Origin of the sequence: Flavobacterium sp. NPDC079362, from assembly GCF_050267765.1 — a bacterium.
GTDB classification, from domain to species: Bacteria; Bacteroidota; Bacteroidia; order Flavobacteriales; family Flavobacteriaceae; genus Flavobacterium; species Flavobacterium azizsancarii.
The window spans coordinates 1-57,671 of sequence record NZ_JBNNFM010000016.1; the positions used below are offsets into that span (position 1 = coordinate 1).

General features: G+C 33.4%; 54 protein-coding genes. 37 read left to right on the forward strand and 17 right to left on the reverse strand.

What is annotated here, in order from left to right:
* The 5 genes from ACQKCJ_RS14290 to ACQKCJ_RS14310 all read left to right on the forward strand — a co-directional run.
* Positions 1-2,742: gliding motility-associated C-terminal domain-containing protein (locus ACQKCJ_RS14290; protein WP_427402261.1), on the forward strand; the 2,742-nt coding region annotated here is incomplete at its 5' end.
* A gap of 47 nt (positions 2,743-2,789) precedes the next feature.
* Complete coding sequence (locus tag ACQKCJ_RS14295; protein WP_271337148.1) at positions 2,790-3,722, forward strand: PorP/SprF family type IX secretion system membrane protein; 933 nt, start codon at positions 2,790-2,792, stop codon at positions 3,720-3,722.
* 11 nt (positions 3,723-3,733) lie between these two features.
* The gene (locus tag ACQKCJ_RS14300) at positions 3,734-5,668 is read left to right on the forward strand and encodes an OmpA family protein (RefSeq protein ID WP_427402262.1); all 1,935 of its coding nucleotides are present in this window, start codon (positions 3,734-3,736) and stop codon (positions 5,666-5,668) included.
* 247 nt (positions 5,669-5,915) lie between these two features.
* Complete coding sequence (gene ligA, locus ACQKCJ_RS14305; RefSeq protein ID WP_271337150.1) at positions 5,916-7,922, forward strand: NAD-dependent DNA ligase LigA; 2,007 nt, start codon at positions 5,916-5,918, stop codon at positions 7,920-7,922.
* The gene (locus tag ACQKCJ_RS14310) at positions 7,909-8,604 is read left to right on the forward strand and encodes a lysoplasmalogenase family protein (protein WP_271337151.1); all 696 of its coding nucleotides are present in this window, start codon (positions 7,909-7,911) and stop codon (positions 8,602-8,604) included. Before ligA ends, ACQKCJ_RS14310 begins: the two co-directional genes overlap by 14 nt.
* Here the strand turns inward: ACQKCJ_RS14310 and ACQKCJ_RS14315 are convergent.
* Together ACQKCJ_RS14315 and ACQKCJ_RS14320 are read right to left on the reverse strand one after the other, a co-directional pair.
* A complete protein-coding gene (locus ACQKCJ_RS14315; RefSeq protein WP_427402263.1) occupies positions 8,590-9,501 on the reverse strand; it encodes a bifunctional metallophosphatase/5'-nucleotidase in 912 nt (303 codons plus the stop codon). The genes ACQKCJ_RS14310 and ACQKCJ_RS14315 overlap by 15 nt on opposite strands.
* Positions 9,502-9,642: 141 nt before the next feature.
* Entirely contained in the window at positions 9,643-10,422 is a 780-nt protein-coding gene (locus tag ACQKCJ_RS14320) for a 5'-nucleotidase C-terminal domain-containing protein (RefSeq protein WP_271337153.1), read from the reverse strand.
* Positions 10,423-10,469: 47 nt separating this feature from the next.
* Between ACQKCJ_RS14320 and ACQKCJ_RS14325 the strand changes: the two genes are divergently transcribed.
* From ACQKCJ_RS14325 to ACQKCJ_RS14405, 17 genes are all read left to right on the forward strand, one after another.
* A complete protein-coding gene (locus ACQKCJ_RS14325) occupies positions 10,470-10,982 on the forward strand; it encodes a DUF6913 domain-containing protein (RefSeq protein WP_271337154.1) in 513 nt (170 codons plus the stop codon).
* Between the two features lie 16 nt (positions 10,983-10,998).
* Positions 10,999-11,880: a 4-hydroxy-tetrahydrodipicolinate synthase gene (gene dapA, locus ACQKCJ_RS14330; RefSeq protein ID WP_271337155.1), complete on the forward strand. Its 882-nt coding sequence runs from the start codon at positions 10,999-11,001 to the stop codon at positions 11,878-11,880.
* Between the two features lie 136 nt (positions 11,881-12,016).
* Entirely contained in the window at positions 12,017-12,811 is a 795-nt protein-coding gene (locus ACQKCJ_RS14335; protein WP_271337156.1) for an outer membrane protein assembly factor BamD, read from the forward strand.
* A gap of 9 nt (positions 12,812-12,820) precedes the next feature.
* Complete coding sequence (locus ACQKCJ_RS14340) at positions 12,821-13,141, forward strand: DNA-directed RNA polymerase subunit omega (protein WP_089350958.1); 321 nt, start codon at positions 12,821-12,823, stop codon at positions 13,139-13,141.
* 9 nt (positions 13,142-13,150) lie between these two features.
* Entirely contained in the window at positions 13,151-14,368 is a 1,218-nt protein-coding gene (gene coaBC, locus ACQKCJ_RS14345; RefSeq protein ID WP_427402264.1) for a bifunctional phosphopantothenoylcysteine decarboxylase/phosphopantothenate--cysteine ligase CoaBC, read from the forward strand.
* 68 nt (positions 14,369-14,436) lie between these two features.
* Positions 14,437-15,321 carry a DUF4835 family protein gene (locus tag ACQKCJ_RS14350; protein WP_427402265.1) on the forward strand — a complete coding sequence of 295 codons (885 nt, stop codon included), beginning with the start codon at positions 14,437-14,439 and terminating at the stop codon, positions 15,319-15,321.
* Between the two features lie 52 nt (positions 15,322-15,373).
* Entirely contained in the window at positions 15,374-17,026 is a 1,653-nt protein-coding gene (gene recN, locus ACQKCJ_RS14355; protein WP_427402266.1) for a DNA repair protein RecN, read from the forward strand.
* Positions 17,027-17,134: 108 nt separating this feature from the next.
* Positions 17,135-18,325 (forward strand): enoyl-ACP reductase FabV, encoded by a 1,191-nt coding sequence (gene fabV / locus ACQKCJ_RS14360; protein ID WP_427402267.1) that lies wholly within the window; start codon positions 17,135-17,137, stop codon positions 18,323-18,325.
* A gap of 126 nt (positions 18,326-18,451) precedes the next feature.
* On the forward strand, positions 18,452-19,450 hold the full coding sequence (locus ACQKCJ_RS14365; RefSeq protein WP_271337198.1) for a glycosyltransferase: 999 nt from the start codon (positions 18,452-18,454) through the stop codon (positions 19,448-19,450).
* 1 nt (position 19,451) lies between these two features.
* Positions 19,452-20,048 (forward strand): dephospho-CoA kinase, encoded by a 597-nt coding sequence (gene coaE / locus ACQKCJ_RS14370; protein ID WP_427402268.1) that lies wholly within the window; start codon positions 19,452-19,454, stop codon positions 20,046-20,048.
* Positions 20,049-20,107: 59 nt separating this feature from the next.
* Positions 20,108-21,691: a sensor histidine kinase gene (locus ACQKCJ_RS14375; protein WP_271337162.1), complete on the forward strand. Its 1,584-nt coding sequence runs from the start codon at positions 20,108-20,110 to the stop codon at positions 21,689-21,691.
* A gap of 3 nt (positions 21,692-21,694) precedes the next feature.
* The gene (locus tag ACQKCJ_RS14380) at positions 21,695-22,411 is read left to right on the forward strand and encodes a response regulator transcription factor (RefSeq protein ID WP_072963937.1); all 717 of its coding nucleotides are present in this window, start codon (positions 21,695-21,697) and stop codon (positions 22,409-22,411) included.
* 691 nt (positions 22,412-23,102) lie between these two features.
* Entirely contained in the window at positions 23,103-23,849 is a 747-nt protein-coding gene (locus tag ACQKCJ_RS14385; RefSeq protein WP_271337163.1) for a hypothetical protein, read from the forward strand.
* Between the two features lie 3 nt (positions 23,850-23,852).
* On the forward strand, positions 23,853-25,244 hold the full coding sequence (locus tag ACQKCJ_RS14390) for an RtcB family protein (RefSeq protein WP_427402269.1): 1,392 nt from the start codon (positions 23,853-23,855) through the stop codon (positions 25,242-25,244).
* A 12-nt stretch (positions 25,245-25,256) separates the two neighbouring features.
* Positions 25,257-25,868 carry a hypothetical protein gene (locus ACQKCJ_RS14395; protein ID WP_271337165.1) on the forward strand — a complete coding sequence of 204 codons (612 nt, stop codon included), beginning with the start codon at positions 25,257-25,259 and terminating at the stop codon, positions 25,866-25,868.
* Positions 25,856-26,545, forward strand: coding sequence for a peptide chain release factor H (gene prfH / locus ACQKCJ_RS14400; RefSeq protein WP_427402270.1), 690 nt, complete (start codon positions 25,856-25,858; stop codon positions 26,543-26,545). The genes ACQKCJ_RS14395 and prfH overlap by 13 nt, the downstream gene beginning before the upstream one ends.
* Complete coding sequence (locus ACQKCJ_RS14405) at positions 26,532-27,044, forward strand: hypothetical protein (RefSeq protein ID WP_271337167.1); 513 nt, start codon at positions 26,532-26,534, stop codon at positions 27,042-27,044. Before prfH ends, ACQKCJ_RS14405 begins: the two co-directional genes overlap by 14 nt.
* Before the next feature lie 136 nt (positions 27,045-27,180).
* Here the strand turns inward: ACQKCJ_RS14405 and ACQKCJ_RS14410 are convergent, their stop codons facing one another.
* From ACQKCJ_RS14410 to ACQKCJ_RS14445, 8 genes are all read right to left on the reverse strand, one after another.
* Positions 27,181-27,927 carry an acyl-[acyl-carrier-protein] thioesterase gene (locus ACQKCJ_RS14410; RefSeq protein WP_427402271.1) on the reverse strand — a complete coding sequence of 249 codons (747 nt, stop codon included), beginning with the start codon at positions 27,925-27,927 and terminating at the stop codon, positions 27,181-27,183.
* Between the two features lie 106 nt (positions 27,928-28,033).
* On the reverse strand, positions 28,034-29,425 hold the full coding sequence (locus tag ACQKCJ_RS14415) for a glycine-rich domain-containing protein (protein ID WP_427402272.1): 1,392 nt from the start codon (positions 29,423-29,425) through the stop codon (positions 28,034-28,036).
* 54 nt (positions 29,426-29,479) lie between these two features.
* Positions 29,480-30,397 (reverse strand): tRNA (adenosine(37)-N6)-dimethylallyltransferase MiaA, encoded by a 918-nt coding sequence (miaA, locus tag ACQKCJ_RS14420; RefSeq protein WP_427402273.1) that lies wholly within the window; start codon positions 30,395-30,397, stop codon positions 29,480-29,482.
* Between the two features lie 157 nt (positions 30,398-30,554).
* Positions 30,555-31,391, reverse strand: coding sequence for an ion transporter (locus ACQKCJ_RS14425; RefSeq protein ID WP_271337171.1), 837 nt, complete (start codon positions 31,389-31,391; stop codon positions 30,555-30,557).
* Positions 31,392-31,421: 30 nt separating this feature from the next.
* Complete coding sequence (locus tag ACQKCJ_RS14430) at positions 31,422-32,783, reverse strand: exonuclease domain-containing protein (RefSeq protein ID WP_427402274.1); 1,362 nt, start codon at positions 32,781-32,783, stop codon at positions 31,422-31,424.
* Positions 32,784-32,858: 75 nt separating this feature from the next.
* Positions 32,859-33,536, reverse strand: a complete 678-nt coding sequence (locus tag ACQKCJ_RS14435; RefSeq protein WP_271337173.1) for a YggS family pyridoxal phosphate-dependent enzyme — start codon at positions 33,534-33,536, stop codon at positions 32,859-32,861.
* A gap of 14 nt (positions 33,537-33,550) precedes the next feature.
* Entirely contained in the window at positions 33,551-34,444 is an 894-nt protein-coding gene (locus tag ACQKCJ_RS14440) for a 3-hydroxyacyl-CoA dehydrogenase family protein (RefSeq protein ID WP_007809858.1), read from the reverse strand.
* Positions 34,445-34,535: 91 nt separating this feature from the next.
* Positions 34,536-35,501, reverse strand: a complete 966-nt coding sequence (locus ACQKCJ_RS14445) for a Gfo/Idh/MocA family protein (RefSeq protein WP_271337174.1) — start codon at positions 35,499-35,501, stop codon at positions 34,536-34,538.
* Positions 35,502-35,644: 143 nt separating this feature from the next.
* Between ACQKCJ_RS14445 and ACQKCJ_RS14450 the strand changes: the two genes are divergently transcribed.
* Positions 35,645-36,286, forward strand: coding sequence for a protein-L-isoaspartate(D-aspartate) O-methyltransferase (locus ACQKCJ_RS14450; RefSeq protein ID WP_041518722.1), 642 nt, complete (start codon positions 35,645-35,647; stop codon positions 36,284-36,286).
* A gap of 120 nt (positions 36,287-36,406) precedes the next feature.
* Here ACQKCJ_RS14450 and ACQKCJ_RS14455 read toward each other — a convergent pair whose 3' ends face one another.
* From ACQKCJ_RS14455 to smpB, 3 genes are all read right to left on the reverse strand, one after another.
* Complete coding sequence (locus tag ACQKCJ_RS14455) at positions 36,407-37,456, reverse strand: Fic family protein (RefSeq protein ID WP_271337175.1); 1,050 nt, start codon at positions 37,454-37,456, stop codon at positions 36,407-36,409.
* Positions 37,457-37,544: 88 nt separating this feature from the next.
* A complete protein-coding gene (locus ACQKCJ_RS14460) occupies positions 37,545-38,195 on the reverse strand; it encodes a hypothetical protein (protein ID WP_271337176.1) in 651 nt (216 codons plus the stop codon).
* A 75-nt stretch (positions 38,196-38,270) separates the two neighbouring features.
* Complete coding sequence (gene smpB / locus ACQKCJ_RS14465) at positions 38,271-38,726, reverse strand: SsrA-binding protein SmpB (protein ID WP_042564375.1); 456 nt, start codon at positions 38,724-38,726, stop codon at positions 38,271-38,273.
* Between the two features lie 140 nt (positions 38,727-38,866).
* On the opposite strand from smpB, the gene ACQKCJ_RS14470 reads away from it, so the two are divergent.
* Both ACQKCJ_RS14470 and ACQKCJ_RS14475 read left to right on the forward strand, forming a co-directional pair.
* Complete coding sequence (locus ACQKCJ_RS14470) at positions 38,867-39,496, forward strand: outer membrane beta-barrel protein (RefSeq protein WP_271337177.1); 630 nt, start codon at positions 38,867-38,869, stop codon at positions 39,494-39,496.
* A gap of 101 nt (positions 39,497-39,597) precedes the next feature.
* Complete coding sequence (locus tag ACQKCJ_RS14475; RefSeq protein ID WP_271337178.1) at positions 39,598-39,825, forward strand: VF530 family protein; 228 nt, start codon at positions 39,598-39,600, stop codon at positions 39,823-39,825.
* Here ACQKCJ_RS14475 and ACQKCJ_RS14480 read toward each other — a convergent pair whose 3' ends face one another.
* From ACQKCJ_RS14480 to ACQKCJ_RS14490, 3 genes are all read right to left on the reverse strand, one after another.
* Positions 39,826-40,380 (reverse strand): DUF3575 domain-containing protein, encoded by a 555-nt coding sequence (locus tag ACQKCJ_RS14480; RefSeq protein ID WP_271337179.1) that lies wholly within the window; start codon positions 40,378-40,380, stop codon positions 39,826-39,828. It lies immediately after the preceding gene.
* A 134-nt stretch (positions 40,381-40,514) separates the two neighbouring features.
* Positions 40,515-41,066 (reverse strand): GNAT family N-acetyltransferase, encoded by a 552-nt coding sequence (locus tag ACQKCJ_RS14485; RefSeq protein ID WP_271337180.1) that lies wholly within the window; start codon positions 41,064-41,066, stop codon positions 40,515-40,517.
* Positions 41,067-41,076: 10 nt separating this feature from the next.
* Complete coding sequence (locus ACQKCJ_RS14490) at positions 41,077-41,928, reverse strand: aldose 1-epimerase family protein (protein WP_271337181.1); 852 nt, start codon at positions 41,926-41,928, stop codon at positions 41,077-41,079.
* Between the two features lie 186 nt (positions 41,929-42,114).
* Between ACQKCJ_RS14490 and ACQKCJ_RS14495 the strand changes: the two genes are divergently transcribed.
* From ACQKCJ_RS14495 to argH, 12 genes are all read left to right on the forward strand, one after another.
* The gene (locus tag ACQKCJ_RS14495) at positions 42,115-44,385 is read left to right on the forward strand and encodes a M1 family metallopeptidase (protein WP_427402275.1); all 2,271 of its coding nucleotides are present in this window, start codon (positions 42,115-42,117) and stop codon (positions 44,383-44,385) included.
* Positions 44,386-44,939: 554 nt separating this feature from the next.
* Positions 44,940-45,581: a GNAT family N-acetyltransferase gene (locus tag ACQKCJ_RS14500; protein ID WP_072963976.1), complete on the forward strand. Its 642-nt coding sequence runs from the start codon at positions 44,940-44,942 to the stop codon at positions 45,579-45,581.
* 66 nt (positions 45,582-45,647) lie between these two features.
* The gene (locus tag ACQKCJ_RS14505; RefSeq protein WP_271337183.1) at positions 45,648-46,841 is read left to right on the forward strand and encodes an argininosuccinate synthase; all 1,194 of its coding nucleotides are present in this window, start codon (positions 45,648-45,650) and stop codon (positions 46,839-46,841) included.
* Positions 46,834-47,811: an N-acetyl-gamma-glutamyl-phosphate reductase gene (gene argC, locus ACQKCJ_RS14510; RefSeq protein ID WP_427402276.1), complete on the forward strand. Its 978-nt coding sequence runs from the start codon at positions 46,834-46,836 to the stop codon at positions 47,809-47,811. The genes ACQKCJ_RS14505 and argC overlap by 8 nt, the downstream gene beginning before the upstream one ends.
* A gap of 146 nt (positions 47,812-47,957) precedes the next feature.
* Complete coding sequence (locus ACQKCJ_RS14515; protein ID WP_271337185.1) at positions 47,958-49,097, forward strand: aspartate aminotransferase family protein; 1,140 nt, start codon at positions 47,958-47,960, stop codon at positions 49,095-49,097.
* Between the two features lie 91 nt (positions 49,098-49,188).
* A complete protein-coding gene (locus tag ACQKCJ_RS14520) occupies positions 49,189-50,382 on the forward strand; it encodes a glutamate-5-semialdehyde dehydrogenase (RefSeq protein ID WP_271337186.1) in 1,194 nt (397 codons plus the stop codon).
* A gap of 172 nt (positions 50,383-50,554) precedes the next feature.
* On the forward strand, positions 50,555-51,316 hold the full coding sequence (proB, locus tag ACQKCJ_RS14525; protein WP_271337187.1) for a glutamate 5-kinase: 762 nt from the start codon (positions 50,555-50,557) through the stop codon (positions 51,314-51,316).
* Positions 51,317-51,424: 108 nt separating this feature from the next.
* Positions 51,425-51,814: a GxxExxY protein gene (locus ACQKCJ_RS14530; protein WP_427402277.1), complete on the forward strand. Its 390-nt coding sequence runs from the start codon at positions 51,425-51,427 to the stop codon at positions 51,812-51,814.
* An 84-nt stretch (positions 51,815-51,898) separates the two neighbouring features.
* On the forward strand, positions 51,899-52,846 hold the full coding sequence (locus ACQKCJ_RS14535) for an N-acetylornithine carbamoyltransferase (RefSeq protein WP_271337189.1): 948 nt from the start codon (positions 51,899-51,901) through the stop codon (positions 52,844-52,846).
* A gap of 82 nt (positions 52,847-52,928) precedes the next feature.
* A complete protein-coding gene (gene argB / locus ACQKCJ_RS14540; protein WP_427402278.1) occupies positions 52,929-53,702 on the forward strand; it encodes an acetylglutamate kinase in 774 nt (257 codons plus the stop codon).
* A gap of 209 nt (positions 53,703-53,911) precedes the next feature.
* On the forward strand, positions 53,912-54,982 hold the full coding sequence (locus ACQKCJ_RS14545) for a M20 family metallo-hydrolase (RefSeq protein WP_427402279.1): 1,071 nt from the start codon (positions 53,912-53,914) through the stop codon (positions 54,980-54,982).
* A 210-nt stretch (positions 54,983-55,192) separates the two neighbouring features.
* The gene (gene argH / locus ACQKCJ_RS14550) at positions 55,193-56,473 is read left to right on the forward strand and encodes an argininosuccinate lyase (protein ID WP_271337192.1); all 1,281 of its coding nucleotides are present in this window, start codon (positions 55,193-55,195) and stop codon (positions 56,471-56,473) included.
* 72 nt (positions 56,474-56,545) lie between these two features.
* Here argH and ACQKCJ_RS14555 read toward each other — a convergent pair whose 3' ends face one another.
* Complete coding sequence (locus ACQKCJ_RS14555) at positions 56,546-57,607, reverse strand: pectate lyase family protein (protein WP_427402280.1); 1,062 nt, start codon at positions 57,605-57,607, stop codon at positions 56,546-56,548.
* Between the last annotated feature and the right edge of the window lie 64 nt (positions 57,608-57,671).

Genomic DNA, 57,671 nt, shown 5'->3' on the forward strand with positions numbered 1-57,671 from the left:
TTTGCAAGTATTCAGTTAAACGAATCTAATATCGTTTGGTATACTGCTTTAACTGGCGGAACATTGATTCCAAGTACAACAGCTTTGACAAGTGGCACTTATTATGCGGCTATAAAAGATGCAACATCACTTTGCGAAAGTGCATTGAGACTGGAAGTTGCCGTAATAGTAACAGATCCGGGAACACCAAGTTTGGTAACTGCAGGAACACAAAACTTCTGTCAGTCGACTTTGCCAACTTTTGCAAGTATTCAGTTAAACGAATCTAATATTGTTTGGTATACTGCTTTAACTGGCGGAACATTGATTCCTTCAACAACAGCTTTGACAAGTGGTACTTATTATGCGGCGATAAAAGATGCAACATCACTTTGTGAGAGTGCATTGAGACTGGAAGTTGCCGTAATAGTAACAGATCCTGGAACACCAAGTTTGGTAACTGCGGGAACACAAAACTTCTGTCAGTCGACTTTGCCAACTTTTGCAAGTATTCAGTTAAACGAATCTAATATTGTTTGGTATACTGCTTTAACTGGCGGAACATTGATTCCTTCAACAACAGCTTTGACAAGTGGTACTTATTATGCGGCGATAAAAGATGCAACATCACTTTGCGAAAGTGCATTGAGATTAGAAGTTGCAGTAATAGTAACAGATCCGGGAACACCGAGTTTGGTAACTGCGGGAACTCAGAATTTCTGTCAGTCCACTTTGCCAACTTTTGCAAGTATTCAATTAAACGAATCTAATATCGTTTGGTATACTGCTTTAACTGGCGGAACATTGATTCCTTCTGCAACAGCTTTGACAAGTGGGACTTATTATGCAGCGATAAAAGATGCAACATCACTTTGCGAAAGTGCTGCAAGATTATTGGTAACCATTAGCGTTACAAATCCTGCAACACCTACAACTACATCAATTACGCAGCCTTTCTGCTCAGCAAGTAACCCAACAGTTGCGAGCATTCAGGTAAATGAAAGTAATGTGGTTTGGTACAGTGCACCAAATGGAGGAACTGCAATTGCACCAACTACAGCTTTAGTAAATGGAGATTATTATGCGGCATTAAAAGATGCAACAACTGGATGTGAAAGTAGTATCAGGCTAAAAGTTAGTGTTACTGTTGGAAGTTTAAATGCACCTACAACAAATAACACAGCTCAGAACTTCTGCTCAACTAGTGCTCCAACTATAGCAAGTATTCAGGTAAACGAAAGTAATGTAAGTTGGTTTAATAGTGCTATTGGAGGAACAGCGATTCCAACAGTAACACCTTTAACTTCGGGTACTTATTATGGAGAAATTACAGATTTAACAACAGGATGTAAAAGTGCAACTCGTTTACCGATTACAATTACAATTGTAAATCCAATGGCGACGCCAACGACGAATTCGCTAGCTCAAAACTTCTGTTCTGTAAATGCACCAAAAGTTTCGAATATTCAGGTAAACGAATCTAATGTAATTTGGTATAGCACTTCCACAGGAGGAACAGCAATTCCGTCAACGACAGCCTTAGCAAATGGTACTTATTATGGTGTTGTTTCGAGCGGTTCAGGTTGCGAGAATTTGTTAAGATTAGAGGTGGTGGTGAATGTAAATACACCAATTTTAGTTACTACACCAAGAACATCACAAACATTTTGTCTGTCATCAACGCCAACAATTGAAGATATAGTTGTAAATGAAGCCAATATAGTGTGGTATACTTCAGCAAATGGCGGAACACCATTAGCAGCGAATACACCTCTTATAGCGACAACATATTATGCAGCAACACTTAACAGTACAAATAATGGCTGTGAAGGTGCTTCAAGATTAGGAGTAGCAGTTTCTTTTGATAATGATGCTCAGGTTCCGATCACGACAACAGATGATACACCATGTGTTTTCCAGGGAATCACTTATTCAATTGCCAACGGAAAATCAAATTATGTATGGTCAATTACCAACGGAACAATTACTTCCGGTGGAGGAAATGCAGATGGATCTGTAACAGTTTCTTGGTCTGATGTTGGACCGGGTAAAGTTGAGGTTGCTTATATCAATACATGTAATGAAAGATCAGTAAAATCATTAAATGTTACCGTAGCAACTTGTTCAGATCTAACGATAACCAACACAGTGAGTAATCCTAATCCTAATTTTGGTGATCAGATCACATTTACAGTAACGGTAAACAACATTGGTGAAGGTAATTTCATAAATACAATAGTTAGCGATTTATTACCAAGCGGATTTAATTTGGTAAGTGCAAATACAACTTTAGGTACATATGATTTATTAACTCAACTTTGGACAATTCCAACTTTAAATGCCGGACAAAGTGTAGTGCTTACAATTGTTGCCGAAGTATTGCCTAGTGGTAATTATACAAGTGTTGCAACAGTCGAAATTTCAACTCCTTTAGATGCTGATCCATCAAATAATTCGGCCTCAGTTACTGTTGAGCCAATTTGTTTGACAGTTTACAATGAGTTTACTCCAAACAACGACGGAGCTAACGATTTGTTTAGAATTGACTGTATCGAATCATATCCAAACAACGAGTTGAAAGTATATAACAGATATGGCTCATTAGTATATAGTAAACAACATTATGAAAATGATTGGGACGGAACCGCTAATGTATCCGGAGTTATTAATAGAGGAGATATGTTGCCTACAGGTACTTATTTTTATGTGATAACTATTGGAGATGGAACGGTTAAAAAAGGATGGTTATCTATAATGAGATAAGCAGCCGGTATTAATCATCTAATTAATTAAACTTAATAAGTATCGTTATGAAACTATATATAAAATCAGTAGAAACGTATTTCATTTTAATATGTTCGTTAATCACATTTTGTGCAAGTGCACAACAAGATCCGGAGTACACACAATATATGTACAACACAATGTCCGTAAATCCAGCTTATGCTGGATCTACGGGAACATTAGAAGCAACACTTTTACACCGTTCTCAATGGGTTGGAATTGATGGTGCTCCAGAAACACAATCGTTTTCTATTCACTCACCACTTCGAAACGAGAATATTGGTTTGGGATTAAGTGTCGTAAATGACAAAATTGGTCCATCAAACGAATTGTATCTCGACGGAAACTTTGCTTATTCAATCCCTTTAGGATATGATAAAAGACTGGCGTTTGGTCTTAAAGCAGGTATGAGAATGTTAAACATAGATTGGTCTAAAGGAAGATATTACAATAACAATGATGCTTTATTAAACCAAAACATAAATAATCAAATGAAGATTGCTGTTGGAGCAGGGGTTTACTATTATACAGATAAATGGTACGTAGGATTTTCGATTCCAAGCTTTATTCAAAATGATTATTATGACGACGTTCAGGAATCTATAGATTATGATCGTTTGCATTATTATTTAATGGGAGGTTATGTTTTTGATCTGAATCCTAATCTAAAATTCAAGCCAGCATTTTTAGTCAAAGCAGTAAATGGCGCACCACTTACTGCTGATATTTCGGCGAATTTTATGATTGCAGAAAAATTTGTAATAGGAGGTTCTTATCGAACAGATGATTCGGTAAGCATATTGGCAGGTTTTCAAATATCCAGAAGTTTTTATATCGGATATGCTTTTGATTACACCGTAAGTGATTTGAACAAGTACAATGATGGAACGCATGAAATTATCTTGCGTTACCAATTCATGAAAAACCAGAGTAAAATCAGATCTCCACGATTCTTCTAAATACAAAATCTATGAAAAAACTATATATCCTAAGTTTAGTCTTGAGCATTACCTTTGGTTTTGCTCAGACTAATTTAAAAAAGGCCGATGCATTGTTTAGAAATTATTCTTATGCAGATGCTTCTAAAGCCTATGAAGAATGTTTACAGAACATAAAGAATCCATCAGCACAAACAATTAAAAATGCAGCAGATTCTTATTATTTTATTTCTGATGCCAGAAATGCACTCAAATGGTACAAAAAATTATACGAGGTACAAGGCAATAATTTAACAGACATCTACTATCTGCGCTACATTCAATCTATGAAAGCAGTAATGGATTATGACGATGCAGACAGGATTACAAAAGAATATCTCAATAAAAAAGGAGATCAAAAAGAGATCAATCGATATGTTGCTCAAAAAAAACAATTAGACAGTTTAGCTAAAGCAAAGTCTCTTTATGAAATTAAAAATTTGGATATCAATACCAGTAAATCAGATTTTGGCGCGACTTTTTATTTAGATAAAATTGTATTTACATCAGCAAGAGATACAACAAGGTTTGGCGAGAAACTGTATAACTGGAACAACCAGCCTTTTTTAAATTTGTATGTTGCCGAAAGAAATCCTGCTGATGGAAGTTTGTTTAACGAAAAATTGTTTATCCCTAATGTCATGACCAAATATCATGAAGCAACAGCCAGTTTTGATGCCAGCGGAAAAACAATGTATTACTCATCTAACATAATCAAGAAAAACAAGCTTGTTATTGATGAAAATAAGATCAACAACTTTCAAATTCTTAAAGGTTCGTTAGTGAATGGGAAATTAGAAAATCCACAAAAAGTTTTCTTCGATAATGACGACTATTCTGTTGGACACCCTTCTTTAAGCGACGATGGCCGATGGCTTTTCTTTGCATCAGATATGCCGGGTGGTTATGGTGAAACGGATTTATATGTAGTAAAAATTGCAGAGGACGGGACAATGAGTTCTCCTCAAAATCTGGGACCAAAAATCAATACTATTGGCAATGACCTTTTTCCATTTTTCCGTAACGGAATACTTTATTTTTCTTCAGACGGGCATTACGGATTAGGAGATTTAGATGTATATGAAAGTACCTTTTTATCAGATGGAACTTTTTCGGCACCACGAAATTTAGGAGCACCAATAAATAGCAATAAAGACGATTTTACTTTTGTAATTGATAAAACAGGCACCTATGGTTATGTTTCTTCCAACAGAGCAGGAGGTAAAGGCGATGACGATATTTATTCTTTTACAAAAGCACTACCAACTTGTAATCAGAATATTTCAGGTAAAGCAACAGATAGAAAATCAAAATTACCATTGACAGATGTTACAGTTGTTGCTTACAACTCTTATAACGACATTTTAGCAGAAACAAAAACAAATTTCGAAGGTAAATATGTAGTAACCGTTCCTTGTAATAAATCAGTTCGATTAGTCGCTACAAAAATGAATTACAGTAACGACGAAAAAACAGTAGAAACCACAAAGGAAAACGAAATAGATATTACCAATGTTGATTTTGAACTGAGTAACTACGATGATTTGGTAATTAAAAAGAAAGGAGTTGAAAAAGTAGATGTAAACCCAATTTATTTTGATTACAACAAACATGATATTACACCTGCAGCTGCTGAAGAACTGGCAAAAGTAGTTTTCATTATGCGAAAATTTCCTAATATCCGCATTAAAATAGAATCGCACACGGATTCCCGCGGAAAAGATTCCTATAACCTAAAACTTTCTGATGAAAGAGCCAAATCAACAAGAGATTATATTGTCTTGCAGGGAATCGACGCTTCAAGAATCGAAAGTGCAATAGGTTACGGTGAAAGCCGATTAATTAATAAATGTAAAAATGGCGTAAAATGTACTGAAGAAGAACATTTATTAAACAGACGCTCAGACTTTATCATTATTCAAAAGTAGTTTGAAAGTAATATTCTTATAATTTGGGGATTATTAGAATAAGGCATAAAACGAAGAGACCATTTGGAAGTTGGTTTTGTTTAATTCTTTTTAAGAATAATGGGCAAGAAGAAAATCAAGCTGCATCGTTTTGCAGCTTGATTTTTGATTTTATAAAAGTTTTGGTTTTTACTGTTTTTGAACAAAAATAATCCTAATTTTGATGTTCAGTTATTCTAAATCACAACCTCCAGTATTTTTATATTATATGAGTATTCAAGAAACCATTCAGACTTTAAGAGACGAACTTAATCAACACAATTACAACTATTATGTGTTAGATAATCCCACAATTTCTGATTATGACTTTGATATAAAACTAAAAGAACTTCAGGATTTAGAGAATAAACACCCTGAATTTTTTGATGAAAACTCACCAACACAAAGAGTAGGAGGAACCATAACGAAGAATTTTAAAACGATTGCACATCAATACAGAATGTATTCTTTAGATAATTCTTATTCTAAAGAAGATTTGCTCGATTGGGAAAACAGAATTCAGAAAGTGCTGGGTAATGTAGATTTACAATATACCTGCGAATTAAAATATGACGGAGCATCGATCAGTATTACCTACGAAAATGGTAAATTGGTACAAGCCTTGACCCGTGGAGATGGATTTCAGGGAGATGATGTTACCAATAATATTAAAACCATAAAATCGATCCCGTTACAATTAAAAGGAAATTACCCGGAGCGATTTGATATTCGAGGCGAAATTATATTGCCTTTTGCAGGTTTCGAAAAAATGAACCAGGAATTAATCGAAATAGGAGAAACACCTTATTCGAACCCAAGAAATACAGCATCCGGAAGTTTAAAATTACAAGACAGTGCCGAGGTCGCAAAACGTCCCTTAGAATGTTTATTGTATTTTGTAACCGGAAATAATTTGCCATTCTCATCTCAGTTTGAAGGTTTGGAATCTGCCAGAAAGTGGGGATTTAAAGTTCCTGGAGAAGCAAAATTGGTCAATAGCATGCAGGAAGTTTTTGACTTCATTGATTATTGGGACCTACACAGACATAATTTACCATATGAAACAGATGGAGTAGTTGTAAAAGTAAACAGCATACAGCATCAGGAAGAATTAGGGTATACCGCAAAATCACCACGTTGGGCAATAGCTTATAAATTCAAATCAGAACAAGTCTCTACCATTTTAAATTCGATCACTTATCAGGTTGGCCGTACCGGAGCAATAACGCCCGTAGCAAATTTGGCACCCGTACAATTGGCAGGAACGATTGTAAAAAGAGCCTCTTTGCACAATGCAGATCAAATAGAGAAATTAGATATCAGAATAAATGATACCGTTTTTGTTGAAAAAGGAGGAGAAATTATTCCAAAGATAATTGCCGTAGATTTAGAGAAACGTCCAGAAAATTCAGAACCAACCAAATACATCACACATTGCCCGGTTTGTGAAACCGAGTTGAAAAGAAATGAAGGAGAAGCCAACCATTATTGTCCTAATTTTTACGGATGTCCACCACAAATTATAGGCAGAATCCAGCATTATATTTCAAGAAAAGCAATGGATATTGAAGGTCTTGGCGGCGAAACAGTGGCATTGCTTTACAAGAACGGTTTAGTTCATAACTATGCTGATTTATATGAGTTGAAAGTAGAAGATATTTTGCACTTAGACAGAATGGCAAAAAAATCTGCTGAAAACTTAGTAAATGGTGTCGAGAAATCTAAAGAAATTCCGTTCGAAAGCGTTCTTTTTGCTTTAGGAATTCGTTTTGTTGGAGAAACAGTCGCTAAAAAATTAGCCAAGCATTATAAAAATATCGATGCACTAAGTCAGGCATCCCTAATGGATTTGATTCTGGTAGATGAAATAGGAGAACGAATCGCTAAAAGCGTAATAGAGTTCTTTGAAAATGAAGAAAATCAAAAAATTATTCAACGATTAAAAAGTTATGGAGTTCAGTTCGAGATTGTAGAAAAAGTCAATCCAAACGCTACAGACAAATTCATTGGAAAAACATTTGTAGTATCAGGAGTTTTTAGCCAGTTTTCAAGAGATGAGCTAAAGAAAACCATAGAAGATAATGGAGGTAAAGTAGGAAGTTCGATTTCAGCAAAAACTGATTTCGTAGTAGCCGGAGATAATATGGGACCTGCAAAATTAGAAAAAGCCAATAAATTAAATATTCCTATCTTGTCAGAAGAAGATTTTATAAACAAAATAAATGAAAGCGAATAAACCGTCTTTGATTTTATTCTTTTTAGCCCTGCTTTGTACAATCATTTTTGATTGGACGGAGCAGGATTTTTTTGCACTATATGCCAAAGCAATAGTATTGCCGGCAATCTTTATTTATTTTTTGATAAGCAATGAGTTTAAAATAGGAAAAACCGAAACGCTAATTTTTATTACCTGTTTTATAGGTCAGGTCTTTGATTTGATGGATGTCGAAATTTCTGAGATTGGTGGGGTAGTGTGCTTCTTGATCGTATACCTTTTAATCATAAAACTTTATATACACGAGCATGAAAAAATACAACTGCAGAGAAAAGATATTTTACCCGTTTCTATCGTCGTAATATTTATAGCATACTTATTAATATCAGTCCTAAGCCTGCAATTTGATAATATTAAAAAGTTTCACGGATTGTATATTTTCTACGGGATCGTATTAAGTATTTTAAGTTATTTTTCGTTCGTAAACTATATAACAAAAGGAACACATATAACACTGTTAATGTCATTGATGGCCATTTGCTACATATTTTCGGATATTTTCTATATTTTCAATGAATACTTTTCCTATTCCGTGGTTCTCGTTATAATTCGCGATGTAACACAAATTTTGGCTTATTTCTTTATGGTAGAATACTTTCTCGAAAAAGCCAAAATTCATAAAAAGTTATTACACAATAATTGATCTCCCTTGGTTACTGTACGCTTTGTCCTTATCAAAATAGAAATCTATTCGCCCTAAATTAATACCATAACAACCCACCTGATTCACCAATACATCCTGCCCCGCTTTATTCTTTACAATAGTTGGTTTATCCAGAAAAGTATGAGTATGTCCGCCAATAATCAAATCAATATCCTGAGTTTGCTCCGCTAATTTTAAGTCACAAATTTTAGAAGCATCATCTTTGTATTTGTATCCTATGTGCGACAGGCAAATCACCAAATCACATTTTTCCTCTTTTTTCAATAATTGCGTCATGTCCTGAGCAACTTCTACCGGATCATTATAAACAGTTTCCTTATAGTTTAGTTTGTCTACTAAGCCCGCAAGCTCAATACCTACACCAAAAACACCAACCTTAATTCCGTTTTTATTAAAGATTTTGTACGGTTTTACAAGACCATCCATTACAGTATTCTTAAAATCATAATTTGAATTAATAAATTCAAAAGTTGCATGAGGCATTTGAGCATACAATCCATCTAGACCATTGTCAAAATCATGATTTCCAATAGTCGATGCATCATATTTCATCATACTCATCAGCTTGAACTCAAGTTCACCACCATAATAATTAAAGTAAGGCGTTCCCTGAAAAATATCCCCGGCATCTAATAAAAGCACATTTGGATTTTCCTGACGAATAGTTTCTATAAGTGCCGCTCTGCGAGATACACCACCTTTGTTTGGATTACGGGGATCATCAGCAGGAAAAGGATCGATGTGACTGTGAACATCGTTAGTATGTAGAATCGTTAAGTGTTTAATATCGTTAGTTTCAAAACTGCTTAATGACAAACCTAAACTTAATAAGGCAGTACTTGCAGCTGTTTTTTCGATAAATTCTCTTCTTTTCATTTTGTATGTTTTTTGCGAAAACGCTTATAATTTTGCTAATAAAAGATTTTTTTTGATACTAATTCAGTTCAAATTAGTGTTTCGTTTACCAGATAGAATTAGTGTAAATTCCTGTAATTTGTGGCAAACTTTTTTTGATTTTTATTCTTCCGTAATTCTGATATCTTTTGCCACCGGAATAGTATCAACAGATTTAAAATAATCAATCAATACATTTCGAAGCTTATAGTTCAAATCAAATTTCTCAACACCTTTTGCGAAAAAAGTCATGCTGTCACCACCATTCGCCAGATAATCATTCGTAGCTACATAATATATCTTGTTAACATCAAGAGGTTTTCCCTGAATCAGAATGTTTTTTGCAGTATTATCTTTTGCTATCGTAAAAGTCATTCCTGATAAAGGATGAGGCTTTTTCTCCTTAATAATATAAGCAGTCATTTCCAGAATTTGTTCTCCTTTTAAAGCTATGACAACAAGATTGTTTTCAAATGGCATAATTTCATACGCAGTTCTAGTAGTAACATTTCCTTTAGGAAGGATGGCACGAATTCCGCCATGATTTAAAAAACACAGATCGATGCTTTTTTTCTCACGAGCTTTAAAAACGATATTTCCTCTTTCTACACAAACATCAGCCAATAAGTTTCCAATACTCGTTTGCCATTTCCCCGTACTCTTGTCAAGAGTTTCAGGACAATAGGCCAAAACGCTGTCTAAATCCTTATTGATATGATCGCGATAAGGTTTAATAAAATTTTCGATTGCAGGAGTTTCTGCATCTTTCTCCGTGATTGGAAGTTGTTTTCCTTCTATCTTCGTCAGATTGTAGTTTTTCTGACTGCAAGAAGTTATAAAAAAAAGTGTTAAGAATATAACAAAAAGTTTTAAAAATCCGTTATACTTTTTTAGTTTTACCATCTTAAATGCGACTTAAATAATTAATTTTGTAATCTGGCAAAAGTACTATGTTTTTAAATTATATAAAGGAATTTTTTGTAAAAAAATCATTAAAAAATAGCCTCGATAATGTTAAAAAGGAAGTATTTACCAGTAATATACAAACAATTGGTTTACTGATTGATGAAAGTAGTTTTCAGCATTCAAAACAACTCGTTAACGAACTTGTTTTGCAGGGGATAGCTCCTGAGAACATAAAGATTGTTGCGTATAGAAGTAAATTTAAAGAAAAACAAACCTATTTGATCCCTACTTTTGGTAAAAAACATATCAATTGGAACGGAGAGATTGCAACGGTTTTTTTAAATGAATTTATTGAAACAGAATTTGATCTTTTGATAAGTTATTACAGCATCGAAACAGGTATTTTGATGATGATAACCAGCAAATCAAAAGCGAAGTTTAAAGTGGGATTTGCAGCCGTAGATAAAAATTTGAATCGATGGATGATCAACACCACTATAGAGAATTATAAACTTTTCGTTACTGAATTGTTTAAGTATTTAAAGAGTTTAAAATAAAAATATAAATTAGAATATGCAATCATTAATAGGAACCGGTGTTGCGCTAGTCACTCCATTCAAAAAAGACTTTTCAGTAGATATTCAGGCTTTACAACGCATCGTTAATTTTTCGATAGACGGAGGAGTAGAATATCTTGTAGTTATGGGTACAACAGCAGAAAATGCTACCTTGACACAAGCCGAAAAAGAATTGGTTATTACTACTGTAATCGATACCAATAAAGGAAGATTGCCTTTAGTTCTTGGAGTTGGAGGTAATAATACCATGCAAATAGTTGAGGAATTAAAAACTGGGGATTTTTCAGCTTTTGAAGCCATACTTTCTGTTTCTCCTTATTATAACAAGCCAACACAAGAAGGAATATATCAGCATTTCAAAGCCATAGCCGAAGCTTCTCCAATTCCTGTAATTTTATACAATGTTCCCGGAAGAACATCAAGCAATATGTTGCCCTCTACGGTAATTCGTCTTGCAAATGATTTTGAGAATGTTGTAGCAATAAAAGAAGCAGCAGGAGATGTGGTACAGGCGATGCAATTGATTAAAAATGTACCAAAAGATTTTCTTGTAATTTCAGGAGATGATATGATCGCATTACCAATCGTTTTAGCAGGTGGAGCAGGAGTGATTTCAGTGATTGGACAAGGTTTTCCGAAAGAATTTTCAGAAATGATTCGCTTGGGATTAAATAAAAAAGTAAATGAAGCGTTTAAAACCCAATACTTTTTGTCAGATTGTATTGATATGATTTTTGAGCAGGGAAATCCTGCCGGAATCAAGCAAGTTTTTCAAGCCCTTGGTATTGCTGACAACACAGTGCGTTTGCCGTTAGTAAGCGTAGATGATTCATTGGCAAACAGGTTGAATGAATTTGTAAAAAACAGCATAAAATAACAGTGAGATTGCCGGTATTTTAATATACCAAAAAATATTTTGTAGTAGCTAAATTAATAACTAAATTTGCCACCGGAACTTCGGTGTGATTTTGCTTTGGCATAATTGTCTAAGAAATCATAATAAAAGTAAGAAAATGAAAAAAATAGTATCTCTATTAATTGTTGTTGTCCTTTTTTGTTCTTGTAGTGAATATCAAAAAGCATTGAAAAATGAAGACGTTGCAGCAAAATTTGAAGTGGCAACCAAGATGTATGAAGCTGGAAAGTATTCGAAAGCCATACGTCTTTTTGAACAATTAGCTCCTTCGTATAGAGGAAAGCCTCAGGCAGAGAAACTGTTTTATATGTTTTCGCAATCTTACTATAAATCAAAACAGTACTATTTAGCAGGTTACCAGTTCGAAAGCTTTGTTTCGGGGTATCCTCGTAGTGAGAAAGTACAGGAAGCTGCATTTTTAGGAGCATTCAGTTATTCAAAATTAGCTCCGGTTTATAGTTTAGATCAAACAGATACATTAAAAGCCTTAGAGAAATTTCAGGCCTTTATAGATAATTACCCAAACTCAGAATACATTGCTCAGGCAAATGAAGTTGTGAAAGTTTTGAATGGTAAACTAGAGAAAAAAGCATACGAAAATGCAAAAGGATACAATACCATATCTGATTATAAATCGGCATTGATTGCATTTGATAACTTTATCGCTGATTATCCGGGAACACCTTTTAAAGAAGATGCCCTGTTTTATAAATACGATTCAGCATATAAATTGGCAATAAATAGTGTTCCTTCAAAAATGGAAGAACGTTTAAATGTTGCAAAAGTAGCATATGCTAACTTAATTAAGTTTAATAGCGCTACAAAATACAAAAAAGAGGCAGAAGAAATGAATGCCAGAGTTGAGACAGATTTACAAAAATTTACTAAATAAAATAAAGTCATGGATTTAAAAAAGACGAATGCTCCTGTAAATACAATAACTTACAATAAAACAGTTATTGAAGAGCCAACAGGAAATGTGTATGAAGCAATTACCATTATGGCTAAAAGAGCAAATCAAATTAATTCTGAAATTAAAAAAGAATTAACTGAGAAATTAGAAGAGTTTGCTACTTATAATGACAGTCTTGAAGAAGTTTTTGAAAATAAAGAACAAATTGAAGTTTCTAAATTTTACGAAAAATTGCCTAAACCACACGCTTTAGCAGTTCAGGAGTGGTTAGACGGTAAAACTTACCACAGAAGTTCAAATAATAAATAATATAGTATAATGTCAGTTTTAAACGGGAAGAAAATTTTGCTGGGAGTTTCTGGCGGAATTGCAGCGTATAAAACAGCCTCATTAGTACGACTCTTTATAAAAGCAGGTGCACATATCCAAGTGATAATGACACCTGCTTCTAAGGATTTTGTAACCCCACTTACGTTATCTACGTTATCAAAAAATCCTGTACATTCTAATTTCTTTAATCAGGATGATGAAGACGCTGTTTGGAACAATCATGTTGAATTGGCACTTTGGGCTGATCTAATGTTAATTGCTCCTGCGACAGCCAATACGTTATCTAAAATGGCAACTGGAAATTGTGATAATCTTTTAATTGCAGCCTATTTATCTGCTAAATGTCCTGTTTATTTTGCTCCGGCAATGGATTTGGATATGTACAAGCATCCATCGACTTTATCTAATTTTGCTGCTTTAAAACAGTTCGGAAATGTAATGATTCCTGCTGAAAATGGAGAGTTAGCAAGTGGTTTATCCGGTGAAGGCCGAATGGCTGAACCTGAAAATATTATTGCTTTTCTTGAAGCAGATCTGGAGAGTAAATTACCCCTAAAAGGAAAAAAAATATTAATTACTGCCGGACCAACATACGAAGCAATAGATCCTGTACGTTTTGTAGGAAATCATTCTTCAGGAAAGATGGGTTTTGATATTGCTAACCAAGCCGCTAATTTAGGAGCGCAGGTTATTTTAGTATCCGGACCAACCCACTATAAAGCAAAGAATACTTTAATTCAGGTGATTGATGTAGTTTCGGCCCAGGAGATGTATGATGCCTGTCATTTATATTTTAATGACGTTGATGTTGCTATTGCAGCAGCAGCCGTAGCAGATTACCGACCTAAAGTTGTAGCTTTACAAAAGATTAAAAAAGCATCAGAAGAATTCTCGATAGAACTCGAAAAAACAAAAGATATTTTAGCATCACTCGGCACAATCAAAAAGAATCAATTTTTAATTGGATTCGCTTTAGAGACTGAAAATGAAATTGAAAATGCTAAGTTGAAAATTCAGAAAAAAAACTTAGATTTGATTGTTTTAAATTCCTTACAAGATAAAGGAGCCGGTTTTAAAAAAGAAACCAATAAAGTAACTTTTATTGATCGAAATTTTAAAATTGAACCAATGGAATTAAAAACAAAAGAATCTGTTGCAGTTGATATTTTAGAGAAAGTGATTTCGCATTTTTCGAAATCATCATGATTTAGAATAAAAACTAAAAGCAAGGATAGTAAATTCTATTGCGTGCTAAATCAAATATTATCTTTCGTATGAATAAAATAGTTACTCTTTTAGTATTTTTAATTTTTGGCTTCGCACAAGCACAACAGCTAAATTGCACAGTAACCATTAATACAGAAAGGTTGCCTAATCCTAATCAGCAAGTTTTTAAGACACTTCAGACATCATTGTCTGAATTTGTAAACAAAACAGACTGGACAGGTTCAATCCTGAAGCAAAACGAGCGAATCAATTGTTCAATGTATATAACATTGTCATCAAATAATTCAGATCAGTTTTCAGGAACAATCCAGATACAATCGTCACGATTAATTTATAATTCTACATATTCGTCCCCTGTTTTAAATTATAACGATAAAGATTTTAATTTTAGATACACAGAGTACGAACCATTATTGTTTAATCCAAGTACATTCGATTCAAACTTAGTATCTGTGATTTCTTTTTATAGTTATATGATTTTAGCTATGGATGCTGATACGTTTCAGATGACAGGAGGAAATCCGTATCTTGAAACAGCCCAAAATATTGCAAGTGTTGCCCAACAAGGCGGATCAAAAGGCTGGAGCCAGTCTGATGGAGTTCAGAATCGTTATTATTTAATAAATGATATGACCTCGCCAATGTATAGTGATTTACGTCAGGCAATGTTTGAGTACCATAGAGGTTTAGATGGTATGAGTCTGGATTTAAAAGCATCCAAAGAAAAAGTGAAAGCTGCAATAATGATTCTTGGACGATTGAACTCAGTTAAGCCAAATGCCTTTTTGACAAGAGTGTTTTTTGATGCAAAATCAGACGAAATCGTTTCTATATTCTCAGCAGGCCCAAGCATTCCGGTAGGCGATTTGACAGATATGCTTAATAAAGTCTCGCCTTTAAACTCTACTAAATGGTCACAGATTAAATTTTAATTAATTTTCAGATTACTTTCTTTAATAATTTTTATACTTACACAATTCCCTTATGATAACGTCCTTGTCGATTAAAAACTATGCCCTGATTGAAAAACTCACAATCGATTTTTCAAAAGGTTTTTCTATAATTACAGGTGAAACAGGTGCAGGTAAATCTATTATATTAGGTGCAATAGGATTGGTTTTAGGAAAAAGAGCCGATTTAACTTCATTAAAAAATAAAGAGGAAAAATGTGTTATTGAAGCCCATTTTGAAATCTCTAAATACAACTTAAAAGAATTTTTTGAAGCAAATGATCTTGACTACGAAGATGACACCATTATTAGAAGAGAAATTTTACCATCAGGAAAATCTCGTGCTTTTATTAATGATAGTCCCGTAAATCTTCAGGAATTACAAGATTTGAGTTTGTTTTTGATTGATATTCACTCACAGCAGCAAACACAGGAGCTTTCTGACGAAGGTGTTCAGTTTAAGATAATTGATGCTATTGCGAATAATTTTGATACCATTCAATCTTATCAAAAAGAATTAAAATCTTATAAATCAGATAAAACAAAACTTAATGCTTTATTAAAAAAACAAAGTGATTCAGGAAAAGAACAGGAATATAACACCTTTTTATTGAATGAATTGGTTAGTGCTAAGCTGAAATCAGGAGAACAAGAAGAATTAGAGGCTGATTACGAAAAGTTAAACAACGTTGAAATTATAAAAGAAGCGATTGATAAATCAATTGTTATTGCTAATGAAGAACAATTTGGAGTTTTTCATAATCTAAATGAAATAAAAGCTTCATTGCAAAAAATCGCACCTTTTTCTCCCGAGTATCACAATATTTTTGAGAGAATTGTAAGTTTAGCAATAGAATTTGATGATGTTTCAAGAGAAATGCAAAATTCATCTGAAAAATTATTAAATGATCCAGCACAATTAGAACTAGTAAGTCAAAAATTGCAATTAATCTATAATTTACAAAAAAAGCATCAGGTAACTACTGTCGATGAATTAATTGAAATTCAGGCTAATTTAGGAAATGTGCTTCTTGAGTTAGATAATATAGAAGAAGAGATCGCGCTTTTATCAAAATCAATAGAGCAAAAAGGAATTAAGTTAGATGCTTTTTCAGCAACAATTCATCAAAACAGAACCAAAGCGATTCCAGTTCTGTCTCAAAAATTAATTTCGATTTTAGAAACTTTAGGAATGCCAAATGTTCGTTTCAATATGGAGCTTTTGCCATCAGAAACATACTTTCAAAACGGAAAAGACGAATTACAATTTTTATTCTCTGCCAATAAAGGAACTGATTTTGGATTATTGAAAAAAGTGGCATCTGGAGGAGAAATGTCTCGTATTATGTTAGCTGTTAAAGCAATTTTAGCGCAATATTCAAAATTACCAACTTTAATCTTTGATGAAATCGATACCGGTGTTTCCGGAGAAATTGCTATTAGAATGGGAGAAATCATGAAAGAAATGAGTGCAACAATGCAAATTTTTGCTATTACCCATTTACCGCAAATAGCGGCCAAAGGAGATTCTCATTTTAAAGTTTTTAAATCTACAGTTGATGATGATACCCAATCAGAATTAAAGCTTCTGTCTCAGGACGAAAGAGTTATGGAAATTGCTCAAATGTTATCAGGAGCAGTTGTTTCAGATTCGGCTTTAAATCATGCTAAAGCCTTGTTGAACTAAAGAAATAATTTATATTTGTCAACTCAAAGCTAATTAAACAAACGTAAATAAGTTAGTCATTTATCGCAACGATAAAATTAACCCAATCAACGCATAAACAATAAAAATATGATTATAGAACCTAGAATGAGAGGATTTATTTGCTTGACTGCACATCCAAAAGGCAGTGAGCAAAATGTTAAAAATCAAATAGAATATATAAAATCAAAAGGGCCAATTGCCGGTGCAAAAAAGGTATTAGTTATTGGTGCTTCAACAGGTTTTGGATTAGCTTCAAGAATAACAAGTGCTTTTGGATCTGATGCTGCAACTATTGGAGTATTTTTTGAAAAACCACCAGTTGAAGGTAAAACAGCTTCGCCAGGTTGGTATAATTCTGCTGCATTTGAAACAGAAGCTCACAAAGCAGGTTTATATGCAAAAAGTATCAATGGAGATGCTTTTTCAAATGAAATAAAAAGACAAACTCTTGATTTAATCAAGGCAGATTTAGGTCAGGTTGATCTTATAATCTATAGTTTAGCTTCACCAGTTCGTCAACATCCGGTTACAGGAGTTTTGCACCGTTCAGTTTTAAAACCAATCGGACAAACTTTTACCAATAAAACAGTAGATTTTCATACAGGAAATGTTACAGAAGTTTCTATTGCTCCCGCGACAGATGAAGATATCACTAATACTATTGCAGTAATGGGTGGTGAAGACTGGACAATGTGGATCGACGCATTAAAAGCTGAAAATTTATTAGCAGAAGGTGCTACAACAGTTGCATATTCTTATATCGGACCATCATTGACAGAAGCAGTTTACCGTAAAGGTACAATTGGTCGTGCAAAAGATGATTTAGAAGCTACAGCATTCTCAATTACTGATAGTTTGAAATCAATAGGAGGAAAAGCTTATGTTTCTGTAAACAAAGCATTAGTAACACAAGCGAGTTCTGCAATTCCTGTTATTCCTTTGTATATTTCACTTTTATATAAAATTATGAAAGAAGAAGGGATTCATGAAGGTTGTATTGAGCAAATCCAGCGTTTGTTTAAGGAAAGATTGTACTCAGGTTCAGATGTTCCTGTAGACGAAAAAGGCAGAATCAGAATCGACGATTGGGAAATGCGTGAAGATGTTCAGGCAAAAGTAGCAAAACTTTGGTTAGAAGCTACTACTGAAACATTACCTGCAATTGGAGATTTAGCAGGATATAGAAACGATTTTTTGAATCTTTTTGGATTTGAATTTGCAGGAGTGGATTACAATGCAGACACAAATGAAGTTGTTGAAATCGAAAGTATCAAATAGATAAAGAAATTATAATAAAAGAGAAAAACCATCAACCAAAAGTTGATGGTTTTTTTATGAATATAACATACCTTTGTTAAAATTTTGAAATTTAAATATTACCACTCTAATACCGCATATCCCGTTATGATTTTTTCTTTAATTATACCCGTGTATAATCGTCCGGATGAAGTTGATGAACTTTTAGAAAGTTTATCAAAATCTGACTATAATGAAGCTTTCGAAATTGTTCTTGTCGAAGACGGATCTTCAATTCCTTGCAAAGATGTTGTGATGACCTATCAGGGAAAATTGAATATTTCATATTATTTTAAAGAGAATTCAGGACCTGGAGACTCAAGAAATTTTGGAATGCAGAAAGCACGTGGTGATTATTTCATCATTTTTGATTCAGATTGTATCATTCCGCCAAATTATTTGTCAGAAGTCCGAAAAGCATTAAACGCAGATTATGTGGATTGTTTTGGAGGACCCGACAAAGCATTGGATAGTTTTTCTGATATTCAGAAAGCTATTAATTTTGCAATGACCTCCTTTCTTACCACCGGAGGAATTCGTGGTGGCTCTGAGAAGATTAATAAGTTTCAGCCCAGAAGTTTCAATATGGGAATTTCAAAAAAGGCATTCGAAGCATCAAAAGGATTTGGAAACATACATCCCGGAGAAGACCCGGATCTTTCGATACGTTTGTGGAATTTAGGTTTTGAGACCAGACTATTCCCCGAAGCATATGTATATCATAAACGCAGGATAGATTGGGAAAAATTTTCTGTTCAGGTAAATAAATTCGGAATTGCCAGGCCAATTTTAAACAGTTGGTATCCGGAACATAATAAGTTAACCTTCTTTTTTCCTTCAGTATTTATACTAGGTCTATTATTAGCTTTTTTACTATTAATTTTTAATATTGATCTGTTATTACAATTATATTTTGTATATTTCGTTATAATTTTTCTTACAGCAAGTATTCAAAATAAAAGCGTTAAAATTGGATACTTGTCAGTAATTGCAGTATGGAAGCAGTTTTATGGATATGGAACGGGATTTTTAAAATCATTCATAAAAGTTATTCTTTTAAAGAAAAAACCACAAGAGGCTTTTCCTCGTATGTTTTTTAAAGTGTAATATGACTAAAGTTATTGGCTTAACAGGCGGAATAGGAAGTGGTAAAACTACCATTGCAAAATATTTTTCAGCAATGGGAGTTCCTGTGTATATAGCTGATGATGCAGCTAAAAAAGTGATGCAGTCAGAAAGTATTATAAGTCAGATAAAAACAACCTTTGGAGATTCTCTTTTTGAAGATAAAGTTTTAAACAGAGCAAAATTGGCTGAAATTGTATTTAATAATGCCGATAAATTAGCACAACTAAATGCTATTGTACATCCCGCTGTAAAAAAAGATTTTGAATTGTGGCTGGACGAAAATAAAAAGTACAGTTACGTTCTTTATGAAGCTGCAATTTTGTTTGAAAGTGGTCGTTATAAAGAATGTGATGTAATTATAACAGTTACAGCTCCTGAAGAAATTAGAATAGAAAGAGTTGTAAAGCGGGATAATACCACACGCGGGCAAGTTTTAAGCAGGATGAAAATGCAATGGAATGATGAAAAACGCATTTCTTTAAGCAATTTTGTAATTAATAACAGTAATCTTAAAATTGCTAAAGAAGAAGTTGTTAAAATTCTTAAAATTTTAAATATAAAACAAAATCAGTCTTAAATGTTAATATTTGGTTAATGTATTATTTAGTATATTGTTAAAATATTAATTTTGTTGCGATGAATAAATTATTTTTTAGAATACTTGTTTTACTCATGAGTTTGTCCTTAATAGGGATCATTCTGGTACAGGTATATTGGTTCAATTCTTCGTTTAAAAACAACGACGAACAATTTAAATATCACGTTACACAAGTGATTGGAAACGTTGCTGATAAATTAGAACAACAAGAAGAGTATAGCTTTTATGACAAATACAATCGTATAAAAGACAGTACCGGCAAAACTCCAAAGAAAGAAGATCTGTTAGAAGTTCTTTATGTTCAAAGAAATACAAAAACCAATAAGACTATTGTATATTCTAACACACTTACATCAGAAGATTACGATATAAACGGAGCACTATTCAATAAAAAATTCAGTAGTGAGAGATTTAAAAATTTTAGTTCAAAAAGAGTAACTGAAGTTTATAATAACAACGGAATCGATAATAATGGTTTAGGACAAAGTATTATTCCCGATCTGAAAATTGAAAAATCAGGTAGTTTAGACATTCTAAATAAAGTTCAGCAGCAAATTCAATATAAGGATATTGCTTCTTTAACTCCTATAGAAGGAAGAATTACAAAAGATAAACTTCAAAAACTTCTAAAGAAGGAATTAGAAGAATATGGTGTAAATACCAAGTTTGAATTTGGCGTACTTAACAGCGGTCTTGCAACCAAAGTAAAGTCTGATGGGTTTCATTATGACAAAGATGCTAGTTATCATATACCAATTTATACTGATAATGAAGGAAATAGTAAATACGAGTTATTCATTACTTTCCCACATAAAAAGAAATTCTTATTGTCTGAGTTATTGAGTATTACAATATTATCGATAATTTTTACATTAATTATAATAGTTGCTTATACAAGTGCGTTGAATCAATTATTGCGTCAAAAACATATTTCTGAAATCAAAACTGATTTTATAAACAATATGACGCATGAGTTTAAAACTCCAATTGCAACGATAAATTTAGCACTCGATGCAATTAAGAACCCCAAAATTATTGAAGATAAAGAGAAAGTTTTTCGATATCTGCAAATGATTCGGGATGAAAACAAAAGAATGCATGCCCAGGTTGAAAATGTTCTTCGTATTTCTAAATTAGAAAAAAGAGAATTAGATATAACTAAGGAACCAACTGCAATTCATGATATAATCGATGATGCAATTGAACACGTAAATCTAATTTTAGAAGACAGGCACGGAACCGTTGTAAAGCACTATCAAGCTGCAAGAACAACGTGTTTAATCAACGAAGTGCATTTTACAAATGTGTTGGTTAATATTTTAGAAAATGCAATAAAATATTCACCGGATGTTCCTGAAATCGAGATTTTTACAGAAAATGTCAAAGACATGATTCTGATAAAAGTTAAAGATAATGGTCTTGGGATGAGTAAGATAGCTCAAAAAAGAGTTTTTGAGAAATTTTACAGAGAGCATACAGGAGATTTACATAACGTAAAAGGACACGGTTTAGGTCTTGCTTATGTAAAAAGAATAGTAGAGGATCACAATGGTCAAGTATATGTTGAAAGCGAAAAAGGAAAAGGTAGCACCTTTATAATAAAAATACCATTAATAAATTAAAATATGGAAAATAATAACAAAAGAATACTTTTAGTAGAAGATGACCTTAATTTTGGGGCAGTTCTTAAAGATTATCTAATGTTAAATGACTTTGAAGTTACTTTAGCTAAAAACGGTATGGAAGGTTTCGAGAAGTTCAAGAAAGATGTATACGATTTATGTATTCTTGACGTAATGATGCCTTATAAAGATGGTTATACTTTAGCCAAAGAAATTAGAGAAAAGAATAGCGAAGTGCCAATTATCTTCTTAACGGCAAAATCGATGAAAGAAGATGTATTAAAAGGATACAAAGCCGGTGCTGATGATTATTTGAATAAACCTTTTGATTCAGAAGTTTTATTGATGAAAATCAAAGCTATTATTCAAAGAAAATCTGCGGATACAAAAGCGGAACAAGTTCAGTTTGAATTTAACATTGGTAAATTTCACCTGAATTCTAAATTAAGATTTTTAACGTTCGAAAATGACGAACCAATAAAATTATCTCCAAAAGAGAATGAATTGCTTAAAATGTTAATTCTGCATGAAAATGATTTAATGCCAAGAGAATTAGCGTTAACTAAAATCTGGAGAGATGACAACTACTTTACTTCAAGAAGTATGGACGTTTACATCGCTAAACTTAGAAAATACCTAAAAGCAGATGAAGATGTTGAAATCCTTAACATTCACGGTGAAGGTTTCAGATTAGTTGTTAAAAGCAAAGTTGCAGAATAAACAAAATTCACAAAAACAAAAAGCACAAAGCCCTGAGTAATCAGGGCTTTTTTTATGCCTAAAAATAATTAGAATCGAAATCACACTCGTAACTAGACAAAGATTGACAATATTCTTTACGGAATTTCTTGTGTCATTTCTCCTCTATAGAAATGGCAAATATTACTAAACATTGGAATTTGTAATATTGAATTTTTAATATTTTAGGAGCTATTCCTGCTGTCCGCTATATCTTTTTCCGGCTAAAAAGCCAGAAAAAGGATGCCACTTCCATCAGGGCTATGGCTTTAGTATTCAATAAGATAGTTAGGTTTTTAAAAGTTTTAAATTAAGGTTAATTATTTTTTGCATGATTTTTCTTTAAATTAATTAGGAAAATCAAAAAAAAATTTACAATATTTGCACACGAAAAAAAGTAATAACCCTTTAATAACGAAGAAAAATGTTTGTATTTACATTGTCATCTCAAAGCTTCACATCAAATAAATTTGGTGCAGCACTTCTTCGCGGCTTATTTCAATCTTAGAAATTCATTTTTAGATATATAAAAAAGCCCGAAGACATTTAGTTTCGGGCTTTTTTTATTCTAGACACTTCAAATTTTCCCGAATAATCGATTTTGTTATTTATCCGCACGGATAAAATGCTTTAGCCTGTTTTGGCTATTAATTTAATGCACTATAATTTTTTTATGGAAAATTATACAGTACAGGAGTATGCTTTGTGCTCCCGCTTTAAAAATATAAAAGCAAAGAAAAGATTAGTAAAAGAAGATTTTGAAAAACACCTGATTCACTTACGAAAGCTTGAAGTTGATCTCTGGAAAAAATACAGTGATTTACCATTAATTCTATTAGAAATACCTTATCGAAAAGGTTGGCAACGCAATTTTGTGCTAAGAGAGGATATAGCAAGATCAAATGATTCTTCTTTTTATGAAGCTCTATTAGAAAAGATAAATACCTGGCAATATGCATCTGAGAAATCTTTTAAAAGAAAGAAAAAGAGAAAGAGAAAAAATGTATATGCCGAAAAGCTTCAAACAGTAAAAGAGTTTTCAGAATCAGAATGGAAAAGTTCAAAATTAACATTGACCGAAAAAGAGAAAATGCATTTTTATAAACGGGAGCAATGGTGTCCTAATTGTAAATGTTATCATATTCATTATGTATTTAATGAGCCTTGGCGTTATGTATTACGCATTACAGCAAATATGATAACGCACACTAAAATGGTTGATGCAGTTTTGGAAAGCGAAATTAAGATTCTTAAGAATTATGTTATTAATCTTAATGTAAGACACAAAATAAACAAATTAGTAGATGGTTTTTCCTATCGCAATAGATATCATCAAAATGAGAATCCGCGAGAGAAAAACCCAATTAAAAATAAAAGTCAGCATTTATTGTATCAACAATATGTTGACGAAATGATATAAATCATGGGAAATAAATTATCCGGAAAAGACCTTATTAAATTAGGCTTTCCAAAAAATAATTCAATAAACATTGCTTTAGGGCAAATAAATAGATATAGAAAGAGAGAGAAAAAAGAATCGATTCTAACAGAGGCCAAAGACGTTTTGCTTCATCCGGAAAAGTTTGAAGGACACGGAACCTGGGGAAAAGTAGCCGAGGGATTGATAAAACCAGTTCAGGTAAGAATGCACCAATTGAAAACAACGAGAGTTCCTTTTACCATTTTTGGAGAAAATGAAATCGATGAACAAGCCAAATTTCAGTTATACGATTCTTTAAAACTGCCAATTTCAATTGCAGGAGCTTTAATGCCGGATGCGCATTCAGGTTACGGATTACCAATTGGCGGCGTTTTAGCAACAGACAATGCTGTTATACCTTACGGAGTTGGTGTTGATATTGGATGTCGAATGAGTTTATCGATTTTCGATTTGCCGGCTTCACATTTCAAGGGTAAAGAGCATCAATTGCAGGCTATTCTAAAAGACAATACCAAATTCGGGATGAATGAAACACATGCCACGAAAGCCGATCATGAAGTTTTTTATAAAAGCGAATTTAAGGATATTCCGTTATTAAAGAATCTTTTGCCAAAAGCCTATAAACAATTAGGAAGTTCTGGAGGAGGGAATCATTTTGTAGAATTTGGCATTGCTAAAATTGACAATGCTGAAAACGAATGGAAGTTAGGTGTTGGTGAGTATTTTGCTGTTTTATCACACAGTGGTTCTCGTGGTATGGGAGCTAATATTGCCAAACACTATACGTATTTAGCAACAAAACAATGCCCGTTACCAAAGAATGTGCAGCATTTGGCATGGTTGGACTTGAACACACATGACGGTCAGGAATATTGGCTAGCGATGAATCTGGCGGGAGAGTATGCAAAAGCCTGCCACGATGATATTCATAGAAGAATTGCCAAAGCCATAGGAAAGAGAGTTGTAGTAACCATTGAAAATCATCACAATTTTGCCTGGAAAGAAATAGTAAACGGGCAAGAATGCATCGTGCATCGAAAAGGAGCAACTCCTGCTGCTAAAGGTCAATTAGGGATTATTCCAGGATCGATGACAGCTCCGGGATATATAGTGAAAGGAAAGGGAAATACAGAAAGTTTAAACTCGGCTTCACATGGAGCTGGACGTTTATTTTCAAGAGCTAAATGCAAAGCTAGCTTTACTCAAAGTGAAATCAAAAAAGTATTGCAAGCTCATGATGTAACCTTAATTGGCGGGAATATTGATGAAGCGCCAATGGCCTACAAAGACATTACAAAAGTAATGGGAAATCAAACAGATTTGGTTGAAGTTCTGGGAACTTTCACACCTAAAATCGTTAGAATGGACCGATAAAAAATAAAGATCATGGAAAGATTTCAAGATGAAAATAAGTTTTTAGGAAGTTTTGCTAACGAGATTTTGGTAAAATGTCCTAAATGTGATTCTAAGTCGATGGTTAAAAAAGAACCTGTCTCAGAGTGTAAATGTGGACATTGTCATACAAAGGTTTTTGAATGCAAACATTGTTTTTATAAACTTAAAAAACCAATTTATCAATACGTTGGGTATGGAAAAGTGTATTGCAATAACTGTTTTGAAAAGTACGAATTTGAATCCCAATCATTAAAAGAAAAGCCGGAAAAGTACAAAGCAAAATGTCCGCATTGTAATTTTCAGGAAGAATGGAAACCAAAAATTGAAGAGTTTTTACAAAATTCAAAAGTTGTTGATGGTTTGGCTAAAGAGAAATATTATAATTTACCTCTTTGGTTTCAAAAAGAAGTAAATGGTGATATTTTTTGGGCATACAACGAAGAACATATTAACTATCTGGAAAGATACATTAAAGCTGATTTACGAGAAAGAAACAATAATGGAGGATATCATATGACAATGGTTTCGAGACTTCCAAAATTTGTAAAAGAAGCAAAAAGCAGAGAAAAGCTGCTAAAAATATTAGAAAAATGGAAAAAATAATTCAGATAACTGCGGGTCGGGGACCTGCAGAATGCACTTGGGTGGTTGCCCAAGTGCTTAAAAAAATTTTAGACGAAGCGCAGGAGCAAGATTTAGAAACTACTTTGCTGCAAAGAGAAGTTGGTGAGGAAAACGGAACGGTAGAGACGGCAACTATTGCAATAAAAGGAAAGAATGCAGGTCAATTTGCTGATTCCTGGATAGGAACGATTCAATGGATTGGTGAAAGTCAGTTTAGAAAAATGCACAAACGCAAAAACTGGTTTATTGGCATTTTTGAGATTCAACCGCAAAAGAATACTTCAATTTCAGAAAGTGATATTCAGTATCAGGCAATGCGCAGTTCCGGTGCGGGAGGGCAACATGTCAATAAAGTAAGTTCGGCCATTAGAGCAACACATATTCCAACAGGAATTGCCGTAGTGTCTATGGACAGCCGATCACAACACCAAAACAAAAAACTGGCAACAGAAAGATTATTAAAAAAACTAGAAGACGAAACTTTGCAACAGTTAAAAAATCATGTTGGAAAACAATGGGAAAACCAACTGAATATTCAGCGTGGGAATCCTGTTAGGGTATTTTCGGGAACTGATTTTAAAAAGAATAAAGTCGAAAAAAGCTATAAAGGAGCTCGTCAGAAATTAAAAATAGATTTACGAAATGAAAACAATTGATAAATACCTTTTTCAGGCTTTGGATAATTATCCGTATTCGCTTGAAGAAACTATTGAATCCTTAGATTATGCTTTTTCTTATGATGCAAAAAACACCATGGTTTTATGTCTATATGGAAGAATTCAGGCAGAACAATTATGGAATTATGAGGAAGCAAAATCATATTTTCAAGAAGCATTAGGAATAAATATCCATGCGCTTGAAGTATATCCGCACTATATTCAAACTTTAATTTTGAATGAGGATTACGAAGAAGCACAAAAATTAATTGATTTTGCTTTGACGATAAAGGGAATAAATAAATCTGAAATCTTTGTAAAAAAAGCCATTCTTTTTGAGGCGCAGCACCAATTTAAAAAAGCATTAAAGGAAATGAAAAACGCAAAACTGTACACGCTGCAATTTGCTTTTGATTGTGATATTAGTGAAGTCGAAAAAAGAATAAAAGGCAAAATTGATTTATTGAAAAATAAAAAGAAACCAAAGAAATCGAAATAAGATTCAAAAAAGAAATCAAATTAAATTAAAGTAAAAACGATGCAAATTTGCATCGTTTTTTTTATATTATTTTTTTTGCAACGAATTGCACGAATGTTCGCGAATTAAAGATATAACAAAATCCGTGGGCAGATAATTATTTCCAGTGCAATTCTAATGCAAAACAAGTTTTGTCACCTTTTGTAATACTAAATGTTGCCGTTGTATGATCGTCATCTTCGCTTTCATGAATTACAACCTGATCTTTTAACGAAAGCTCTTTCATGAAATTCATTTCGAAGCTTTTAACTTCTTGTTTCAAAATTCGTTTTTCATCAACATGATCTAAACACCATTCCAGATATTTTACATTATTTACGTGATTAACGATGTCTAAATCTGATAAGTAAACTGTTTTTTCGAAAACGGCTTCTTTTTCGTGATTGATGTTGATTTTAGAAAAACCTTCAGTTGTGGCCCTATTTTCCGGATATAATTCAAAATGCTCGTATGGTAAAGCCAGAGCTTCAGGACGACGTAATTGAGTATTAAAAACAGCCCAATAGGTTTCGCAGCCTACTATTTTTTCACCATTTACATACATTTCGAGCGCACGCACTGAACGAGAATTTTCTAAGCTGTTGATCCATGTTTTTACTGTTACAACATCCTGCCATTTTGGTAAAGCGCTAATTTCAACGCGCATGCGGCTTAAAACCCAGGCTTGATGGAATTCCTGCATGTCGAAAAAACTAATGCCGCCAACTTCTGAATGTGCTGCTGCCGTTAATTGTAAAATATTACATAAGTCAGTATATTTTAAAAATCCGGTAGGAGTGCATTGTGTAAAATTGATTTCCCAGTCTTTGCTTAAAACTGAAGTAAAATTTGGTGATATAGGCATTTTTATGTGATAAATAATTTATAGCTAATTTTAAATTGTTGTAGTTATTAAAAATAAAATTTTAAGAATCTTAAGTTTATATAACGAAATGAGATGATGTTTTATTTTAGTCTCCACCGCCGCCACAACCACCGCAGGAACTGCCACATGAACTGCCGCAGGAACTTCCTGATGAAGAGTCAGACGATGTTTCGCAAGAACTTCCGGATGAGCTGTCGTAATTATTATTTCTGTTTACCTCTGCGATGAGTGGCATAAATGCTGGAGTTATTACAGCAGCGCTAAATAGAAAATAGTTCCATTGCCAGTTATTTTCGACTTGTCTGACGGGTAAAATTTCTCTTTTATACAAATTTGTTATAGTGTCAACAGCAATAAGTCTGGTTAATCTGAACAGAAAAATAATTGAAGTAATACTAAAAACAATCAGAATAAATACAAGGAGACCTACAGGTTTATTTCTCGCATAGCCGGTCATTACTCTTGTATATCCAAGCATAGCAATTAGGGCAAGAACAACAAAGTTTAGATAGAATATTTTATTGAATTTTTTAGATTTAATAAAATATTTTTCAAACGCGTCCATGCAATTTGATATATTTATAAAAACAGGTTTTCTTTTCATGCGGTCCACTAATGTTGTGTAAACGCTTTTTCCAAATTCAGTCAAAGATCTCGTTATCTCAATTTGCTCATCAGTCAAAGCGACTTTGTTTTCAATAAGATTAATTATGTTATAAGGTTGTATCTCAACTATCTTCTTGTCAATTAATTCATTTACGACTCCATTAATTACATTAGAAATTTTTTGAGTTTTAAGATAAATTAGTTCGTAAGGTTCAAGGTCATAGATAAATGAATTCTTATCAAATTTACGTGCAATTTGTCGAAGTTTAGCTTTGTTGTAGAAATCCAGAATTTTAAATGTCACAACATACAAAATAATCAAACCAATCAGGAAATAGGGATTGTCGATTGTAATATAAATTGGTTTTAAAAGATAGTAGAACGGGAATGTAAGAAAAAGAAATACTATCATACCATTACTGATAAATGACCTTAATTTGATTTTTGCTTTGTCTAAATTTAAACTTTCATACATTCCGTCAAACTCCCAAATATCATTTGGCTGAATTCCAAAAGTTGATTCGTATAGTATATTGGTTTGTTCTTTTGCTTTTTTAAATTTTTGAAAATCTTGTTTGTTATGGGTTGACGGAACGTGCTGAATTTGTTTACCAAGTAATTTGCAAAATTGCTGATAAGATTGTGTAAAAATTAAGTGCAAATGCCAAACCGTATCAACTATTTCAGATGGAGAAACCATCGAATCAGAAACTGTCGCCAGATACATGAACTTTTTATATTCTAAAATCGCCTTTTTAGTAAAGTTTTTTGTCCAAAAGTTTTCTTGTGCAAGCCTTACTGAAAATCCAAATTCACTTGGTGGATCATCAAAATCGAATTGCACAATCTTATTCCAAAGTACGTTATCCATATTTTTAGTTTACAAAAAGCATTATAAAATTAAGATTATTTGATTAATTGTCCCTTAAAAAGATTTTTCGATATACGCTATGATTGTTGTTCGATTTGCTGAATAATCAAACCATTGTGTAGTTTCATTTCTTTTAAACCAGGTAAGTTGTCTTTTAGAAAAACGGCGGGTATTTTTTTTGATTTCTTCGATGGCAAATGGCAAAGAGAATTCTCCGTCAAAATAACTGAATAATTCCCTATATCCCACAGTTTGCAGTGCATTTAATGTTTTATTGGGATATAACGCTTTAGCTTCTTCAAGTAAACCTTCATTCATCATAATGTTCACACGTTGATTGATCCTGTCGTAAATGATTGGTCTGTCAGCTTCTAAACCAATCAAAATAGGAGTGAAGTTTCTATTGTTTTTCTTTTGATTTAGAAAAGAAGAATATGGTTTTTGAGTTCCAATACAAACTTCTGTAAAACGCATCATTCTTTGCGGATTTTGAAGTGTTTGTGGATTCTCTATTGTTATTTTTTGATAATACTCAGGATCTAGATTTTTCAGCTGTTCTTGCAGGTATTCGATTCCAAGTTTTTCATAATTTGAATTTACCTGAGAACGTATTTCAGGATTGATTTCAGGAAATTCATCAAATCCTTTTAAAATTGCATCAACATACAATCCTGAACCACCAATTAGAATTGCAAAATCATTGTTTTCAAATAATTCTTCTAATTTATGAAGTGCTTCTTTTTCATAATCTCCGACGGTATAATTTTCTAAAATAGATTTATTTTGAATAAAATGATGCGTCGCAGCTTGTAGTTCTTCAGGATTAGGAACAGCTGTACCAATGGTCATTTCTTTAAAAAACTGACGGCTGTCACAAGATATTATTTCGCATTTAAAATGTTGGGCCAAAGCAATACTTAAGGCTGTTTTGCCTATAGCTGTTGGTCCGACGATGGTAATTAAGTGTTTCATATTTTTTTAGCCCAGATGGAAGTGAAACCCCGGACTTATATTGGTTAGTTTTTTTTAGGATAAAAGAGCGACTTTAGAAGCTCCTTTTATACTTTTAAAAAACAACAAAGATAAGGAGGAGTTGGAATGTACAGATGGAATAGCTCCTTAAAATTAATTATTTAGATAATGTGGTTCCGCATTCATGGCAATATTTTGCGCTGTCAAAATGTAATTGCGAATTACAATTTTGGCATGTTTTTTTTGTGCTGACAGCATTATTGCGAAGGCTGCTTTTTGCGAATTCTGCAGTAACAATTCCTGTGGGAACGGCAATGATTCCATAACCCATAATCATGACAAGCGAGGCTAAAAACTGACCAAGAGGAGATGCGGGTGAAATGTCGCCATAACCAACGGTGGTTAGGGTTACGATAGCCCAATAAATCCCCATAGGAATACTTGTAAAACCGCTTTCTTTGCCTTCGACGACGTACATCAATGAACCAATAATTACAGCGCTAATAAGGACGAAGTAGATAAAAACCAGAATTTTTTCTTTGCTGGCTTCCATAGCTTCCCGAAGCTGCATTGATTGCTGCGAAATTTGTGGAATATGTAAGATCTTGAACAATCTGAAGAAACGCAGGACTCTAACGATTGTAAGAACATTTGTGGCAGGGAAAAATATAGATAAATACATGGGTAATATCGCCATTAAATCGATAATGCCGTAAAAACTGAAAACATACTTTACAGGTTTTTGTATCGAAATAATACGCAAAATATATTCAATGGTAAAGAAAACTGTGATAACCCATTCACAAATAACAAGATAAGAATGGTACTTAAGATTGATACCTTCTACAGTATCCATCATGACTAAAAGTACACTTAATAAAATAAGACCTAAAAGTACCAGATCAAACAAACGTCCTAAAATGGTATTAGTGCCATAAAGGATGATTTGGGTCTTTTGTCTAAAAATTTCGTATTTTGATTTTATTTTTTTCATCTCGGCGAAGATAATGAAAGTTTTGGATTGTTAAAAATGAAGTATTTTAAGCGATTTACTTTTGCGGATGTAATTTTGAATAATGTTTTTTACATCACGGTTGTGTTCCATTGGTATCAAGATATTTTTAAAAATATCAATATTGGTAATTTGATAATTTAAATCATAAAAAGCATAACCTTTATAAATTCCGTTTTCGATTAATATTGCGCTTCGTTCGTTTACATTTCTTCCTCTGTCAATCAGAATCATGCTTTTATTATCAAAACTATTTTCGCTTATAAATTGTTGTACTCTGGCATTGTACACTTCTGGAGTGATTTCGCCAATACAAGCGCCGTCGCATTCTTTTATTTTATATTGAAAACATTCTTTCTTTGTTTGATACAATCCAGTCAACTTTTGACACAAATGATATTTTGCAGTAAATTTGAAAAGAGCATTTTTGCCTTCTTGTAAAGTAGCAAAAGATGTAATTTCTTTTTTACGGCCATCTGCTTTTTCAAGCTTTAGGTTGATGTATCCATCAGTATCTTTCTCAGCATATAACGCATATTGAAAAATAGTTTTTCTTCCGGAGCGATTATATCTTGGTCGGTTTATTTTTATTTCCTGACTTTCTTTCAACAACGCAATTAATTCACTGCCTGTTTCATCATGAGTTATAGTAAAAACTTCGGCTTGGATTTTTTTGCTTTTGGTTGTAATTCCGGTAAAATGCTGATTGACTCTTTTTTTTATATTTTGACTTTTACCGATATAAATTAGAGTTCCACCTTCATTGTAAATGTAGTAGACACCAGTTTTTGCGGGCATTTGAGATAAAAGATCCAAAAATTTTGGCGCAATACCTTTTTCTACTTCTAATTTTATAAAATCTTTTACGATGGTTTTTTCTAAATCTTTTTCAAGAAGCATTTTGAATAACTTGGTCGTTGCCATCGCATCTCCGCTGGCACGATGTCTGTCTGCCATTGGGATTCCAAGTGCACGAACCAATTTTCCTAAACTATATGAAGGTTGTTCCGGAATTAGTTTTTTTGCCAATTCGACGGTACAAAGTGTTCTGGCTTCGAAATCGTAACCTAAACGTCTGAATTCGGTACGAAGAATTCGGTAATCAAATGAGGCATTATGTGCTACAATGATACAATCAGAAGTGATTTCGATGATTCGTTTTGCTACTTCAAAAAACTTTGGAGCAGAACGCAACATAGCATTATTGATACCGGTTAATTTCACCACAAAGGGCTGAATCGGAATTTCAGGATTAACAAGGCTAATGAACTGGTCAATTACTTCATGGCCATCAAATTTATAAATGGCGATTTCAGTAATTCCTTCTTCGTTAAACTGGCCTCCAGTAGTTTCTATGTCTAGTATTGCGTACAAATTCAGTATTCAGTATCAGTATTTAGTAATCAGTTTAAACTCTACAATCCTCAATCTAAAATCTAGAATCAGATTTTAACGACCTCCAAAAATGCTGCTTCCAATTCTTACCATTGTGCTTCCGCATTCTATGGCAAGTTGATAATCGCCGGACATTCCCATAGATATTGTTGAAAAATTATTCATTGTAGAGGCGCACTGCTGTGCGTCTTTGCGTTGTTGTATGGAATCAAAAATAGACTTTAAATGTGTGAATTCTTTTTTTATCTGATTTTGATTTTCTGTAAATGTTGCCATTCCCATTAAACCTAAGATACGAATGTTTTTCATTTTTTCGAACTCTGACGAAGATATTAATTCATTTAATTCGTTTTCATCTAAACCAAATTTTGTTTCCTCTTCTGCAATATGTATCTGAAGTAAACAATCAATAATTCTATTGTTTTTTAAAGCTTGTTTGTTAATTTCCTGTAATAATTTCAAGCTGTCAACTCCGTGAATTAAATTCACAAATGGCGCCATAAATTTGACTTTATTCGTCTGCACGTGACCAATCATATGCCATTGAATGTCTTTTGGCATTTCTTCGTACTTATCAGTCATCTCCTGGATTTTATTTTCTCCAAAAATACGCTGACCAGCTTCGTAAGCCTCCATTAAATCAGAAACAGGTTTTGTTTTAGAAACAGCAACGAGAGTTACATGTTCAGGTAAGGTTGTTTTGATAGCATTTAAATTCGATTGTATCGACATGGCATTTCTTTTTTTTACGAAAGGATAAATTGCTTAGAAATTTTCTCTGCTTTTTTACTTTCACTGTAATCATAAAATCCTTCACCGGATTTCACTCCCAATTTTCCTGCTCTAACCATATTCACCAATAGTGGGCAAGGAGCATATTTGGGGTTTTTAAAACCTTCGTACATAACATTCAGAATAGCAAGACAAACATCAAGTCCAATAAAATCAGCTAATTGAAGCGGTCCCATTGGATGTCCCATTCCTAATTTCATTACTGTGTCAATTTCATAAACACCGGCTACTTTATTATATAACGTTTCGATTGCTTCATTTAGCATAGGCATCAAAATTCTGTTTGCTACAAAACCTGGATAATCATTTACTTCAACAGGAGTTTTTCCTAATTTTTCAGATAAATCCATGATGATCTTAGTGACTTCATCGCTTGTATTGTAACCGCGAATGATTTCGACCAATTTCATGATTGGCACCGGATTCATAAAATGCATTCCTATAACACGTTCAGGATGCGCAACTACAGCTCCAATTTGGGTAATTGATATAGAAGATGTATTGGTTGCCAAAATGGTATTATGAGAACAAGCTTCATTTAATTGTTTAAAAATATTAAGCTTTAGTTCTACATTTTCTGTAGCAGCCTCAACAACTAAATCAACACCAACAACACCATCTTTAATATCAGTATACGTAATAATATTAGTAATAGTTTTTGCTACATCTTCTTGAGTTATGGTTCCTTTTGCTAACATTCGATCTAAGTTAGCAGCTATAGTCGCCATTCCTTTGTCTAAAGATTTCTCAGAAACATCAATTAGTTTTACAACAAAACCACTTTGCGCAAAAGTATGGGCAATTCCATTACCCATCGTTCCTGCACCAATTACAGCTATAGTTTTCATTTAATTTGGTATTTGAATTTTAAAAGTTAAGGTTTAAAGCTCCTTTGAAGTGCGCTTTAAACCTTAAAAATAATGAGTTTATTTTTTTTATTTATTTGTCGAAACAATCAATGATTTGATATGCCACTCTCAAAGCATCTGTAGCTTGTTCAAGCGTCACAACGGGAGTAGTATCTGTTGTGATGGCATTTGCAAATGAGTCTAATTCGTCCAGAATGGCATTATTTTGCTCCACATCAGGATTAGTAAAATAGATTTGTTTTTTTACACCTTCTGCATTTTGAAGAATCATATCAAAATCGCCCGGAATTTCAGGAGCATCCTTCATGCGGACTACTTCACATTTTTTTTCCAGAAAATCTACCGAAATATAAGCGTCTTTTTGAAAGAAGCGCGTTTTACGCATGTTCTTCATCGAAATTCTGCTTGCTGTTAGATTTGCTACACATCCATTTTCGAATTCGATTCTTGCATTAGCAATATCCGGAGTGTCGCTAATTACAGAAACTCCGCTGGCATGAATATCTTTTACTTTAGAATGCACAACGCTTAATATAGCATCAATATCATGAATCATTAAATCCAACACTACAGGAACATCAGTTCCACGCGGATTAAACTCGGCCAAACGATGTGTTTCTATAAACATTGGGTTTTCGATCATGTTTTTTGTAGCAATAAACGCAGGGTTAAAGCGTTCAACATGACCCACCTGACCTTTTACGTTATATTCATTGGCTAAAGCAATAATTTCTTCAGCTTCATCAACGGTATTGGCAATTGGTTTTTCTATAAAGATATGTTTTCCGGATTTAATGGCTACCTTAGCACATTTATAGTGAGAAAGTGTTGGTGTTACAATATCAATGACATCCACAGCATGGATTAATTTTGCAATAGTGCTGAAGTTTTTATAACCAAACTCTTTTGAAATTCTTTCGGCATTTTCTTGATTTTCGTCGTAAAATCCAACTAATTCGTATTTGTCAGATTGTTGTAATAAACGTAAATGTATTTTACCAAGATGACCAGCACCTAAAACTCCTACTTTTAACATGAGAATGTATTTTAAACAAAAATATAATTTATTTGTTGAAAGTAAAAGTGAATGCAGTAAAGATTTAGCGATTTAATAATTAAAAATCAATATTTGATTTCCTATTTACTTTCTTATTTTTGCCAAAATAAAATCTACCCATTTTGAAAGACACTGCCAAACATCAAGGACTACGTAATCAATTAGTAAGCACTTTAGAACAAAAAGGAATTACCGACAGAGCAGTTTTGGATGCGATAAAAAAAATCCCAAGACACCTTTTTTTAAATTCAAGTTTTGAAGATTATGCTTATCAGGATAAGGCTTTTCCTATAGGAGCCGGTCAAACAATATCACAGCCGTACACCGTTGCTTTTCAATCCCAATTATTAGAAGTTAAAAAAGAGCATAAAATTCTCGAAATTGGTACTGGTTCAGGTTACCAAACTGCCGTTTTATGTATGCTGGGCGCAAAAGTTTTTAGTGTCGAAAGGCAAAATGAATTGTTTAAGACAACTTCGAATTTATTTCCGAAACTAAATATTCGTCCCAAGCATTTGTCGTTTGGTGATGGCTACAAAGGGTTGCCAAGTTACGCACCATTTGATAGTATTATTGTTACAGCGGGAGCTCCATTTATTCCTCAGCCTTTAATGGCACAGCTAAAAATAGGAGGAAGGCTCGTTATACCTTTAGGAGAAGATGTTCAGATTATGACATTATTGATTCGTAAAAATGAAACGCAATTTGAGAAACATGAATTTGGAGAATTTCGATTTGTTCCTTTACTAGAAGATAAAAATTAAAAAGTAGCTATAAATTTCAAACACGGATTTCGCAAATTAGAACTAATTATTTTTAGAAATTAATTTCACAAACGTAATTGATTGTTAATTTGTGCTAATTTGTGGAATTCGTGTTTTATTTTATTGAGCGATAATACCAATATGTCGTTCCAGGTCTTCTTTTTCAATTCGAGCAACAAAGAGTAAAAAATCTTCTTTATTATTTTTTGTCTGGGCGGTTTCTAGAGTTTGATAGTATTGCATACGACTGTCATAATCTCCTTTTATGTTGGCAATTATATAGCCCTTTTGCAATAAAATTAAATTCATTATCAAACGGGAAGTACGGCCATTTCCATCAATAAAAGGGTGAATTGTTACTAGTCTTTCGTGCATTTCAGCAGCCAAAACAACGGGATGTAACTTGTTTTTATTGATTTCGTACCAAATAAAATAATCTTCCATTTCTTTGGCAACCATAAAAGGTTGTGGTGGCATGTGAGTACTTCCTTTTATCATTACTTGTACTTTTCGGTAACGACCTGCATCTTCAGGAATTATACCTCGTAGAATTAAATTATGAATAGACAAAAGATCGCGTTCGTTTAAAGAAACGTTTCTTTGCATTAAATTTTTAATAAAACCAATAGCTTCCTGATGATTAATCGCTTCTAAATGCTCACGCATACTTTTTCCGGAAATAGTCAAACCTTCGTTGATCACCATATCTGTTTCACGAAGTGTCATAGTGTTTCCTTCAATTCGATTACTTTCAAAAGTATATTCTAATTCTAAGGCCTGAGTAATTCTATAGCTGTCATATTGACGATAACTGTCTAATTTTGCTTTTAGAAGATCAATCTCTTTAAGAAGATTTTCTAGAGTTTTAGAAATTTTTAATTTTGATACCGTTTTGTTGTATTTGATTTCCTGCTCTGCTACCATTAAGGCTTTTAAGGCAAATTCATCATCTCCAATTTCGTAGAGTATTTTTTCTTTAAGCCATGCAATCATTAAGGTTTCGTAATCTATCTCTAAAAGTTGAGAAAGTTTCGAAATCTGGTCTTTAGTTGGTCTTCTTGTTCCTGATTCGAATTTGCTTATTAAAGCTTGATCTATACCAAGAATTTGTGCCACTTCACGAGTTTTTAATCCTTTTTGCTCTCTTGCATTTTTAAGAAGTGTTTTCATTTATTCTAATGATTTAAATTGTCTTGACTAATTTAGTCATTTTTACCGGAATAAAAAAGCAATATTCCACAATATTGCCTTTACAAAATTATATTTTACTTTTTGGAGGAAGCGATCCGTCTTTTCTCATTTCATCGACAACTGCTTGCATGATTGCGTCTACAGTTGATCCTAAATCCGTCACATAATCGGATTTTGTAGTTCCTGTCCAGATTAGTTTATTTTCTTTTAATGAAAAAACGTTTGTTTCTACCATATAAGAAGTTGTTTCCTGATAATATCCCGGATCGTAGAAGTAAGGAGAGTACATTCCGTACCAGTTTCCAAAACCATATCCGTAAACACCGCTGTATAGACCATCGAAACCACCGTAATACATACCTGTATAACTTCCAGGAACATAGGTAGTTTCTTTTTCTGCACTTACCAGACGTAATGTAATTACGCCATCAAAATCTTCATCTTGTAATATTTTTAATTTTTGTTCCTGTGTAAGATTTTTAGTTGTTTCGTTTAAGTATTCATAAGAGGTTTTGAAGATTGGATTGCTGGCTGCAATTCTGTTTTCGGTGACTCTTCTGGATGCTTCGTCTTTTAATAGCGCAACAACTAAAACTTTTTTGAAATTTTCCTGGGCGACTGTTATTTTTGGATCTCTCCAACTATTAACTATTGCAGTATTGCTGCCACAGCTTGCAAGTACCAAAGCGACGATAAATAAAGTTAAGCATTTCTTCATATTACAAATTTTTAAATATTGTAATAAAAATACGTATAAAATATTAACAAATGCTTCTTGCGATAAAAAATAACTTTAATTGTAGGCTTTTTTTATTCGGTCTAGATCACGTTTTGTGTCCTGTTCTTTAAGAGATTCACGCTTGTCGTAGTTTTTCTTTCCTTTACAAAGTCCGATTTGTAGTTTTGCAAGCCCTTTTTCATTGGTAAACAATTTTAAAGGTACAATTGTAAGTCCTTTTGCCTGAACACTTTTGTGAAGACTTTTCAATTCCTTTTTATTCAAAAGCAATTTTCTTTCACTTCTTGATTTGTGATTGAATTGATTTCCAAATGTGTATTCTTCTATATAAGTATTAATAGCAAAAAGTTCGAGATTGCTAAATTCACAAAAACTTTCGGTAATATTGGCTTTTCCTAATCGGATAGATTTGATTTCTGTACCGGATAAAACAATTCCGGCAGTATAAGTATCGATTATCTCATAATCAAATCGAGCTCTTTTATTAAGTATATTGACTGTTTTTAACATAGATGCAAATGTAAACAAAATTGAAAAACTTTGAAGCAATCAAAGATAATTAAAGATTTTTTTTAATCTATGATTTTAATCATTTTTGAAAGATAAACTTGCTAGTAAGTTTGTTAAATAATTTATAAATAAATTCAAAAATGAAAAAAATTTTAACATTCGCTACTATTGCATTAATTAGTCTAACTGTAAAAGCACAAGATGCTAGTCAGGGTTTAAAAGGAGCTTGGTTTGTAACGTCACAATTTGGTTACCAGCAAACTAAAACCGGGGATAATAAAAATACAAATTTATCAGTAATACCAATTGTAGGAACATTCATCACGCCATCTGTAGCTGTTGGAGCGGGACTGGGTTATATTAATATGAAATCAGATGCAAGTGTAGGAGTCGCAGCAACAAAAACAGATTTATTTGTAATTCAGCCCTTGGCAAGAAAGTATTGGAATGTTGCAGGTTCTCTTTATTTCTTTGGACAAGCAGCTCTTCCAATTATTGCAGGTAAAGAAAAAGAAAGTGGTACAAAAATAAACCAGTTCGGTTTGTCTGTCTCAGGAGGTTTTGATTATTTCGTCACTAAAAACTTCTCAGTAGAGTTTTCTTATGATTTAGCGAATTTTACATCAACTACAATTGACCCTAAAAGTGGTGAAAAAACTACTGTTACTAATTTTGGATTAGCACATATGGCAAATGTTGATTCTGCTTATTTAGTAGGAGGTTCAAATTTAACAACTCCACTTGCGGTTGGATTTAAATTTATATTCTAAATAGTTCTAGGCTGATTTAGATTTCAATTTGCTAATTTTGCAAAAAAAAGACCGAACTTTTTTAGAGTACGGTCTTTTTGTATAATCTTTAAATTTATAAAATGCAAAATCAATCAAAAGATCCGTTGCACGGCATCACACTTCAAAAAATAGTAGAAGCACTAGTGAATCATTATGGTTTTGATACATTGGCAGAATTAATACCTGTCAAATGTTTTACCACAAATCCGAGTGTCAAATCAAGTTTAACTTTTTTAAGAAAAACCGATTGGGCTCGTAAAAAAGTTGAAGAGTTGTATTTGAAATCTTTATCTAAATTTACAGAATAATTACAATTTATAAGAAATCATAACACCTCCACGGTAAGGAAGCCATTCACCACTTTTGTTCCAGTTTGGAGCTTTTTCGTATCTGCCTGGAGTTCCGTCGTTATAGTATCCTTTATAAAAACCTTGATGCCAACCAGCTCCTGCAAATATATCTAGTAAAAATTTGTCGTTTAATTTGATGTTATATCCAGCTGTAATACCTAAACGATAACCAAAACCATGTTCATATTTGTTACTGTCCCAGTAATTCCATTTTTGTAATTCATAAACATCCGGACCAGCATGACCACCAACATAAAATCCGTTATATTTTTCTTTAAAATGATAACGAACTTCCGGTGTTAATGTATAAAATTTCATTGGACTGTGGCCATCAAAAGATTCCCAAAAAGAAGCCATTACATCAACACTAAAAGTTAATTTTTCTCCAATACTGGTTTCGATACCAATATTTGGAACACCAACTAAAGCTGTTGCGGCATTAAATTTAATAAAAGTTTGACTTTGGGATTGAATCGAAAAGAAAAGGACAATGAGAATTAAGTACTTTTTCATAAAAATAGTTTTCGTAGGGGTTTAGATAAGGCTTTATACCTTATTTCGCGTGCAAATATAACGCAAACCATTAATTACTATTATGTAAATGTTTTAATTTAACAAGAATGTTTTTTTATGATAATTAATATTGATTAATTAGCTTCTAGTAATGAGTAGATTACGGAATCTAAAAAGCGGCCTTCATAAAATTCGTTTTCTTTTAAATGTGCTTCTTTAACAAAACCACATTTTTGAAGCACTTTTTCAGAAGCATAATTTCCGGGGTCAATCACGGCTTCGATAGAGTGTAGTTTTAGATCTTTAAAGCCATAACTAATTAATCGATTTACGGCTTCTGGAACAATTCCTTTACCGTGAAATTCCGGCAATAAGATATATCCAATTTCAGCACGGTAATTTTGTGGCTGCATCCTGTAATATCCTATAATACCCAATAGTTTAGGGTTGCCTTTTAATGTTATTCCCCAATTGATTCCTATGTTTGTTACTATTTTATCTTCGATCATAGCAATGTGTTCAAGAGCATCCTCAGAATTTTTCGCCAATGGTCGCGGAATATATTTCATGGTTTCGGGATTCGAACGTAATTCGAAAACTTCATTTACATCATCGTTTGTTATTCTCCTTAAAAGCAAACGTTCTGTTTCTATTTCGGGAAATGGGGTGAAATTAAATTCTAACATTTTTCTTAAATTATAATAGTGTTATACTAAACTTTGAAGTAAAAGTTTGATTAGCATCTAAAGCCAAAATCCCTTCCTTCTTAAATAAATCCCCAGAATTTTCGGCTGTGTCTGAATAGCCCAACCAAGGTTCAATACAAAGAAATGGCGCTTGATCTTTTGTCCAGATCCCCAAACTTGGAAAATCTTTAAAATCAAATTTGAGATATGGTTTGGAGTTTTCAAGAATAGTTAATGAATTTGATTCTAAAGATTTAAAAATCAATGCATCGTTTTCGAATAATTTATAATTCAAAGGAACCAGATTATCAGTAGTTTCTAAAACTTCTGTTTTATTTGAAATTAAATCATTCTCTAAAATATAATATTTTAAAACTTCTTCTTTTTCAAATTCTAGAGCATAATTTTCGAAATTCTCTGGTAAAGCTATTGCCGGATGAGCTCCAATTGAAAAAGGCATTTTAGTTTTACTTTTGTTAATTACTTTATATTCGATGTTTAATGACGCTTCTTCAAGAGTGTAAATAAGTTGTAATTCAAATTCAAAAGGATATTTTTTCAAAGTTTCAACATCAGATTGTAAAGAAAAAACAGCACTGTTATCAGTCTTTTTTACTAATTGAAAATCCATATCGCGAGCAAATCCATGTCTTGGTAATTGATATTCTTCTCCGTCAATTGTATAAGTATTGTTTTTTAAAGTACCTACAATCGGAAAAAGGACAGGAGAGTGCTTTCCCCAAAAATCAGGATTCCCTTCCCATATATATTCTTTGTTTTGCTTGTTTTTTAATGAAAATAATTCAGCTCCTGAATGTTTTATAGAGGCGCTTAGTGTTGAATTTGAAATAGTTGTATTCAAAATGAGTAAGGTTGAAATGAATAAAATTTATACTGATGTAAATATATTTTATAAATTTTAGTTTTTTAAGAAAAACCTCCAAATTATTTTTTTGATAAAATTTTGCTAAAATTCAATTTATGATTCTTCTTTTCTCTGTAAATAGCTTTTTTTTTCATTAATTTGCTAGATAAACAGCTAAAAAATATGAAAATACAATCCTTAAAAGCCTTATTAACCATGGCTTTGTTTGTTGGGATTTCTTCTGTTTGGGCACAACAAACGCCTCCGACAACAGCAGTAAATCCTGTTAATAATTACAATTATCATGATGCCTTTGGACCACATTTTTATACAAAAAATGGAACTCCAACCCGTTCTGCAAGTGGACAGCCCGGAGTTGAATACTGGCAAAACAGGGCTGATTATCAGATAACGGCAAGATTGAACGCGACCACAAATGAAATTATTGGTACGGATGAAATTACCTATACTAATAATAGTCCTGATAAAATGTCATTTGTTTGGTTGAATTTAGATCAAAATTTATTCAAGGAAGATTCAAGAGGAAACGCAGTTGTGCCTTTAACGGGTAGCCGTAACGGTGCTCAAGGACAGCTTTTTGATGGTGGAAATAAAATAAAATCAGTTAAAGTAATTTCTGTTGGTAAGAAAAAAACTGAAGTTGAGGCAAAATATGTAATTACAGACACCAGAATGCAAATATTTCTTCCGGAAGAATTGGCATCAAAAGGAGCTGCTGTTAAAATTAAAATAGAATTTGCATTCACGGCGCCTTTTGAAGGATCAGACAGAATGGGAGTTTTAGAAACTAAAAATGGTAAAATTTTCACGATTGCGCAATGGTATCCTCGTATGTGTGTGTATGATGATGTAAGAGGCTGGAATACACATCCGTATTTAGGTGCTTCTGAGTTTTATCTGGAGTACGGTAATTTTGATGTAAAACTTACTGTACCTGCTAATCATTATGTAGTAGGGTCAGGTGAATTACTAAATGGTGCAGAAGTATTGCCTGCAGATGTATTTAAGCGTTATAAAGAAGCTTCATTAAGCGATAAAACAGTTATGATTCGTTCTGCTGAAGAAGTTGCTGCAACTGCAAATACAACTGCTTCCGGCGAGAAAACGTGGCATTATCAGATAAAAAATGCACGTGATTTTTCGTGGGCGTCGTCACCGGCTTTTATCTTAGACGGAGCAAAAATTAATTTGCCAAGTGGTAAAAAAGCATTGGCTTTATCTGCTTATCCGGTAGAAAGTGCCGGACAAGGTGCTTACGGACGTTCTACTGAATATGTAAAAGCAGCTATAGAACATTATTCTAAAACATGGTTCGAATATCCTTATCCGGCCGCTACAAACGTTGCAGGAAATGAAGGCGGAATGGAATATCCGGGAATTGTTTTTTGTGGATGGGAATCTAAAGGACAAGATTTATGGGGAGTTACGGATCATGAATTTGGACATATCTGGTTTCCTATGATTGTAGGATCAAACGAAAGATTGTTTGGATGGATGGATGAAGGTTTTAATACTTTTATTAATTCACTAAGTACAGCCGCATTTAATAAAGGAGAATATGTAGAAGCGCCAACAGATTTACATAAAGGAGCTGAATCATTTACAAGAACTGATTTAGAAACCGTAATGAGTTCTCCTGATAACATGAAAGAAGCAAATATTGGTATGTTGTGTTATTTTAAGCCAAGTTCAGCTTTGATTATTTTAAGGGAACAAGTATTAGGAAAAGAGCGTTTTGATACTGCTTTCCGTACCTATATTGAGCGTTGGGCTTATAAACATCCACAGCCGGATGATTTTTTCAGATCAATGGAAAATGTTGCAGGCGAAGATTTAAGCTGGTTCTGGAGAAGCTGGTTCGTGAACAATTGGCGTTTTGATCAAGGGATTAATTCGATTAAATATGTAAAAAACGATCCGTCAAAAGGAGTTGTAATTACAGTTGAAAATTTCGATAAAATGCCAATGCCAATTGTTGTGGATATTAAAACAAAAAGTGGAAAAGTTACAAGAGTTAACCTTCCTGTAGAAGTTTGGCAGCGTAATACCGTATGGTCTTTTAAACATAATTCTACTGAAGAGATAGAGAGTGTTACTCTTGATCCTGATCATGTTTTTCCGGATAATAACGAAGCAAACAATGTTTGGACAGCGGGAAACGGTAAAATAGAAAAAGATATAATTTTAGACGGTTATTTAGGAAATTACTCTACTTCAAGAGCGCCTTTAAAGATCGATTTTACAGAAAAGAACAGTACGTTGAATGTTGAAATTACAAACTTCCCTAAGTTTACTGTAAGCCCTGTAGAAAACGAAAAAGATACTTTTCAGTCTAAAAGCGCAGGATTGAAATTTAAATTTAATGAAGCTAAAACAGGTTTTGACATGATTATTTTAGGTAACGGCGAAACAATTCCTTTTACTAAAAAATAAAAGTATAATAATAAAGTTTTTAAAACCCGATAGTTGTTAATCACTATCGGGTTTTCTTTTGGTTTGGCTTTTGAGTTTCAGGTTTCAAGTTTCAGGTTTATCAAATTTAGAAAAACTCAGAACCTTAGCCCTTTAGAATCTTAGCGCCTTGAAAATCTAACTTTTCATTAAAAAAATGTTAGAATTTTAATTTTTTGTTTTGGAAATAAAAAAATAGTGTACTTTTGCATCGATGAATAAAATAAGTTTACATATAACTTCTTTGTCACGGACAAACTCACCTGTAACTTCTCCCGAAGTACGGATACTATCTCTATAGTATTCACAGAGTTTTTCGCCGCGTATTTATTTATATTCATTTTTCATTTTGAAATCACACAATTTGTCCATTGGACAAACATATCCTAAAAGTATATATAGTATTTTGAATTTTTTAAATCAAGTTTTTGATTTTGAGAAGGTTATTTCTATTATGTCTATTTTTGTTGGATTGATTTCAGGATTTCAAACTAAACAATACGTTTTAATTTTTAACTCTAACTTCAACTATTGAAATGAAAATCTCTATTGTTGTTACTCAGGAAGAACACTTCAAATTCGCACAGGAAATTTGCGATACGATAGAATCATCTGCCTTGCTAAGAGGTACAGGGATTGCTAAAAGAACTCCTGAATACATTCAGAAAAAAATGTCGAACGGTGATGCGATGATTGCTTTGGCAGATGGAAAATTTGCAGGTTTTTGTTATATCGAAAGTTGGCAGCACGGAAAATTCGTGGCACATTCCGGTTTAATTGTACATCCGGATTACAGAAGTTTGGGTTTGGCAAAAAAGATCAAATCAAAAGTTTTTGATTATTCCCTAAAAAGATACCCTGATGCTAAGATATTTGGTATTACAACCGGTTTGGCTGTAATGAAAATCAACTCTGATTTAGGATATAAACCAGTACCATTTTCTGAACTTACAACAGATCCAAGTTTTTGGTCAGGCTGTAAAACCTGTACGAATTACGAAATTCTAAAAAGCAAAGAAAACAAAATGTGTCTTTGTACCGGAATGTTGTATGACCCAAAAGAAAAACAAAAAGATCCGCCAAGACATCCTTTTAACGAAGCTGTTTTAAGCAGATTAAAAAAAATAAAACAAGCTTTATTCTTAAGTAAAATATTGTCTTTCGGCTTTTTATCTTAAGAATTTAAATCAAAAAAGAAATCTCAAACTTGCTATATACGAAAGTATTAGCCTAAATTATAAAAAATGAAAAAAGTTGTATTAGCTTATAGTGGAGGATTAGATACCTCGTATTGTTTGAAATATTTAAAAAATGAAAAAGGATACGAAGTCCACACCGTACTTGTAGATACAGGAGGATTTGATGCAGAAGAATTATCTGCTATCGAAAAAAGAGCTTACGAATTAGGGAGTGCACAACACGCTAACCTGACAATCGTAGATAAATATTATGATAAAGCGATTAAATATTTGATATTTGGAAACGTATTAAAAAACAATACATATCCATTATCAGTAAGTGCAGAGCGTGTTTTTCAGGCTATTGAAGCCATTAAATATGCTAAAAAAGTGGGAGCAAGCGCGATCGCACACGGAAGCACAGGTGCAGGAAATGATCAAATTCGTTTTGATTTAATTTTTCAAACCATCGCTCCGGAAATTGAAATTATTACACCAATTAGAGATCTTAAATTATCAAGACAAGAAGAAGTTGATTATTTGGCTCAAAACGGAGTTCATTATTCTTGGGAAAAAGCACAATATTCGATCAATAAAGGACTTTGGGGAACAAGCGTAGGAGGAAAAGAAACTTTAACCTCAAGTAAACCATTGCCAAGTGAAGCATATCCTTCGCAATTGCAAAAAGAAGAAGAAGAGAAAGTTACTTTACATTTTGAACAAGGAGAATTGGTTGGAGTAAATGGTAAAACAGATAAACCATCAAATAATATTGTAGCTCTTGAAAAACTGGCGAATGCATACGCAATTGGTAGAGATATTCACGTAGGTGATACTATTATTGGAATTAAAGGAAGAGTTGGTTTTGAAGCTGCTGCGCCATTAATTATTATAAAAGCACACCATTTATTAGAGAAACATACCCTTGGTAAATGGCAACAATACTGGAAAGAACAATTAGGAAACTGGTACGGAATGTTGTTTCATGAAGGCCAGTTTTTAGATCCTGTAATGAGAAATATTGAAACATTTTTGCAAGACACACAAAAAACTGTGAATGGTGTTGTAACCGTTTCGCTAAAACCATATCATTTTTCGCTTGACGGAATTGAATCTGATAATGATTTGATGAATACAGGTTTTGGTCAATACGGAGAAATGAACAATGCCTGGACATCAGACGATGCAAAAGGATTTATTAAGATTCTAGGAAATGCCCAAAACATATTTTCATCTGTAAACCACTTAGATCATGATTAATATCGGAATAATTGGTGGTTCAGGCTATACAGCCGGAGAACTTATCAGAATTTTAATGTATCATCCCAATGTAAACATCGATTTTGTTTACAGTACAACCAATGCAGGTAAACCACTTTCTGTGGCGCACCACGATTTGATGGGAGATATCGAAATGAACTTTACTGATGTGGTGAATCCGAATGTAAATGTTGTGTTTTTATGTCTTGGTCACGGAAAATCTATTTCGTTTCTTGAAGAAAATAAATTCGCAAGCCATACTAAAATCATCGATTTAGGAAACGATTTCAGATTGATAAAAGACGCTGTTTTCGAAGGAAAAGAATTTGTTTACGGATTACCGGAATTGAATAAAGCTGAAATTAAAAAAGCAAATTTTATTGCAAATCCAGGTTGTTTTGCAACTGCGATTCAATTGGCTTTATTGCCATTAGCAAAAAACAATCTGCTTAAAAATGATGTTCATATTAATGCAACAACCGGAAGCACCGGTGCGGGCGTAAGTCTTGCTGAAACTTCTCACTTTAGTTGGAGAAACAATAACATGTCTCATTATAAAGCTTTTGAACACCAGCATTTGGGAGAAATCAACCAAAGCGTGAATCAATTGCAAGCTGATTATTCAGATGAATTAATTTTTGTTCCGAATAGAGGCGATTTTACAAGAGGAATTTTTGCGACTTTATATACAGATTCTGACGAAAGCCTGGAAGATTTAGTGACCAAATACAAAGATTTCTATAAAAATGAACCTTTTGTAACTGTTACAACGACAAATATCAATATGAAACAAGTCGTTCAAACCAACAAATGTATCATTAGTTTATTGAAAAAAGGAAACCGGATTTTAATCACGTCAATCATTGACAACTTAACCAAAGGTGCTTCAGGACAAGCGATTCAAAACATGAATTTAATGTTCGGGTTAGAAGAAACCACCGGTTTACATTTGAAACCAAGCGGATTTTAGAAAAAATTTGTTTCAGGTTTAAAGTTTCAAGTTCTGTAAGGACTTGACATATAAATACTGAAGCTTAATCTAGTTTCAAGTTCCAGTTTCACGTTCTACAAACAACTTGAAACTTTAAACATGAAACAAAATAAACAAAAGACAAAATGAATTTATTCAACGTATACCCACTTTATGATATCACACCTGTAAAAGCACTAGACTGCACAATTACAGATATTAACGGAGTAGAATATTTAGACTTATATAGCGGACATGGTGTAATCTCGATTGGCCATACACAACCTGATTATGTGGCGAAATTGAAAAATCAATTGGATCATTTAGGATTTTATTCTAATGCAATTCAGAACCCTTTGCAGGTAGAATTAGCTCAGAAATTAGGGAAACTTTCAGGATTAGAAGATTACGAATTATTTTTATGCAGTTCAGGAGCTGAAGCAAACGAAAATGCTTTGAAATTAGCCTCTTTCCATAACGGGAAATCAAGAGTTATAGCTTTTCATAATTCTTTTCACGGAAGAACTTCTGCAGCTGTTGCCGTTACAGACAATAAGAAAATCGTAGCGCCAATTAATGCACAGCAAGTAGTTACTTTTTTACCGCTGAACCAAATCGAATTAGTTGAAGCTGAATTGGCTAAAGGAGATGTTTCTGCAGTAATTATCGAAGGAATTCAGGGAGTTGGAGGTTTAGATGAAGGAACAACAGAATTTTTTCAGGCATTGGAAAAAGCATGTAAAAAACACAATGTTGTTTTGATTTTAGATGAAGTACAATCAGGATATGGAAGAAGCGGAAAGTTTTTCGCGTTTCAACATCACGGGATCAACGCTGATATTATTTCAGTTGCAAAAGGAATGGGGAACGGTTTTCCGGTTGGAGCCATTTTAATTTCGCCAAAATTTGAAGCAAGTTTCGGATTATTAGGAACTACTTTCGGCGGAAGCCATTTATCATGTGCTGCAGGAATTGCAGTTCTGGATGTAATGGAGAAATTGAACTTACAAGATAATGTAAACGAAGTTTCGGCCTATTTCTCAGAGCAAATAAAGCAAGTTCCGGGAATCAAACAAGTAAAAGGAAAAGGTTTAATGCTTGGTATTGAATTTGATTTTGATGTTGCAGCTTTAAGAAAAAAACTAATCATCGAAAAACATATTTTTACAGGAAGTGCCAATAACAAAAATCTAATTAGAATTTTGCCACCACTTACAGTAAAAAAAGCTGATATCGATACATTTATTGTAGCTTTAAAAGAAAGTTTAGAAGAGCTTCAGAATTAGATTTCAATATCCTAACAGGTTTTCAAAACCTGTTAGGTATATATAAGTTTCAATCAAAAAGAAGCAACCAAAAAACAACCAACTATAAATTATGAATCCATTATCAATAGAAAAACGCAATCTGGTTTTGCACTCCATGGCAAAACTGGTAGAACAGGAGCGGAGCCAAATTATTCTTACCAATCAAGAGGATTTGCTAGCCTATGATGGCTCAGATTTAGCGATGGAAGAACGCCTGAAAGTAGATGATAAAAAAGTCGACGAGATGATTTTATCGTTAAAACAATTGGCTTCTCAGGAAGATCCTGTTGGAGTTGAGCGTTTTCATTTTGTTCATGATAACGGAATAAAAGTCATTAATAAAACGGCAGCTTTTGGTACAATTTTAATTATCTATGAATCTCGTCCAGACGTTACAATCGAAGCGGGAGGAATTGCCTTTAAATCCGGAAATAAGATTTTATTAAAGGGAGGAAAAGAGTCTTTGAGATCCAATTTAAAGATTGTTGATTTATGGCACGAGGCTTTACAGGAAAATGCAGTTTCGAAAGACTGGGTAGAGTATTTGAATTATACCCGTGCAGAAACGCAGGCTTTTTTAGAAAAACCAACTCAAAAAGTAGATTTAATTGTTCCAAGAGGAGGAGAAAAATTAATTGAGTTTGTCAAACAACACGCGACTTGCCCGGTAATTGTAAGCGGACGCGGAAATAATTTTGTTTACGTTCATAAAGATGCTGATACAGACTTGGCTTTAAAAGTAATTTTGAACGCGAAAACATCTAAAATCTCAGCTTGTAATGCAGTTGATAAAGTTTTAATAGATTCTAAATTACCAAATTTTGAAGGTTTTACAGCAATTTTAATCGAAGAATTAAAAGAGTATAATGTAGAAGTAATTGTTGATGAATCTCTGAAAAACTTTGAAGATACAGAAACACTTCAAAGCGAAGATATCTGGTACGAAGAATTTTTGGATTATAAAATTGTAATTGGAACAATTGATTCTGACGAATATGCAATTGATAAAATCAACAAATATTGCGGAGGACATTCAGCGGTAATAATTACCAGAGACGACAAAGCAGCACAGAAATTTATGGATGCTGTTGATACTGCTGCCGTTTATCAAAATGCATCGACACGTTTTACCGATGGAGGACAATTTGGTCTGGGCGGAGAATTAGCAATAAGCACCGATAAATTACATCAACGCGGACCAATTGGTTTACAGCATCTTGTAACAAACAAATGGTATGTTTACGGAGATGGGCAAATTAGGTGATTTTAGAGTTCAGATTATAGATTTACGATTTCTGATTTCTGATTATTGGAATTTAAATTTTGGAATTTATTAAAGACAAAGCTTTGCGAACTTTAGAGTTTGTAAACACAAACAATATAAAAAAACCTTGCGCACTTTGCGGTTAAAAAAACATCGGGGTTAAAATAACAACATGGGAAAAAAGCGGATTTTATTAAAAATAGGAAGTAATACCTTAACCAAAGAAACCAATCATATTTCGCGGGGAAAGATCGAGGATATTGGTATGCAGATCGCCGCTCTCAACAAAGATTACGAGTTTGTAATCGTGAGTTCAGGAGCAATCGCAGCCGCCAAGCAATTTGTGAAACTTGAAAGTAAAGGCAAAGAAATTGCGTTAAAACAAGCTTTGGCTTCGATTGGACAACCACATTTAATGAGGATCTTCCATGAAAACTTCAGCGACTTAGGCCTGTTGACTTCTCAATGTCTGCTTTCATATTCAGATTTTGAAAAAGATCAGTCGAAAGTAAATATTGTCAATACGATTAATGTGTTGGTTGAGAACAATTACATTCCGATTATAAATGAAAATGATACCGTTGCCACAGATGAGATTCGGTTTGGGGATAATGATAAATTAGCGGCTTTAACAGCAGTACTGCTAAAAGTTGATATTCTAATTATTGCGACCAATACAAACGGAATTTATACCAAAGATTCTTTCAATGATGAATACCCTGAAACGATTAGAGTAGTAAATGATCTAAAAGTATTAGAAAAAGAAATTGGAGATTCAAAATCATCACACGGAACAGGCGGAATGCAGTCGAAAATAGAAGCTGCCGGAATTGCAAAAGCAGCCAACATCGAAACCTGGATTGTCAACGGATTAAATGATAATTTTATTTTAAAAGCATTGCAAAATGAAATTGCGTTTACAAAAATAGTCTGATTATGACGCGGATGAGGCGGATTCGCTTTGCGAAAACGCGGATAAAAACGGATTTTTATATTTGTGCTTGATTAATATGTAGTGTATTTCATTCAAATTTTTGAAATTATGAAATTATTTCATCAAGAGTTAACGGATGTCATTATTAAAACTTTTTATGAAGTTTATAATGAATTAGGATATGGATTTTTAGAAAAGGTTTATTTAAATTCCCTGTACTTGGAATTAAAAAGTAAAGGTTTAAATGTTGAAGCTCAAAGAAAAATAGAAGTTTATTATAAAGGAATTGAAGTGGGAGAATATTATGCAGATTTAATTGTTGAAAATTCAGTTATTCTTGAATTAAAAGTGGCTGATAGCATTGCTCCGGCATTTGAAAACCAAATTTTAAATTATTTAAGAGGAACAAATTGCGAGGTCGGTTTACTCCTGAATTTTGGAAAGAAACCGGAATTCAAACGGAAATTTTTTGAAAATAACAGAAAAATTAGAAAGTAAAAAAAGAAAAAATCAGTTTTTATCCGCGTCTTCGCTTTAGCGAATCAGTTTAATCCGCGTCTAAATAACACAATACAAAAAGACATGAATTATATTTCAATACAAGATATCGACTCATTATCAAAATGGGTAAAAAGTGCGTTAAAAATCAAAAAGAACCCACTTAAAAATCAAGCCTTAGGTAAAAACAAAACCTTAGGAATGTTATTTTTCAATCCTAGTTTAAGAACGCGTTTGAGTACTCAAAAAGCGGCTATAAACTTAGGGATGAATGTTATGGTGATGAACTTCACCAATGAGGGATGGACATTAGAATTCGAAGACGGAGCCATTATGGACTCCGGCGCTTCAGAACACATCAAAGAAGCTGCAGAAGTAGTATCTCAATATTGTGATATTATTGCCATTCGTGCTTTTGCAGGTTTAGTAGACAAAGAAAAAGACTATGCCGAAACGGTAATTTCAGGATTTCTGAAACATGCTACAGTGCCAATTGTAAACATGGAAAGTGCCGTTCGTCACCCAATGCAATCATTGGCAGATGCGATTACAATGGAAGAGTACAAAACGAAACACAAGCCAAAAGTAGTGCTTTCTTGGGCACCACATCCAAAAGCGTTGCCTCAGGCAGTGGCAAATTCCTTTGTAGAAATGATGCAAATGCAAAAAGACATGGATTTTGTAATCACACATCCGGAAGGTTACGAACTAAGCCCGGAAATCACAAAAGATTGCAAAATCGAATACGATCAAAATAAAGCGTTCGAAAATGCCGATTTCGTTTACGTAAAAAACTGGAGTAACTTCAACGATTACGGAAAAGTAACCAACATAGATCCAAACTGGACAGTAACAGCCGAAAAAATGGCATTGACCAATAACGGAAAATTCATGCATTGTCTTCCTGTACGTCGTAACGTAATTGTAACTGATGAAGTTATTGATAGTGAGAATTCAATCGTAATTCAGCAAGCGAATAACAGAACGTATTCAGCACAATTAGTTTTACAAAAGATTTTAAAGAAATTGTAATAAAGTCGCTAAGGTTCTGAGTTGCTAAGATGCTAAGTTTCTTAGAACCTCAGTACCTTAGAACCTTAGAACCTTAAGAAAAATGGAAGTTACCGTAATAAAAATTGGTGGAAACATAATCGATAATCCAACCGAGTTAGAACAATTCTTAACTGATTTTTCTAAAATCGAAGGCTATAAAGTTTTAGTTCACGGAGGAGGAAAGTCAGCTACAAAAATGGCTCAAAGTATTGGTTTGGTTCCTCAAATGATTGACGGACGCCGAATTACTGATGCTCCAATGCTGGATGTTGTGGTAATGATTTATGCCGGACTAATTAATAAACATATTGTGGCGCAATTGCAGGCAAAAAACAATAACGCAATTGGTTTTTCAGGAGCTGACGGAAATTTGATTCAATCGACAAAACGAAATCACCCAACGATCGATTACGGATTTGTAGGCGATGTAAAACAAGTCAATACAAGTTTACTAAAAACATTGCTTGAAGCAGGGATAATTCCTGTTTTCTGCGCCATTACACACGATAAAAACGGACAGTTATTAAATACAAATGCCGATACCATTGCAAGCGAACTATCCATTGCATTGTCTGAATTTTTTGATGTTACGCTAACATACTGTTTTGAAAAACAAGGAGTTTTGCAAGATTCAGAAGATGATAACTCTGTAATAACAGAAATCAATGAAGAACTTTATAATAAACTTAAAACCGAAAAAGTAATCCATTCCGGAATGATTCCCAAACTGGATAATTGCTTCAATAGTTTATCAAGAGGCGTTCAGAAAATCAAAATTGGGCATCACAAAATGCTTCAAAATCCAGATATTCCGCACACAACGATTACGTTATAAAAAGAGAATGCCAGAGATTAAAAGATTAAAATGATTTAGAAAAATCTGTAAAAATTCTTTTAATCTGTGGCAAAAAAATAGCCTTACGCAAGGCATTTTAAATATTAATTTAAGAAATTTGCGCAAATTTAGATGGTCGCAAAATTGATCAAAAGAATCAATAAAAAACTTTGTGACTTTGAGCCTTCGTGGCAGAGAACCTACACACTATGAAAAATATACAAACGCTTACAAAAGAAGCCATAGCATTATTAAAAAGCCTGATTGAAACCCCTTCATTTTCAAGTGAAGAAGACCAAACAGCACTTTTAATCGAAAATTGGTTCAATCAGAATGAAATTCCTTTTGAGAGGGAAAATAATAATGTGTGGGCTTTCAATAAATATTTCGACGAGAATAAACCAACACTTTTACTAAATTCTCATCACGATACTGTAAAACCAAATCAGGCCTATACAAACGATCCTTTTAAAGCTATCGAAAAAGATGGCAAATTATTCGGATTAGGAAGCAATGACGCCGGAGGATGTCTGGTTTCTTTATTGGCAACCTTTGTTCACTTTTATGAGAATCAGAATTTATCACATAATCTTGTAATTGTAGCATCGGCAGAAGAAGAAAGCAGCGGTAAAAACGGTTTAAACAGCGTTTTAAAACACTTACCTGAACTAGATTGCGCAATTGTTGGCGAACCCACTTTAATGCAATTGGCTGTGGCGGAAAAGGGTTTATTGGTTCTTGACGTAAAAGTAAAAGGAACAGCAAGCCACGCTGCACACCAAAATGAGGACAATTCGCTTTATAAATCAATTCCGGTAATGGAATGGTTTAAAAACTATAAATACGATAAAATATCAGATGTTTTAGGTCCTGTAAAAATGACCGTAACACAAATCAGCGCAGGAAAACAGCACAATGTTGTACCATCAGAATGTGATTTGGTAGTTGATATTCGTGTCAATGATTGTTATTCAAACACTGAAATCCTTGAAGTTGTAAAAGCCAATGTAAATGCCGAAGTAACGCCAAGGTCAATGCATTTAAACGCATCGTCTATTCCGGTTGCCCACGGTTTAGTACAAGCGGGAATCGCTTTAGGAAGAACAACATATGGATCGCCAACACTTTCAGATCAATCTGTTTTGAGCTGTCAGTCATTAAAGCTAGGACCAGGCGAAACCTTGCGGTCACATTCAGCAGACGAATTTATTTTTATCAACGAAATCGAAGAAGGGGTCGACTTGTATATCAAAATACTAACAGATTTCTTTAAACTATAATATTAATTAGGAGCTATTTCCCGCTATCCGTTCCAATCTTTTATTTTTTTAAAGAAAAAAATAAAAGGATTTCCACTGCTATCGGGGCTAGAAACACCATAAGTATAAACAATGACATTAGAATAAATTAGAAAATATACACTTTATAAGATTTAATAATCTAGGAAGTCTAAAAATCTAAATAATCTAAGAAGTCTAAAAATCTAAGTTATGAAACTTTGGGAAAAAGGAATACCAACAGACAAACAAATCGAGCATTTTACAGTAGGAAACGATCGTGAACTTGATTTGGTTCTCGCAAAATATGATGCTTTAGGTTCTATTGCACACGCTAAAATGCTTGGGCAAATTGGTTTATTGACTCAGGAGGAAACTACTTCTTTAGTAGATGCTTTAAACGAAATCATAGCTGATATTGTGATTGGAAATTTCGAAATCGAAGACAGTTTCGAAGACGTACATTCCAAGATAGAATATTTATTAACTGTAAAATTGGGCGATGCAGGAAAGAAAATCCATACGGCGCGTTCTCGTAACGATCAGGTCCTGGTAGATGTTCATTTATATCTTAAAGATGAATTAAAAGCTTTAAAAGAACAAGTGAAAACATTGTTTGATTTATTGATGGAATCTGCAGAGAAACATCAAAATGTTTTATTGCCGGGATATACGCATTTGCAAATTGCCATGCCATCGTCATTCGGAATGTGGTTTTCTGCTTATGCCGAAAGTTTTATCGATGATGTAACGATGTTAAACGCAGCTTTAAAAATTGTAGATCAAAACCCATTAGGTTCAGCTGCAGGATACGGAAGCTCGTTCCCAATCAACAGAACTTTTACAACCCAGGAATTAGGATTTGAAACCTTAAAATTTAATGCAGTTGCAGCTCAAATGAGTCGCGGAAAAGCAGAAAAAACAGTCGCATTTGCAATGAGCAGTGTTGCAGCAACTTTGTCAAAATTTGCTATGGATGTTTGTTTGTATATGAGTCAAAACTTTGATTTTATCAGTTTGCCGGCACATCTTACAACAGGATCCAGCATTATGCCGCACAAGAAAAATCCTGATGTATTTGAATTAATCAGAGGAAAATGCAACAAGATTCAGGCGCTTCCTTACGAAATCACCTTAATCACGAATAATTTACCAAGTGGTTACCACAGAGATTTACAGCTTTTAAAAGAAGGTTTGTTTCCAGCGCTTCAAAACCTAAAGGCTTGTTTAGATATTGCAATTTTCTCCGTAAAAGACATTACAGTAAAAGATAATATTCTAAAAGATAAAAAATACAATTATCTGTTTACAGTAGATACACTAAACGAAATGGTAGTTGCCGGGATGCCGTTTAGAGACGCATATAAAGCCGTTGCAGAACAATTGGAAGCCGGAACATATCAATCTCCTAAAGAAACCAAACACACGCACGAAGGAAGTATCAATAATTTATGTTTAGATGCTATCAAAGATAAAATGAAAGCAGCTTTTTAAAAGTATTTTCAACAACAAAAAAGCCGATTTGTACTTGATACAAATCGGCTTTTTTGTATAAATAAGTTTTAATTAGCTTTTATTATTGCAGGAACTGGATATTATACCTGCAGCACTTACCTGAAGTGTTGCCCCCGCGCCACAAGATGTATTGGCTACATATTCTTCTACTTTTCCAAGAGGAATAGTGGTGTAGCTATAATCCGGTTTATTTACTGGTGTACCAAAATCCATTGGAGCTTTACGACAATTAGAGAATGCGATTCCAACAGTTCCACCATCTGTACTGATGTAGTCTTTAAACACTTTATCTACTTGTGCAAAATCAGTACCTTCAACATAACAAGTTGCATTTTTAACACCTCCGCCTAAACCAATAGCCAAAGAGCCAGATTCTGACGTGTTATAGTAGCAATTCAGAATATGAATTTCTGCATTTCGGGCACGAGGCATTCTTTGTTTGCAGCCGTCTGCCCAGTAACAATTTTTAAAAGTGATGCTATAATGACCATCAGCCGGAAAATCATTTTTACCTGAGCCAATAAGATCACTAAATCTATGATCATCAGCTCCGCCTGAACCACCGGATTTTGGTCCTTTTAAATACGTAAATTTACACCACGAAATTGTCACATTATCTGTTTTTCCCTTATTGTCATAATTCCCGTCCTGACCATCCTGAAATTCACAATGATCTACCCAAAGATTCGTGCAATCTGCTGTCAAATTATCCTGTCCGTCAATATCATAAGCACCAGGGCCAATAAAAATTAAATTTCTTATAATGACATTATCAGAACCCAACTTCAAGTATAAAATTCCTGCTCCCGGGTTCGATTGGTTTTCATTTACAAGCCTTGCGCCCGGTAATCCTATTATTGATTTATTAGTCACTATTTGTTGGATAGGTTTTCCGCCGGGAATTGTAATTGTTCCTGAAATTAAAATTACTTCTGGTGAATTTGATTTAATTTTTGCCAGCAAATCATCGTAAGACGTCACTGTAACAGGAGTTGCAGTTCCTCCTCCGGTAGTTGCGGCACCAAAACCTTCCGGCGATTGCATACAATAGTTTTGAGCAAAAAGATTAGTTATGCTCAATAGCAGAAAGAGTAAAAAGAGATTTTTTTTCATTTTATAAGTTAGTTTTTGTGGTTTTTTTTATTTAGATAGTTAAATGTAATCGATTACACGAATT

Bases quoted from the DNA above. Each gene is read 5' to 3' on its own strand.
- ACQKCJ_RS14295 (WP_271337148.1), top strand. From the start codon at position 2,790: ATGAAACTATATATAAAATCAGTAGAAACGTATTTCATTTTAATATGT.
- ACQKCJ_RS14300 (WP_427402262.1), top strand. From the start codon at position 3,734: ATGAAAAAACTATATATCCTAAGTTTAGTCTTGAGCATTACCTTTGGT.
- ligA (WP_271337150.1), top strand. From the start codon at position 5,916: ATGAGTATTCAAGAAACCATTCAGACTTTAAGAGACGAACTTAATCAA.
- ACQKCJ_RS14310 (WP_271337151.1), top strand. From the start codon at position 7,909: ATGAAAGCGAATAAACCGTCTTTGATTTTATTCTTTTTAGCCCTGCTT.
- ACQKCJ_RS14315 (WP_427402263.1), bottom strand. From the start codon at position 9,501: ATGAAAAGAAGAGAATTTATCGAAAAAACAGCTGCAAGTACTGCCTTA.
- ACQKCJ_RS14320 (WP_271337153.1), bottom strand. From the start codon at position 10,422: ATGGTAAAACTAAAAAAGTATAACGGATTTTTAAAACTTTTTGTTATA.
- ACQKCJ_RS14325 (WP_271337154.1), top strand. From the start codon at position 10,470: ATGTTTTTAAATTATATAAAGGAATTTTTTGTAAAAAAATCATTAAAA.
- dapA (WP_271337155.1), top strand. From the start codon at position 10,999: ATGCAATCATTAATAGGAACCGGTGTTGCGCTAGTCACTCCATTCAAA.
- ACQKCJ_RS14335 (WP_271337156.1), top strand. From the start codon at position 12,017: ATGAAAAAAATAGTATCTCTATTAATTGTTGTTGTCCTTTTTTGTTCT.
- ACQKCJ_RS14340 (WP_089350958.1), top strand. From the start codon at position 12,821: ATGGATTTAAAAAAGACGAATGCTCCTGTAAATACAATAACTTACAAT.
- coaBC (WP_427402264.1), top strand. From the start codon at position 13,151: ATGTCAGTTTTAAACGGGAAGAAAATTTTGCTGGGAGTTTCTGGCGGA.
- ACQKCJ_RS14350 (WP_427402265.1), top strand. From the start codon at position 14,437: ATGAATAAAATAGTTACTCTTTTAGTATTTTTAATTTTTGGCTTCGCA.
- recN (WP_427402266.1), top strand. From the start codon at position 15,374: ATGATAACGTCCTTGTCGATTAAAAACTATGCCCTGATTGAAAAACTC.
- fabV (WP_427402267.1), top strand. From the start codon at position 17,135: ATGATTATAGAACCTAGAATGAGAGGATTTATTTGCTTGACTGCACAT.
- ACQKCJ_RS14365 (WP_271337198.1), top strand. From the start codon at position 18,452: ATGATTTTTTCTTTAATTATACCCGTGTATAATCGTCCGGATGAAGTT.
- coaE (WP_427402268.1), top strand. From the start codon at position 19,452: ATGACTAAAGTTATTGGCTTAACAGGCGGAATAGGAAGTGGTAAAACT.
- ACQKCJ_RS14375 (WP_271337162.1), top strand. From the start codon at position 20,108: ATGAATAAATTATTTTTTAGAATACTTGTTTTACTCATGAGTTTGTCC.
- ACQKCJ_RS14380 (WP_072963937.1), top strand. From the start codon at position 21,695: ATGGAAAATAATAACAAAAGAATACTTTTAGTAGAAGATGACCTTAAT.
- ACQKCJ_RS14385 (WP_271337163.1), top strand. From the start codon at position 23,103: ATGGAAAATTATACAGTACAGGAGTATGCTTTGTGCTCCCGCTTTAAA.
- ACQKCJ_RS14390 (WP_427402269.1), top strand. From the start codon at position 23,853: ATGGGAAATAAATTATCCGGAAAAGACCTTATTAAATTAGGCTTTCCA.
- ACQKCJ_RS14395 (WP_271337165.1), top strand. From the start codon at position 25,257: ATGGAAAGATTTCAAGATGAAAATAAGTTTTTAGGAAGTTTTGCTAAC.
- prfH (WP_427402270.1), top strand. From the start codon at position 25,856: ATGGAAAAAATAATTCAGATAACTGCGGGTCGGGGACCTGCAGAATGC.
- ACQKCJ_RS14405 (WP_271337167.1), top strand. From the start codon at position 26,532: ATGAAAACAATTGATAAATACCTTTTTCAGGCTTTGGATAATTATCCG.
- ACQKCJ_RS14410 (WP_427402271.1), bottom strand. From the start codon at position 27,927: ATGCCTATATCACCAAATTTTACTTCAGTTTTAAGCAAAGACTGGGAA.
- ACQKCJ_RS14415 (WP_427402272.1), bottom strand. From the start codon at position 29,425: ATGGATAACGTACTTTGGAATAAGATTGTGCAATTCGATTTTGATGAT.
- miaA (WP_427402273.1), bottom strand. From the start codon at position 30,397: ATGAAACACTTAATTACCATCGTCGGACCAACAGCTATAGGCAAAACA.
- ACQKCJ_RS14425 (WP_271337171.1), bottom strand. From the start codon at position 31,391: ATGAAAAAAATAAAATCAAAATACGAAATTTTTAGACAAAAGACCCAA.
- ACQKCJ_RS14435 (WP_271337173.1), bottom strand. From the start codon at position 33,536: ATGTCGATACAATCGAATTTAAATGCTATCAAAACAACCTTACCTGAA.
- ACQKCJ_RS14440 (WP_007809858.1), bottom strand. From the start codon at position 34,444: ATGAAAACTATAGCTGTAATTGGTGCAGGAACGATGGGTAATGGAATT.
- ACQKCJ_RS14445 (WP_271337174.1), bottom strand. From the start codon at position 35,501: ATGTTAAAAGTAGGAGTTTTAGGTGCTGGTCATCTTGGTAAAATACAT.
- ACQKCJ_RS14455 (WP_271337175.1), bottom strand. From the start codon at position 37,456: ATGAAAACACTTCTTAAAAATGCAAGAGAGCAAAAAGGATTAAAAACT.
- ACQKCJ_RS14460 (WP_271337176.1), bottom strand. From the start codon at position 38,195: ATGAAGAAATGCTTAACTTTATTTATCGTCGCTTTGGTACTTGCAAGC.
- smpB (WP_042564375.1), bottom strand. From the start codon at position 38,726: ATGTTAAAAACAGTCAATATACTTAATAAAAGAGCTCGATTTGATTAT.
- ACQKCJ_RS14470 (WP_271337177.1), top strand. From the start codon at position 38,867: ATGAAAAAAATTTTAACATTCGCTACTATTGCATTAATTAGTCTAACT.
- ACQKCJ_RS14475 (WP_271337178.1), top strand. From the start codon at position 39,598: ATGCAAAATCAATCAAAAGATCCGTTGCACGGCATCACACTTCAAAAA.
- ACQKCJ_RS14480 (WP_271337179.1), bottom strand. From the start codon at position 40,380: ATGAAAAAGTACTTAATTCTCATTGTCCTTTTCTTTTCGATTCAATCC.
- ACQKCJ_RS14485 (WP_271337180.1), bottom strand. From the start codon at position 41,066: ATGTTAGAATTTAATTTCACCCCATTTCCCGAAATAGAAACAGAACGT.
- ACQKCJ_RS14495 (WP_427402275.1), top strand. From the start codon at position 42,115: ATGAAAATACAATCCTTAAAAGCCTTATTAACCATGGCTTTGTTTGTT.
- ACQKCJ_RS14500 (WP_072963976.1), top strand. From the start codon at position 44,940: ATGAAAATCTCTATTGTTGTTACTCAGGAAGAACACTTCAAATTCGCA.
- ACQKCJ_RS14505 (WP_271337183.1), top strand. From the start codon at position 45,648: ATGAAAAAAGTTGTATTAGCTTATAGTGGAGGATTAGATACCTCGTAT.
- argC (WP_427402276.1), top strand. From the start codon at position 46,834: ATGATTAATATCGGAATAATTGGTGGTTCAGGCTATACAGCCGGAGAA.
- ACQKCJ_RS14515 (WP_271337185.1), top strand. From the start codon at position 47,958: ATGAATTTATTCAACGTATACCCACTTTATGATATCACACCTGTAAAA.
- ACQKCJ_RS14520 (WP_271337186.1), top strand. From the start codon at position 49,189: ATGAATCCATTATCAATAGAAAAACGCAATCTGGTTTTGCACTCCATG.
- proB (WP_271337187.1), top strand. From the start codon at position 50,555: ATGGGAAAAAAGCGGATTTTATTAAAAATAGGAAGTAATACCTTAACC.
- ACQKCJ_RS14530 (WP_427402277.1), top strand. From the start codon at position 51,425: ATGAAATTATTTCATCAAGAGTTAACGGATGTCATTATTAAAACTTTT.
- ACQKCJ_RS14535 (WP_271337189.1), top strand. From the start codon at position 51,899: ATGAATTATATTTCAATACAAGATATCGACTCATTATCAAAATGGGTA.
- argB (WP_427402278.1), top strand. From the start codon at position 52,929: ATGGAAGTTACCGTAATAAAAATTGGTGGAAACATAATCGATAATCCA.
- ACQKCJ_RS14545 (WP_427402279.1), top strand. From the start codon at position 53,912: ATGAAAAATATACAAACGCTTACAAAAGAAGCCATAGCATTATTAAAA.
- argH (WP_271337192.1), top strand. From the start codon at position 55,193: ATGAAACTTTGGGAAAAAGGAATACCAACAGACAAACAAATCGAGCAT.
- ACQKCJ_RS14555 (WP_427402280.1), bottom strand. From the start codon at position 57,607: ATGAAAAAAAATCTCTTTTTACTCTTTCTGCTATTGAGCATAACTAAT.